This is a genomic window from Hymenobacter aquaticus, assembly GCF_004765605.1.
Classification (GTDB): domain Bacteria; phylum Bacteroidota; class Bacteroidia; order Cytophagales; family Hymenobacteraceae; genus Hymenobacter; species Hymenobacter aquaticus.
The window spans coordinates 226,445-284,115 of sequence record NZ_SRLC01000002.1; the positions used below are offsets into that span (position 1 = coordinate 226,445).

A 57,671-nucleotide genomic window follows, 5' to 3' on the forward strand; every position below is an offset into this window, starting at 1 on the left:
GGAACAGGGTAATTTTCTCGGTGTGGTCGGGGCAGCCGGGGTAGCCGGGGGCGGGCCGCACGCCGCGGTACTTCTCCTGAATGAGGTCTTCCTTGGTGAGCTTTTCATCCGCGGAATAGCCCCAGAACTCCTCCCGCACCCGCTGGTGGAGGCGCTCGGCAAAGGCCTCCGCCAGCCGGTCGGCCAGGGCCTTGATCATGATGCTGGAGTAGTCGTCGTGGTCGGCCTCGAACTGCTCAATCAGCTTTTCGATGCCCAGCCCGGCCGTGACGGCAAAGCCGCCGATATAGTCGGCCCGGCCCGAGTCTTTGGGGGCCAGGAAGTCGGAGAAGGCCAGGTTGGGAATGCCCGGGCCTTTTTCGCCCTGCTGGCGCAACGTGAAAAACTCGGTCAGCAGCTCCTGCCGGTCGTCGTTGGCATATACCTCGATGGTATCGGAGCCGACGGTGTTGGCGGGCCAGAAGCCGACCACGGCCCGGGCCGTGAGCAGGTTTTCGTTGATTACCTTTTGCAGTAGGGCCTGGGCGTCGGCGAAGAGCTTGGTGGCGGCTTCGCCCAGGTTTTCATCCTCCAGAATGCGCGGGTAGCGGCCCTTCAGCTCCCAGGTGTGGAAGAAGGGCGTCCAGTCGATGTACTCGGCCAGCTCGGCCAGCGGGTAGTTGTCGAGGACTTTGGTGCCCAAAAACGTCGGTCTGGTAATGGGCGCCGCGTCCCAGTCGGCCTGGAAGCCGTTGGCCCGGGCCGCTTCGATGGGCAGGTAGTTTTTCTCCCGCTGCCGGCTGGCGTAGTCATGGCGCAGGGTGGCGTACTCGTCGTGGACGGCGCGGGCGTAGGTTTCGTGGCTGCTGCCGAGCAGGCTGGCGGCCACGCCCACCGAGCGGGAGGCGTCGTGTACGTGCACCACGGGGCCGGAGTAGTTGGGCGCAATCTTGACGGCCGCGTGCAGGCGGGAGGTGGTGGCCCCACCGATGAGCAGCGGGGTTTTGAGGCCGCGCTTTTCCATTTCCTGGGCCACGTACACCATTTCATCCAGGCTCGGGGTAATCAACCCGCTGAGGCCGATAACGTCGACTTCCTGCTTCACGGCTTCGTCCAAAATTCGCTCTAGGGGCACCATCACGCCCAGGTCCACGATGTCGAAGTTGTTGCAGGCCAAAACCACGCCCACGATGTTCTTGCCGATGTCGTGCACGTCGCCTTTCACCGTGGCCAGCAGAATCTTCCCGGCCGTTTGCCGCTCCGAGCCCTGCTTGTCGGCCAAGAGGTAGGGCTCCAGGTAAGCCACGGCCTTTTTCATCACCCGGGCCGACTTCACCACCTGGGGCAGAAACATCTTACCGGCCCCGAACAGGTCCCCTACCACGTTCATGCCGGCCATCAGCGGCCCTTCGATGACTTCGAGCGGGCGGCCCACCTGCTGGCGCACTTCCTCGGTGTCCTGGTCGATAAACTCGGTAATACCTTTCACTAAAGCATGTTGCAGCCGCTCGGCTACCGGTAGGCTGCGCCAAGCGTCGGCCACTACTTCGGCCTTGTCTTTTTGCTTGACGGTGTCGGCAAAGTCCACCAGCCGCTCGGTGGCGTCGGGGCGGCGGTTGAGCAGCACGTCCTCCACCAGCTCCAAAAGGTCCTTGGGAATTTCGTCGTAGACGCCCAGCTGCCCGGGGTTCACGATGCCCATATCCAGGCCGGCCCGGATGGCGTGGTAGAGGAAGGCCGAGTGCATGGCCTCGCGCACCACGTCGTTGCCGCGGAACGAGAAGCTGATGTTCGACACGCCGCCGCTGGTCAGGGCGCCGGGCAGGTTCTGTTTAATCCACCGCACGGCCTCAATGAAGTCCAGCGCGTAGTTGCGGTGCTCCTCCATGCCGGTGCCCACGGTCAGGATGTTGGGGTCGAAAATGATGTCCTGGGCCGGGAAACCGACTTCGTTCACCAGAATATCGTAGCTGCGCCGGCAGATTTCGACGCGCTTCTCGAAGGAGTCGGCCTGGCCGTTTTCGTCGAAGGCCATGACCACCATGGCGGCCCCGTAGGCGCGCACGGTGCGGGCCCGCTCCCGGAATACTTCCTCGCCTTCCTTGAGCGAAATCGAGTTGACGATGCTCTTGCCCTGCACGCACTTGAGGCCCGCTTCCAGCACGCTCCACTTCGAGGAGTCAATCATGATGGGCACCCGGGAAATGTCGGGCTCCGAGGCAATCAGGTTTAGAAACGTCGTCATGGCCTGCTCCGAGTCGAGCATGCCTTCGTCCATGTTCACGTCGAGCACCTGGGCCCCGCCTTCCACCTGGTCGCGCGCCACTTGCAGGGCCTGCTCGTAGGCCCCCGTGCGAATCAGGCGGGCAAAGGCCCGGGAGCCGGTCACGTTGCACCGCTCCCCGACGTTGACAAACAGCGAATCGGGGTAGATGCCGAAGGGCTCCAGGCCGGCCAGGCGGGTGGCCCGGGGCACCGTGGGCAACTGACGGGGCTGGTATTTCTCGGCCAGCTTGGCCAGCTCGGCAATGTGCTGGGGCGTGGTGCCGCAGCAGCCGCCGGCCACCGTGACGATGCCGTCCTTAAGGTAGTTTTCGACGATGGCCGCGAATTCCTGGGCCGACTCGTCGTAGCCGCCGAAAGCATTGGGCAGGCCCGCGTTGGGGTAGGCCGAAATGTGCACGTCGGCCAGGCGGCTCAGCTCCTTGATGTAAATCTTGAGCTGGTCGGCCCCCAACGCGCAGTTCAGGCCCACGCTCAGCAAAGGCAGGTGACTGATGGAGTTCCAGAACGCCTCCACCGTCTGCCCGCTCAGCGTGCGGCCCGAGGCGTCGGTGATGGTGCCCGAAATCATGACCGGTACCACTTTGCCGCCCTCGTCGAAGAACTTCTGCACCGCAAACAGGGCCGCCTTGGCGTTGAGCGTATCGAAGATGGTTTCGATGAGCAGCGTGTCGGAGCCGCCTTCCACCAGCCCGCGCACCTGCTCCAGGTAGGCCGTGGCCAGCTCATCGAAGGTCACGGCGCGGAAGCCGGGCCGGTTCACGTCGGGCGACAACGAGGCGGTGCGGTTGGTGGGCCCGATGGCGCCAGCCACGAAGCGGGGCTTGCTGGGGTTGCGGGCCGTAAACTCGTCGGCGACTTCCCGGGCAATGCGCGCCGACTCGTAATTAAGCTCGTAGACCACGTGTTCCAGCCCGTAGTCGGCCTGGGCAATGGTGGTGCCGCTGAACGTGTTGGTTTCCACCATGTCGGCCCCGGCGGCGAAGTAGTCGGCGTGAATGCCCCGGATGATGTCGGGGCGGGTCAGGCTGAGCAGGTCGTTGTTGCCGCGCAGGGGCTTGGGGTGGTCGGCAAAGCGGGTGCCGCGGAAGTCGGCTTCCTCCAGCGTGTGGCGCTGAATCATGGTGCCCATAGCACCATCGAGCACGAGGATGCGCTGCTGCAGAATGTCGTAAAGCGGGGAGTCGGGGCGGCGAAGCGTGGTCGGTTGCATATCGGCTCTTCTGGGGAAATACGGGGCTAAACACTGCCTTATCCAGAAAGAGCCGCGCGGGAAAGTCGCGTGCCGTACTTATCTTCTTCCTGAGCCGTAGCCTCGGAATGGGAGTTAGCACCTTGTTTTATTTCAGGTTGCTAAGACGTCGTCGGGCCCAGTCCCTCGGTCTTTCTGGATAAGTAACACAGCGAATATACAGCGCGGAAATCCGGAATCCAATTCTGGCGGTACTTGCCGGTGGAATATATTATGTTTTGAAGAAAAGATGGTAATTATTCCAATTTGCTTGACTGTTTGCGGGCGAAAACGGCGCTTAAATGCTGTTTTAGCAATATTCGGGCGGCTTACGTTCAACCGGCGGCCCGCTGCGCCGCCGCCGGTCGGGTAAAACTTTTATGTAGGTACATTGGTTGGGAAGCAACATCCGGCCGGCCACGGCGCCGGCTTTCCATTTTGCTTCATTATTCTCAATCATGAGCCAAGCTTCCAACCTCTTTTCGCCCTTCCAGATGGGCGCCGTTTCGCTGCCCAACCGGCTGGTAATGGCCCCCATGACCCGCAGCCGGGCCAACAACGACGGCAACGTACCCACCGACTCGACGGTGACATACTACGAGCAGCGCGCCTCGGCGGGCCTGATTATCACCGAAGGCGCCCAGGTGTCGCCCCAGGGCGTGGGCTACGTTTTCACGCCCGGCATCTACTCCGCGGCCCAGGTAGCGGGCTGGCGCAAGGTAACCGACGCGGTGCACGCCGCCGGGGGCCGCATCTTCATTCAGCTCTGGCACGTGGGCCGCATTTCCCACCCCGACTTCCACAACGGCGAGCTGCCGGTGGCTCCGTCGGCGGTGCAGCCTACGGGCGTGCAGGCGTATACCACCAATGGCATGCAGGAAATTCCGACGCCCCGGGCCCTGGAAACGGCCGAGGTGAAGGCCATTGTGGAAGACTTCCGTCAGGCTGCCGCCAACGCCAAGGAAGCCGGCTTCGACGGCGTTGAAATCCACGGCGCTAATGGCTACCTGGTCGACCAGTTTATTCAGGATGGCACCAACCAGCGCACCGACGAGTACGGCGGCAGCGTAGAAAACCGCGCCCGGTTTGCCCTCGAAGTAGTGCAAGCCGCCGCCGACGTGTTCGGGGCCGACCGGGTGGGTATCCGCCTGGCCCCCACCGGCGCAATGGGCGGCATCACCGACTCGGACCGCGTGCGGACGTTCCGCTACGTGGCCGAGCAGCTCAATGCTCTGGGGCTGGCGTACCTGCACGTCATTGAGGCCCTGCCCGGCCACCCCATGGCCGCCGCGCCCGGCGTGCCGGCCGTCGCCGCCGAGCTGCGCAAGGTCTTCACCGGCCCGTTTATTCTCAACGGCGGCTACACCCAGGAAACGGCTGAAGCCGCCCTGGCCAACAACGAAGCCGACCTGATTGCCTTCGGCGTGCCCTTCATTGCCAACCCCGACCTGGTGGAACGCTTCGAGCAGGGTACGGCCCTGAACATGCCCGATCAGGCCACGTTCTACAGCGGCGGCGACAAAGGCTACATTGACTACCCCAGCCTGGAGGAAGCACCCGTGGCAGCCAAGCAATAGGGGCCGAAAAACAAAGGTGCAAAGCCCCGCCGCAGACTCTCTGCGGCGGGGCTTTTTCGTTGGCAGCTAGCGGGCCGGAACAGGCTGGCGCAAGGATGTATAGGATAAATTAAGTACCTTATAAATAAATATAGTATTATACATTCCTTTACCTTCGTACCATTATCCAAACGAGGCCTCTCCGTATCCCGCGGTATTCGGGCCGTGGGCCGGGAGCGGGCACCCTCGGGCGTGACGGCTTCGCGGCTCGGTACGGACGGGGCGCTGCTTGCCGTGTATGCACAACTGGCTTACCATGCTCGCCTCCGCCCTGGGTCTGCTGCTGCTGGGCTGGCTGGGAGCACCGCTTCGGGCGGAGGCCCAACACCGCGCCCTGGACAGCCTAAAGACGCTGGTGCGCACGGCCCCGGCCGATACTACCCGCGCCCAGGCGGCTTACGCGCTGGTGCCCCGCTACGTCACTTCCGATACGGTGCAGGCCTGGAGCTACGCGCGCCAGGGTCTGGCCCTGGCGCACCGCTCAGGCGACAAGGCCACCGTAGCCGCCGCGCATCTGGTGCTGGGCAACCTGTACGACTATGCCGGGCGGCATGCCCTGGCCCGGCGGCACTTTCACCAGGCCCGCGCCATCTACCAGCAGCTGTACCGCACTACCCGGTCGGGGCGCGCGCTGAAAAGCCTGGCGGCGACGTACGTCAATCTGAGCAACATCTGCTCGCGGGAAAACGACTACCAGCAGGCCACCGGCTTTTTGCTACGGGCCGCCCGCTACCTGGTGCAGGCCGGCGACAGTGATTTGCTGGTGACCACCTACCACAACCTGGCCGGGCAGTTTTTTGAGCTGAACCAGATGGACAAGGCGCTGCGCTACGCGACTTTCAGCGCCCGTATTGCCGCGGCCCGCCCCGATCTGGAGGCCCGCTTCAGCAGCTACCTGGCTACGGCCAGCATCTTGCTGCAGCTGCGGCACTACCCCGAAACCCGGCAGTATCTGGAGCAGGCCCGGGTGCTGCTGCCTCAGATGGCCACTTCTTCCTATCTGTATAGCTACTACCAGAACACGGCCGACTACCACTTGGCGCAGCACAACTACCCGGCGGCGGCCACCAACTTGCGGCAGGCAATAGCCCTGGTGCAGCAGCGCAACGAACTGTCGGCCCTGGCCGACCTCTACCTCAGCCTGGGCACGGTGCGGCTGGCTACGCGGCGCTACGACGAGGCAGAGCGGCTTTTTCGGCAGAGCGCGGCTATTTTCGAGCGGCTCCAGGCACCCGCGTCGCGGGCCCGGGCCCTGGAGCAGCTGGCCCAAACCGAGGAGCGGCGGGGGCACCCGGCCCAGGCGCTGGCCTACTACAAGCAGTACCAGCAGCTGAGCCACAGCGTGGCCGAGGAAGAAACCCAGCGCCAGATCAACGTGCTGGAAAACCAGTATCGTACCCAGCAGAAAGAGCAGCAGATCGTGAGCCTGCGCCGGCAGCGCCAGTTTCAGGCCGCCGAGCTGAGCCGAAAAAACCTGCTGCTGCTGGCCTGCTCGGGCCTGCTGCTGGCGGTGCTGGTCGCGGGCGTGCTGGGCTACCTCAACCTGCGCAACCGGCAGCTGCTGGCCCGGCAGGCCCAGCTGCTGCAGGAGCGGCAGCTGCTGGATTTGCGCAACGAGTACCGCCTCTCGGTGGCCAATGCCGTGCTGCAGGGCCAGGAGGAGGAGCGCCGCCGCCTGGCCCGCGACCTGCACGATGGCCTGGGCGGCATGCTCTCCACCATCAAGCTGTACTTGCTCAGCGTACAAACCGACGCGGGCTTATCGGCGCGTAACAATGGGCTGTTTGCTACCGCCCTCGACCACCTCGACAGCTCGGTGACGGAGCTGCGCCGCGTGGCGCACAATCTCATGCCGGAAGTGTTGCTGCAGTTCGGCCTGGCCGTGGCCCTGCAGGAGTTTTGCAACCGGGTGCACCAGGCCCGGCAGCTGCAGGTGCGCTGCCAGCTGCTGGGCCTGGAAAAGCCGCTGCCGCAGCCCGTGGAGCTGGCCGTGTACCGCATCGTGCAGGAATTGGTCAACAACGTCATCAAGCACGCCCGGGCGACCGAAGTACTGGTGCAGTTCATCCGGCAGGACGACCAGGCCAACCTGGTCGTGGAAGACGACGGCCAGGGCCTGCCCCGCGCCGCCTGCCCGGAAGGGGCGGGGCTCAAAGGCATTCGGGCCCGCGTCGAGTACCTGAACGGGGGCTGCGAAATTCAGGCAGTTCCCGGCCAGGGTACCTCCGTGTTTATTACCTTTCCCATCGACGCAACCGGCTGACAGCTCGGCTGCATCTGCTCTCTCATTCTCCGCCCTCTCCACTACGCTATGAAAACAATTACGGTATTGCTGGTCGAAGATCATGAAATGGTCATTGCCGGCCTGAAAGTGCTGCTGGAACCCCTGCCCCAGGTACGGGTAGCCGGCTGCGTAACCACGGCTGCCGCCGCCCTGGCCTTCTGCGCCCAGCAGCCCCTGCCCGACGTGGTGCTGCTCGACATCAACCTGCCCGACATGAGCGGCATCGAGGCGTGCCGGCTGCTGAAAGCGGCGCACCCCGACGTGCGGGTGCTGGGCCTGAGCACCTTCAACGAAAAAGCCTTCGTGGTGCGCATGATGCAAAACGGGGCGTCGGGCTACCTGCTGAAAAGTGCCCGCCCCGCCGAGCTGGCCGAAGCCCTGGCGGCGGTGTGCGGCGACCGGCGCTTTTTCAGCGAGGAAGTGCAGAACACGCTGCTGCACGAGCCCGCCCCGCCGGCCGCGGCCGCCGCGGTACCCGCCCTGACGCGCCGCGAGAAGGAAATTCTGGGCCTGCTGGCCGATGGGTTTACCAACCAGGAAATTTCGGAAAAGCTGTTTCTGAGCCCTTTCACCGTCGATACCCACCGGCGCAATATCCTGCTGAAGTTCGGGGTCAACAACACGGCTGCCCTCATCAAGCTGGCCGTGAAGAGCGAGCTGGTATAGGGGGAGGCATCAGTGCCAGTTGCGCACGAGGCCCAGGTAGAACATGCGGTGCAGCAGGGTCTCGCCCTGCCGCTGGCTGTAGTCGGCCGAGTAGACATAGCGGCTGATGTTGCGCTGGTTGGTGACGTTGTTCAGCACGACGTAGACGATGGTGGCACCCCGGCCGCTGGGGGCCGCAAAGCTGCGGCTGGCCGACACATCCAGGCGGAAGTAGTTGGGCAGGTAGCTGGCATTGGGCTGGGCCGGGTACAGGGGCTGGAAGTCGGGGGTGCCCGGCACGGGCTGGCCCCCGCTGATGCGGGTGAACGGCGCCCCGGCCCGGTACTGCCCGCTCAGGCTGACCTGGCCCCATTTTCCGGCCAGGCTCACACTGCTCTTCAGGCTGAAGCGCAGGTCGTAGCGGGGTTGCGTGTAGGCATAGCGCCACGCGGCCGCATCGGCGGGGTCGAAGCGCGCCAGCGGCGAGCGGACGGAGGAGAAGGCCAGGTTCAGCAGCAGCTGTTTGGTGGCCTGGTACTGGGCGGCGGCTTCGGTGCCCCACACGCGCACCCGCGTCAGGCTCAGTTCCCGCTTGTAGTACGAGGCCCCGTCTACGGTGAGCCGGGGCCACTGGAAGCTGTAGTCGAAGGCCACCTGCCGGATCCGGGTTCTGAGGAAGGGCAGCAGCGGGTCGGGCAAGGTGGAGGTCACGTAGTCGCCCCCCGACAGGTTGTAGAGCTGACCGGGCACCGTAAGCCGCACGTTGGCCTGCCAGGCCAGGTAGCCCCCCGCGAAAACGCCCGGTAGAGCATTGGCGCGGGTTCCGAAGCCGAATACCCAGTGGCGGGCCACGTATTTGGTGTACTGGTAGGCCTCGGGCAGGCTGCGCTGCTGGTGCAGGCGGCGGGGCTGGCCCACCGGCCCCAGCCCGTCGGCATCCGGGTAAGCCGGTAGCTGGCCGGTAATGCCCAGCTGCCGGTGGTCGTAGCTCAGGCCCGCGCGGGTAGAGAAGTTGCTGCGCCAGTAGTAGCGCACGTGGCCGCTCCAGAAGTAATCCTGGCCCCGGCGGCGGGTGTGGTACAGGGCCGGCTGGCCCTCGAGCTGGTCGTGGATGCGGCGCAGGCTCAGGCCCTGGTAGAAGCCCACGTCGGCCCGGTCCCAGAATTTTTCCAGGCTGGCCGTCGCCAGCCCGCGCAGGTTCTGGTACTGGTAGCGGTTGCCGCCGTTGGTGGGCAGGTAGCCGCTCTGGTAGCGGTACTGCTCGCGCAGGCCGTAAACGAATACCTTCAGGGTGCCCGTGCTGCCCAGGGGCGTGGCAAAGTGCGCGCCGGCATCGGCCAGGCCGAAGGCTTGCAGCCGCTGGAAAGCCCCCGGATTCAGCAGGCGCAGCACCGGGGCATACTGCGCGTTGGCGTATACCTTGGTCATGCTGCGCCGCCCGGTGGGCCGGTTCAGCAGCAGCCCCGAGTTGGCCATTCCCACCGATACCTGGGTGCTGCGGGCCGCGCGGCGGGCGTCGGTTTCGACGTGGATGAGCCCCGCCCCGGCATTGCCGAACTCCAGCGGCGGGTTGCTGGGAAACACGTCCAGCGTCTTGACCAGCTCCGCGTTGAAGATGCCGAAAGTGCCCAGGCCGTTGAGCTGGGCAAACTTGGTGGGCTCGTACACCGGTACGCCGTTCAGGTACACCCCCGTCTGGCCCGGGGCCGAGCCCCGCAGGCTCACGCTGGCCGACTCGTCCAGGTTGGTGGCCGAGGGCAGGGTCCGGACGGCCAGCAGCGGGTCGGCGGCGGCGGCGGGGTTTGTAACGATCTGCAGGTAATTGAGCTGCCGGACAATGAAGTCCTCGGTAATGGGGCGACTGGCTTTCACTTCCACGGTGGCCAGCACGTGCGTTGGCTGGGGCTCCAGGGCCAGGGCCACGGCGGCGGCGGTACGCAGCACCCGGCGCTGGGGCCGGTAGCCCAGGTACTCTATCACGAGCGTATCGGGCAGGGCCGCGGCCGGCACCCGTAGCGCGAAGCGGCCCTGCAAATCGGTGGCGACGGCGTGGGTGGGCTGGCCCGCCAGGTACACGAGGGCCCCCAGCAGCTGCTCGTGGGTCAGCTGATCGGTCACGGAGCCTGTTAGCTGCAGGCTGTCCGGGGCGCTGGTTGCCGGCAGCGGGCGGGCGGGCGCCTGTGCCCGGGCCAGGCCGGGGGCGAGCAGCAGTAGCAGGGCGCAGGCTGCTCCCCAGCCGCCCGCGCAGCGCTTCGTAGGGGCCGGAATCACGGTTTTTTGGCTAGGTTAACCAGCCCCTGGTGCCACGGGTAGCGTAGCGCGCCCTGCTGGGCGTAGTGCCGCACCGAGTCGGGCTGGCCGGCCGCCGCAAAGGTGCGGGCCAGGTACCAGTAGGCATCAGCCTTGCCCCAATCGGGCGCGTACGGGTTCCGGTCACTCTTATCGGGCAGCGCCACGGCCCGGCGGAAATAGCGCTGCGCCAGCTGGCCCCCGCCGTATATTTTGGGCGTGTAGTAGTCGTGAATGGCCAGGGCGTAGCAGGCCCGCAGGTTGCGTGCGTGCAGCGCCAGGGCTTTTTCGGCGTTGCGCTGGGCTATGCCGGCCCGCACGGGCAGCAGCACGAAGGTCGAGTATTCCAGATTCAGCCCCTGGAGCAGCGAAAGCAGGGCCAGGTGCTCGGAGTTGGGGGCGGCTACGGCCTCCAGGGCCGCGATGCCGCTTTGCAAGTAGCTTTCGGCCTGGGCGGGCTGGCTGGCGTGCACCCGGAAATACAGGTGATAGTAGGCATAGGCCTGCCAGTAATTAAGATACGAGCTGGCCGCCGGAGTGCGCAGCACCTGCAGCTCAGCCACCAGGGCCAGCAGCTCGGCCGCGGTAGTGCGCCAGGTAATCCGGTGCTGGATGCCGTCGAGCGGATTGGGGGCGGGGCGGGTCTTTGCCTTTGCCGGGGCCGCCGCTGCTGCGCCCGGGCCCTCGGCCAGCGCCAGGCCGGCCGCTAGCGCCAGCAGCGCGGCCAGGGGCCGCCACGAAGAGAAAAAGGAGCGTGCCATCAGATTCAGAGTAGCCGGAGGAAGAGGGGCGTGAACAAAGCCACGGCAAAGAGGAGGTAGTAGAAGCTGATGCAGCACACCGAGGCCACGATGTAGGCCAGGCCCAGCACGTGCGCCCCGCTCACGGCGGGGCCGCCGCGCAGCACCCGGGCCAGGCACTTCTTGCTGGCGTCGAAGCACTCCTGGTAGAGGGCCGAGCGGCCCAGCACATCGGCCAGGATAAAGTAGCCGTCGGTACCGGGAATGAAGGGGTTCAGGTTGGTGACGGTGCGCACCACCGTAATGTAGAGCAGCACGGCCGCGTAGAAAGCGCCGGGCCCGTGGGCCCGCGTAAGCAGAAAGACCAGCAGGCCCGCCACCACCACCGCATCGACCACGACGCCGGCAATGGTGACCAGAAACCGCTGGCGCTTGCTGTCCCAGAGGTAAAGCGAGTCCATCGTCACGTATACCGCCGGAAACACCGTCAGCAGCAGGGCCAGGCCCATCTGGCTGGTTTGGCCCCCGAAGCGGCGGTATACCACCAGGTGGCCGCATTCGTGCAGCAGGCTGGTAATCACGGTGCCCAGCACCAGCAGCGGCACCACCCAGCCGCCCCCCGGATACGCAACAGCCGCCGCTACTTCCGACCATGAAATACCGGCCAGCAGGTGGGCTACTGCCGCCACCAGCCCCAGCAGCAGCAGCGCGGTAGCGGCCATAAGGCCTTGCTGCACGCCCCGCCGGCCGATGAGGCGGTTGAACCCACTGGCGGTGAAGTCGACGGAAAAGAGCTTGAAGAACCGGAAATTGCCTTTAAACTCCGGCACCACCGCCAGGTGCAGGCGGCGCAGCAGCGGATTGAGCTGGTAGAGGTAGTAGCTCAGGATGTTATTGACAATCTGGTTGCCGGTATACTGGCGACGGAGCTTTTCCTGCTGATAGTTGTCGTCGACCAGGAGCTTGGTTTCGAGGGCCTTGTTGGTGAGCTGCACCACGAAGCCGGTATCAATGTCGAACTCCTGCGCGTAGTGGCGCACTACCTGCTCGTAGCTGTTCTGCTCGGAGAAATAAGCAATGATTTCGTATTCAATGGCGGAAAGGCGCAGCAGGTTGCCCCGCAGGCGGTCCTTGAAAAACAGCTCGTCACCATCGTCCTGCTCGCGCCTGAAAATCAGCTCGAAGTCGGGGTTAAGCAGTACGTTCATGCCGGGTTGCCTAAAAGAATAACGCTCAGGGGCTCGTGCAGGCGGCCCTGCCAGCCGATAAGGCGGCGCACCTCATTATCGACGTAGCTGCCCATGGCGCAGCACCCGATGCCGGTGGCGGCGCTGGCCAGGTACACGGCGTGCAGCAGGGCGCCGGCCTCCAGCAGGCAAAACCGCACGCCCCGGTCGACATACTTAAAGCAGGTGCGCTGCAATACCGCCCCGATGACCAGGTAGCCGGCGGCGTTGTCATATTCCATGTCATTCTTTTCGGCCGTGAGGAAAGCCTCGGCCACCGCCTGCGCGAAAGCCTGATCCGAGGCAAAATCCGAAACCAGGACCAGCCGGCCGCTGTGGGCCGGCTGGTAATGATACACGCCCGGCGCCAGGCCGGTGGTACGCAGGCTCACGTAGTAGAGCTCCAGCGGATACAAGCCCCCGGCCGAAGCCACCGAGCGGCCCGGCGGCAGCGGCGTAGCCAGCCCCTGGTGGGGGCGGGTCACGGCGTAGGCCAGCCGCAACAGGCGGGCCAGCTGCTCCCCGGCCAGGGGCCGGGGCTCAAACTGCCGGGTGCTGACGCGCTGCTGATTGAGCTGCTGCAGGGCCAGCTGCAGGGCATCGGAGAGCGGCGCCTCGGGCAGGGGCACCGTGGCCGCCGGGTAGCCGGCCTCGGGGGTATGGGCCGCCACCTGCTCCATGATGAAGGGCGTCTGCATGATGGCTCCTACCCGCTGGCCCAGTTCGGCGGCATCGTAGGCGTGCGTTTTGGTCAGCTCCAGAAAATCCAGGGTTTCGGACTGCAGCTCAGTGGCAAAAAGATAGTGGGCCGGATTAGCGGGCATAGCGGCGGAAAGGGGAAAGGGAAAGAAAGGAAGCGGGCCCGCGGCTACGGAAACGGATGGGGTAGCACGGTGAAGGGCTCCGGCAGCGCGGCCAGGGCCGGGGCGCCCAGAAACGGCGCGTCGTGGCGGCCGGTGAGGTAGGCCGTGCCGGGCACCAGCACCCGGCACACGGCGTAGCCCAGCGCGGCCACGTCGGGGGTGGTCAGCTCCTTGTAGAGCACCGTGTCCCAGCCCGCCCGCGGAGCGTCGCGCAGGTGGCGCACGGGCGGTGCCTGGGGCGGGAAAGCGTCGGTGCAGGCCGCCGGGCTCAGCGCCTCGCGCAGCACCGGCACCTGCTGGCGCAGGTCCGGAAACTTGTTGTAAAAGGCGAAATGCTTGTGAAAATCATTCACGTTGGCGTAGTCGGCGTCGTTGCTCTGCCACTGGGCGTGCTGCCGGAGCAGGTGCAGGCCGTAGTCGACGCCCTGATAGGCTTCCAGCGCCGCCTTGATCAGGGCGGCTTCCCGGCCAAAGCGGCTCGCCGACCCGATGCTGAGGTAGTCGTGGCCCTTGTAGCGGTAGGTAAGAAACACCACCATCGTCTCGGCCGAAGCATAGGCGGCCAGGTCAAACACCTTGAGTTGCACGCGCGGGTTGGCATACAGCTGCCGGATGCGGGCCGAGTCGGGGAAGGAGCGGATGATAAACTCGGGCGAGTAGGTGCGCCAGCCCGCGGCCGTGGCCTGCTGGTACCAGAAGCGGCAGAAGGCGTCCCGCTCGAGGCACTCCAGAAAGCCGCTCTCGACGGCGGCGGCCAGCGTAGGTCCCGCCGCCAGGCCCGTCGAGGTGTTCTGCATGAAGTTCTGGCGGTTGTCGAAGAAGTTGCTGTGGGGCAGGTACACGCTAAAGGCCGGTACCAGCAGCGACGAGCCCGAAAACAGGCACTGGGTTTTCACCCACGCCAGGCAGGTGTCGGGGGTGAGGCGCTGGTAGGCAAAGCCGGGCTGCTCGTACTGCCACGGGGCGTACAGGGCCAGCTGCTCGGGGGGCAGGGCCGCCAGGCCCCGGGCCTGCAGCTCGTGGTACGTGGCCCGGATCATCTGGTCGGGGGTCTGAAACGCGGCACTGTACCGCTCGCAAAACTCGCCGATGGTCGCCCGGCGCGACTGGTCCGGGTCGAAGGCAATGCCGGAGCCGCTGACCTCAGTCACGTTGGCTCCCAGGTACTTGAGCGCCGTGCTGGTACAGGTGCTTTGGTACAGGCCGGGGGGCAAAAACTCCCGGCTGGGCAGCTGGTAGAGCTCACCGGTGAGCAGGCCCGCCTCGGTGGCAAGCAGTTCGGTTTGGGCGCGGGCGCTCAGCACGTGGTGCCCGGCAGGCAAGGCAGCGGAAGTCAGCATAGAGGCACTAGCCGTTGAAGGCTACGTGATTGGTGGGGTGGCTGCACACGGGGCAGTGCGGCAGCGCCAGCACCCGGGATTTGGCTACGGTATGGGCTATGGTGTCGAACACCAGGGATTTGCCCAGCACGGCCGCGTATTTCTGCCGGGAGCCAAAGTATTTCTCCAGCTCGCCGCGCAGCACCAGCAGGGCCAGCTCATACACGTTGCTGCGGCTGGCCTGAAAAGTGCTGACCGGCTTTTTGGCCGGGTGGCGGACGAAGGTCAGCATCTGCTCGGGGTTGCGCAGGTTGGCCAGCTTGCGCTGGTAGTAGCACAGCAGGCAGGGCGTTTGGCGGCGCGAGCTCAGCAGCGGGCCCACCGTGTAGCTCTGCCGCTCGATGCTGAGGTGGCAAAGCGGAATCTGGCGCTCGTGGGCGTGGCGGGCCAGGGCCAGCACGGCTTCGCGCCGGGGCAGCACGGGGGCCAGCACCACGATCAGTTCGGCCTCTTCCAGCGGGCAGGCCACGAAAGCCGTTGTGGCGGTGCCCAGGCGGGCCAGAAACTCTTGCGCCTCGGCGGCGGGCCAGAACTCGGGCGGCAGGTAGGTCGCTATGGGGGCCGGGGCCGCCGGCTCGGGCAGCGTTACCAGGCCGTTATCCTGCAGCCACAGCCAGATTTCGTCAAAAAAATCCCGGTCGTGCTCCAGCTGCTCCGCCACCAAGTCGAAAATAACGTCGGCCGGCTGGGCGGTCGGGTGCTGACGCAGGGCGCTGATAATGGCCTCGACCGCCGCCGTTCCTTCGCCCACCACCTCAATCAGGTTATGGTCGCCATCGGTGATGAATAGCCGGTCGGGGCCCACGTAGAGGGTAATGTTGGCGGGCTGTACCGCCGGGGGGGCAGCGGGCAAAACAGAAGAAAAATCCATAGGATACGACTAAGTAAAAAGGAGAGGGTGCGCCCACAAGCGCTGGACACACCCTCTCGCACGATACGCCGGCCCACGCGTTGCGGACCGCCCCGGCCGGCTGGTACCAGCCGCCCGGGTTCAGCTCAGTTAGCGGGCTAGCCAGCTGGGGGCATCGGGGGCTCTTCGCCGCCGCCGCCGGTGTCGCCGCCGCCGCCCCAGCAGCAGGAGCAGCAGCACGAGCAGCAGCAGCCGGTCATCATCGACACCTCTTTACTCGTGCCGAAGGACGAGTCCCGGTTTTCTACCAGGTTGATCGTTAATCGTAAAGAACGTTTTTGCATAAAAATGAAAGGATGGAAAGGTATGCCGGAAATCCCTCCGGCGGGGCAACGCTAGGACGGGCCGCGCGGGTATGGGCGTGGGCCGTCGGCTTAGTAGAAGTAGCCCGCGATTTTGAGCTGCGCCGCCGTGCCGCTGCGGTCTTTGCGGCAGTACTGCCCGCCGTAGTTGGCCTCGTGCAGACGAATAATGGCCGACGAGCCCGTGCCGGTGATGCCAATGACCAGGGCAACGTGGCCCACCCGCTGGCCTTGGTAGTAGTTGTTTTCGGCGCAGATGGCCACGCTGCCGATGCGCGGCCGCTGGGTGTTGATAATGGCTTGTTTGCCCGTCCAGTAAGTCAGGCCGTAGGGCAGCGCCGGCGTCACGCCCAGGTAGGTGCGGGCGGCCCGGGCCTGCAGTACGCAGTTGTCGGGGTAGTAGCAGGGAATGGTCGATACCGAGGCGTCCTGCGCGGTGGCGCTGGCCTCGGGGGCCTGGGTAGGCGCTACCTTTTCCTGCTCGCAGGCGGTAGTCAGCAGCAGCAGCGCTGCCAAGGCGGGAAGAATAATTTTCTTCATGGGGAAATGGGTTGGGGGATGAGGAATGAGAAAAGAAAGGAGCTAAGCGTAGGAGCAGCCGGGCAGCGTCGCTGCCGGGAAAGAGCGACAATCCTTGATGACAAATCTAGACGGCGGGCTCCGGGGGTACCATCCCGTAAAACCAGTAGATTGCTTCCCGTGAAAGCAGTATTTTAGGCCCAAGCAAGCCGCCAGGGCCATATTGAGGGCGCTTGGGCAGTCTGCCAAGGTGGCCCGCGCCAGGCCGCTCCGGCCCGGCGCGGGCCGTCAGCAACGGACACGGCGCTGCCCTGCCCCGGGCGGGGCGACGAAAAAACACAGCGTCAGAAAAGAGGCAGTGGGGCCCGGTTACCGCGTCCGGCGCGGCCGCAGCCGCAGCTGCCAGAGGTGGGCGCCCAGCCCGGGTAAGGCCAGCACGGGCCGGGCCTGGTGCCGGCGCAGAAACTCCGCCACGGCGGGGCTGGGCGGCACGGCCGGGTTCAGGTCGAACAGCATGAGCACGGGCCGGGTGGTGCGCAGGGGCTGGTGGGCCAGCAGCGAGTCGGCATCCAAGATGATGTGGCCGGCCAGGCGGGCCGCAATTTCCACCCGCTTGTTGTAGTAGTTGCGCCCCACCAGCACGGGCCGGCCGGCACCCGCCGCGCGCAGCAGCGCATCGAGGCGGCGGACTTCATCGTGGCGGCCGGGTACCTTGTCGATGAAAAAGTCGGGTGGCTGAAACAGCAGCTGGGCCGTGCGCCGGTCGCGCGTGGCCAGGGAGAGCAGCAGGGACGCGCCCAGCACGGCCAGACCCAGGGTGCGTGCCAGCGGCGTCAGCCGGGGCGGGCGGGCCAGCACGAGCACCAGCAGCAGGGCCGAGAAGCTCACGAAAGCCGGCAAAAAATAGCGCGTATCGGCCACGTAGGTCCAGCTGCCGCCGGCAAACCAGCCCACCAGCGCGGCCGGGTAGCGCAGGGACAGCGCGACCAGCAGCGCCGCGCACAGTCCGGCCGTGCCCAGCAGCAGCAGGTGAAACAGCACCGGCCGCGTGGGCCAGAGCCGGCCAAAACGCCGCGCCGCCCGCTGCTCGCGCCCCAGCCCCACGGCCAGCAGCGCCACCACCAAGCCCGATACCAGCCAGACGGCCCCCGCCCGCCCGAGCGTGCCGTTGGGCAGGCGGCTGAAGTCCAGCTCATTCGAGAAAAAGCTGTGGTAGAAAACCGGGTCGAGCTGGCGCAGGTGGTGCCAGTAGAGCCCCAGCGTGGCCCGTCTGGCCGGCTCGGTGCTGAGCTGGGTGTAAAACTGGGTGATGTAGTAGGCGTCGCCGGCCACGCGGGCCTGGTAGACGAGCAGGCCCGCTACCAGCACCGCCAGCAGCAGCAGGGCCGCCAGGGCCGGGCGGCGCAGGGCCGGCCGCCAGCGCCAAGCAAACAGCAGCAGGCTCAAGGGCAGGAAAAACGCCAGCGGATAGTAGGCAAACCGCAGCAGGCAGGCCCCAAACCCTAGACTGCTCATCAGCAGCGCCGCGGCCAGTCCCGACGATGCCTGCCGGACCGCCGCCGGGCGCGTGAGCAACTGAAACAGCAGCGCCAGGCCACCTGAGTAGCAGGCCAGGGCCAGCAGATCGGTGCCGAACAGCAGGTGAAACGGGGCATTGCTGAGGCCCCAGAACAGGAAAAACGCCGCCGGCGCCCAGGGCACCAGATAGGGGCGGAGTGGTTTGAGCAAATACCACCACGCCGTGAAAAGCCCCAGCAGGCCCGCCCAGTGCATCATCTGGGTAGCCAGCAGCACGTTGGGGCCAGCCACCCGCAGCAGGCCGGCCATCAGCCAGGCGTAGCCGGGCGGCCACAGGTTCAGGGGCTCGAAAATGGGCTGGGCCAGGTCCTGCCAGTTAACCCGGGCCAGACTCACGCCCTGCCCCCGCAGCAGGTTCACGGCGCTTTCGGTCTGGGTCTGCATGTCGCGCGTGAGTTGGGGCATGGCCAGCTCGTGGGCCCAGCGCAGCAGCACGGCCAGGCCGAATGCCAGGCGGTTGAGCAGATTCCAGGGCAGCTTAGAAAACATGAGCGCAAAGTATGGGGCCGGGCCGAAGGTAGCAGCCCCGCCGCTAGCCCGCCAAACGCCCCAACGCGGCGGGCCCCCTTCTTGCGGCGCCTGGTTTGATCGGATGGATGCCGGACACCTTCGGAATAAAAAAATAAAAAAGGTGTCCGGCAGCGGACCCGGCCTCCGCGCGGACTTCCGCCCGGCGGCTCGACTATCCGCCGGCTTTTTGCGTAAGCCCAGGCTCCAACCTCTTACTCTATCTGACTATGGCCGCCAAAAAAACCGCCGCGCCCCCCAAAGCCTCCGCCAAAGCCCCTGCCCCGAAAAAGCCCGCCGCGCCCAAGCCCGAAAAACGGCCCACGGCCAAGGACATGAAGGCCGAAAAGCTGCCTTACCCGGCCAAGCAGGCCGATATGAAGCAGCAGCCCGACACCGATTTTGCCAACTACAAAGCCGCCGGCAAGCTGGAAGGCAAAATTGCCCTCGTCACCGGCGCCGACTCCGGCATCGGGCGGGCCGTGGCCATTGCCTTTGCCCTGGAAGGGGCCGACGTGGCCGTGCTCTACAACGAAAACGACGTGGACGCCGAGGAAACCAAGCGCCAGGTGGAAAAGCGCCAGCGCCGCTGCATCCTGCTCAAGCTCGACGTGCGCGACCCGGAGCAGTGCCGGCAGGCCGTGCGCCGCACCCTGGCCGAGCTGGGCGGGCTCAACATTCTGGTCAACAACGCCGCGTTTCAGATGGCCCAGGAGAAGTTCGAGGACATTCCCGAGGAGCAGATCCGCCGCACCTTCGACACCAACATTCTGGGCTACATCTGGATGGCGCAGTCGGCGCTGCCCCACCTGCGGGCCGGCGACTGTATCATCAACACCGGCAGCATCGTGGGCCTCACCGGTAACCCGATTCTGATTGACTACACGGCCACCAAGTCGGCCATTCACGCCTTCACCAAAAGCCTGGCCACCCACCTGGGCGAGCGAAATATCCGCGTCAACTGCGTGGTGCCCGGCCCGGTCTGGACGCCCAACATTCCGGGCACCATGCCGGCCGAGGAAATCGAGAAGTTTGGCTACGAAGTGGCTCTCAAACGCCCCGGTCAGCCCGAGGAGCTGGCCCCGGCCTACGTGCTGCTGGCGTCCCAGGACGGCTCCTTCATGACCGGCAGTCTGGTTCACGTCACCGGCGGCAAGCTCTCCAGCGACCAGTAGAGGTGGGTCTTATGTAGATCGGCTTTCGTATTTCACGCAGTGTCTCGCGGTGGTCAGCGCGGTGGTTCGCAGTGTTTTATTGAACGACACTGCGAACCACCGCGCTGACCACCGCGAGACACTGCGTGAAATATTGGTGTGGAAGCTCTGCCCCGCCGGAGCTGGCCGTTCGGCCCACAAGCAGGTTTACCCGCCCGCCAAACTGCGGGTAATGCCCAGCTCCAGGCCGCGTAGCTCGGCCAGGCCGCGCAGGCGGCCGATGGCGGAGTAGCCGGGGTTGGTTTTCTTTTTCAGGTCGTCGAGCATCTGGTGGCCGTGGTCGGGGCGCATGGGCAGGCGCACCCGGCGGCGGCGCATGGCCAGCACCAGCTCGCGCATCACGCCGTACATGTCCACGTCGCCTTCCAGGTGGTTGGCCTCGTAGAAGTTGCCGTCGGCGTCGCGCTGGGTGCTACGCAGGTGAATGAAGTGAATCCGGTCGGCGAACTGGCGCACCATCTCGGGCAGGTCGTTGTCGGCCCGCACGCCGAAGGAGCCGGTGCAGAAGCAGAGGCCATTGCGCGGCGAAGGCACGGCTGCGGCCAGGGCTTGCACGTCGGCGGCGGTGCTCACCACGCGCGGCAAACCCAGAATCGGGTAGGGCGGGTCGTCGGGGTGAATGGCGAGATTAATGCCCACTTCCTCGGCCACCGGTACGATGTCGCGCAAAAACAAGATCAGGTGCTCCCGCAGCCGGGCCGCGTCGATGCCCTGGTAGGCGTCGAGGGCCTGCTGAAACTGCGCCAGCGTAAAGCTTTCCTCCGAGCCGGGCAGGCCGGCAATAATGTTGCGCTGCAACAGCTCCCGCTCGGCCTCGCTCATGCCCTCCAGCCGGGTTTGGGCCTGGGCCAGCTCCGGGGCCGAGTACTCCTGCCGGGCCCCGGGCCGCTGCAAAATCAGCGCGTCGAAGGCCACGAAAGCGGCTTTTTCGAACCGCAGGGCTTTCGAGCCGTCCTCGACTTCGTAGGCCAGGTCGGTGCGCGTCCAGTCGAGCACCGGCATGAAGTTGTAAGTCACGGTGAAAATGCCGCAGGCCGCCAGGTTGCGCAGGCTCTGCTGGTAGTTTTCGATGTGGCGGGCAAAGTCCCCGGTGCGGGTTTTGATCTGCTCGTGCACCGGCACGCTTTCCACCACGCTCCACACCAGGCCCGCAGCGGCCACCTCGGCCTGGCGCTTCCGGATTTCCTCCACCGTCCAGACCTGGCCGTTGGGCACGTGGTGCAGGGCCGTTACTACGTCGGTGGCGCCGGCCTGGCGAATGTCGGCCAGGCTGACCGGGTCGTTGGGGCCGTACCAGCGCCAGCTTTGAATAATGCTCATAAGGAGTTGGGCTCGTTGCTTATCGGCCTCAAGGTAGCAAGGAACAGTCCACCACCAGCGTTGAAATGGCCTTTAGCGCGCGAATAGCGGCGGGCAAAGAGCCCCGGGCCGTGCGGCCGGCCCCAACGCAAAGCGCGGCGCCTCCCTGCCGGGAAGCGCCGCGCCGTAGTTGCTGCGAAGCAGTGTTACTCAAGCACAATGCGGCGGCCAGTGGTCTGGCCTTCGGTGCTGAGGCGGAGCAGGTAAATGCCCTTGGCCAAGCCCCGCAGGTCGAACGGGTGCTGGGTGGCGGCGGCCGAGTGGCGCACTTCCTGGTGCAGCACGGGCCGGCCCAGCGCGTCGAGCAGGTCGGCCGAAATCGTGCGGGCCGGACCTTCCACTTGCAGGGTAAAGCTGTGGTGGGCCGGGTTGGGGTAGCAGCTCAAACTCAGCTCGCGCAACGCCGATACGGTAGCATTGGGGCCCACGATGGTCAGGCGCACCGTGGTGGCCGGGCTCACGCAGGCATTCAGCGAATCGGCCACGTAGTAGGTGTAGGTGCCCTGCGTGGTGCGGCCGGTAGCAAAGCTGGGGCCGGCAAACAGGCGTTGGGTCAGGGCCGCGTCGGCGTACCACACGGCCACGCCGAAGGGCGCGGTGGTGGCTGTCAGGTCGGGAATGGCCTGGCCCTGCACGCCGAACTTATCGGCGGCCGTGGGCGCGGGGCGGGCCGCGGCGGCAAACTCATACGCCCCGATGTCGGGCGTCGAGGCATTGCGCGGGTTGTTGGCAATATCGACCACCACGCCGGCCACGGGCCGGGCTTTGCCGTCGAGGTTGCAGTTGGCGTTGGCCACGGGCCGCAGGTCGCCGGGCGTAATCAGGCTGAACACGGGGTTAGTCACCACGCTGGCCGCGTCCTGGGTGGTAGCCGTGCGCAGGGCCGCCAGCGTCGTCCGCTCAGCGCCGCCCACGTAAGCCAGCCGCCCGCTCTGGGCGAAGTAGGCGTTGTTGTCGATCAGGGTGAGGGGCGAGGCGGCGGCTTCGGTATACAGCGCGTAGGTGCGGCCGGCGGCCGGCGTGGCCGTCTGCAGGTTCACCAGGATGTTGTTCACCAGCGTCACGTCGCTCACGCCGGCCACAACGGCCACCGGGGCCGCAATGGGCGTGGTGCCCGCGGCCACGGTGCCCGTCAGGCGAATCGTGTTGTAAGCCAGGCGGTAGCCCCCGCCCAGGCTCATGTACACGCCCTGGGGCGTGAAGGCCACGCCGTCGTCGCCGTTGGCCCCAATGTCGGAAATCATGTTGTTGACCACGTTCACGTTGGCATTGGCCCCCGCGGCCGACAGCCGGATGCCCGATGCGCCGTAGCTGTTGCTGATGCCGAGGCCCGTGTGCACGATGTCGCGAATCTGGTTGGAGGTAATCAGGCCGTCGGCGGAAGTGCCGCTGACCACGATGCCGCTCACCGACGGGCTCACCGCCCGCGTGATGCCGGCCACGGTGTTGCCGTTCACCACGAAGCCCTGCGTGGCCGTGATGACGATGCCGCTGGTGCCAATCTTATCGGCCGCCGTGGCACTGCCGATGCTGTTATTGGCCGCCGTGAAGCTGACGCAGTTGCTCTGGGCCTGAATGCCCACGGCGGTGCGCCCGATGGAGCAGCCGCGCACGGTGCCGTTGGCCGCGCCGCTGAAGGCCACGCCGTAGGCCGTGGTCGGGCTGCTGCCCAGCATGCTCAGGCCGCGCAACGTTACGTCGGCCCCCGTCACGAAGACGATGCCGCTGCTGGCCGCCGTGCCGGTGTTGGTCAGCGCGAGGCTGCCGCTGTTGGGGCCGGCCGTAGCGCCTTCCAGCGTCACGTAGCTGGCGTCGATGATGAACAGCGGGGTGCTGGCCGCCGCCGTCAGCTGCACGCCGCGGTTGGGCGCGGGCCGGATCAGGACGGTGTTGGTGGCGTTGGAGCCGGTGTTGGGGCTCAGCGTCAGCGGGTAAGTTTCCGTTGGGTACGTAGCATCCAGCAGCTGCAACACCAGCGGGCCGTTCAGTTCCTTGCTGTTCAGATCGGCCACGGCGGCCGTGATGGTGGCGTAGTCGGCGGTAGCGGCCGTGCCCACGGTTTTGAGGCCGCTCAGCGTAGCCAGGATGCGGTAGCCATTCGGCTTGGTCGGCGCGCTACTGATGCTGGCCACCGACGTAGCGGCAAAGCCCGCGCCGGGCGAGGCACTCACGTTGGGCGGCGAAACCAGGTCCTGGGCCGTGACGAAGTACTGAATCGAGTCGCCGGCCACGGGTGCCGACTGCAGCTTGCTCACGTCCAGCGTGAACGAGTAGCTGGTGGTAGGCGAAGCGCCGGGCCCCACCCACTTCCAGCCGTTGCCGGTGGCATCGTTGGGCGCGGTGAAGACGTTGGCGTCGGTTTTTTTCTTGTAGTAGAGCCGGGGCGCGAAGGTGCCGCTGGCCACGCCGCTGGGGTCGGTGATGAGCACGCCGCCCAGGCCGCGGTTGCCGGTGCTGGCCGTGTTGGGCAGGCGCTGGTAGGCAATGCTGGGGCCCGACACGTCCACCACCAGGAAAGTGCCCTCATCGGCGCCCAGGTCGGGGGTGGCCACGGTGCGGGCGTTGCCGTCGATGTCGGTGGGTACGGGCAGGGGCGAGTTTGCCAGGGCCATGCCGCCGCTTTCGGCCTGAGTAGCCGCGCCGGGTTGCAGGTGCGGGTCGGTCAGCGGGTTGATGAAGGGCACGTTCTCCGTCACGGCGCTCTGGTCGGCCGGGGTGGCGCGCTGCTTGTACTGGGCCAGCGTCTGGTCGACGGCCGGGGTAGTAGCCACGCCGTAGAACAGGGGTTTCTCGGGCGAAGGCGCGCCGGCGTAGTACAGGTTGTTGTTGGAGGCCGGGGCCAGGTTGGTCAGCACGGCGGTGCTTTTGAAGAAGGCCGCCGCCACCCCGCCGCCCCCGCTGGGCAGCGTCATCAGGTTCACGAAGATGTTGTTGCGCAAGTCAACCGGGGGCGTGCCCGAAATGTAGAACGCGCCGCTCTTGTTGCTGGCCACCGTGGGCGTGCCGGTCAGCACCACCGTGTTGTGGTAGCAGTAGTTGTTGGTGCCGCCCCGAAAGCTCAGGGCCCGTACCGAGGTGCCCGCCGTGCTGGCCAGCGCCCGGATGTCGTACACGAAGTTGTTGTAGACGTAGTTGGTGGTGCCGGCCGTAATGTCCATGCCCGAGGCAAACCCGGTAGCGCCGGTGGCGGCCACGTCGTAGGTGTAGTTGCCGGCAATGGTGTGCGTGGTGCCGTTGTTGATGTAGATGGCCTGGGCCGCTGCCGACGAGGCCGTAGCCGTCAGGGCGTGCACGCGGTTGCCGATGATGTCGGCGCTGTTGCTGGTGCCGGTCGAGTAGATGCCGTACACGGCGCTGGTGCCGGTGAGGCCCGCCACCTCGGTGTTGGCTACTTTGGCCCCGGTCTGGGTGCGTAGGTAAATGCCGTAGACGATGCCCGTGGGCACGCTGGCCGGCCCCACCCCGATGTTCAGCACCCGGCTGGGCGCCCCATTCGGTAACATTCCGATTTCGTTGCCCGCGTCGTAGAGCGTGCCGCCGGCGTCGATGTTGTAGCCGTAGAAGCAGTCCTGCACCGTGTTCGACAGGAAGCGGTTCTGGTTGTTGTTGCCGTCCTGTAGATACACCCCGTACGTTTTGGTGGTGTTGGCGCGGTTCAAATCCACGGTGCTGTTCTGCACTAGGTTATTGGTCGCGCCATTCTTGAGCCAGAAGCCAAACTCCAGCTGCTGCGCGGCCGTGGTGTTGGTGGCCGCGTCCGTCACGTCGATGCCGTCGAAAGTCACGTAGTCGGCCCCGTCCAGGGTGAGGCCGGCGTCGGTGGCGCCGGTGCCCACGCCCTGCAGGCGCGGGTTGGCCCCGGTGCCGTCTTTCTGAAACACGATGCGGCCGGCGGCCGTGCCACTGGCGGTAATAGCGGGCGTCAGCTCGGCAAACACGCTGCCGCTCTTCACCTGAAACGTGACGCCCGCCGTGCCCACGCCCCCGGCATTCAGGGCGTTGATGGCCGCGCTGAACGTCGCGTAGTTGTTGGCGCCCGAGCCGGCCGGGTCGATGGTTTTGGTGCCGGTGAGCTGGGCCGTGGCGGAGTGCGCCAAACCCAGCAGCAGCAGGGGGTAGAGAAGTAGCCTCATACGCAATAGGGGGTAGGGGAGGGGATGGTAGAAAAACTTGTTCAAGATAGACAAAAGCGCGCGTAGCCGGGTGGGCCGCCGCCGCGGGCAAGCCAAGGGTCGGGTTATTTCGTAGACTTCCTACGGAGGAAAATTTTGGGTTCGGTGGCGGCTAAGCAGCTGGCTATTTTCACGATAAGCCAGACAAAATGCGCCTCCGGTGGTTAAACAGTCAATTCTGAGCGCAACGGTAATAACCTTCCGGGGGCCAAGCTCGTCAGTAGTCCGTAGTCTATTCCTGTTTTCCTTATGGTTCCATCTGCTTACCCCGCCGGCTCGGTGCGCGCCCTGCTGGCTACCGACCAGGTAACGGACGCCACGCGCGCGGCCCTGGAAGCCCGCCTGCACGCCCCGGCCTACGAGCCGCAGTTTTTCGACGCGGCCACCTACGAGCTGCTGCGCCAGGTGGCGGCCCGCCTGCTGCCCCAGCCCGACCGGGATTCGCCCATCGAGCTGGCCCCCGGTATCGACCAGCGCCTGCTCACGGGCGGCTCCGACGGCTGGCGCTACGACGTGCTGCCCCCCGACCGGGAAGCCTACCGGCTGGGTTTGGGCGGTATCCGGGAAAGCGCCAAGCTATTGTTTGAGCAGGAGTTTGAGCAGCTGACCGGCGAGCAGCAGGACGCCGTGCTGCAAGCTGTTCAGGAAAACACGGCCCCCGGCCCGGCCTGGCAAACCCTGGCCGCCACCCGCTTTTTCGAGGAGCTGCTGGCCGAGCTGACCGAAACCTACTACGCCCACCCCCTGGCCCAGGAGGAAATCGGCTACGCGGGCATGGCCGACGTGCCCGGCTGGACGAAAATCGGCCTCAACCAAAAAGAAGACCGGGAACCGGCGGAGCAGTGATTTAGTGACTTAGCGACTTAATGAGTTGTCATTCAGTTGATGCCACTTCGGACAGTCAGAATGCCAATTCCTAATACGTCTTTAAAACACTTACTCACGGATTCACTAAATCACTAACTCGCTAAATCACCGCATATGCCCGACGAAGAAACCCTGGAAGAAGGCGTGCTGAACCCCGTTAAGCCCGAAATTCAGGACCCGCTGCTGCAAAGCCTGCTGGCTGATACGCCGGCGGCCGAAACGCCGATTGTGCCCCAGCCCGCGCCGCTGGAAATTCCCGTGCCGGCCGAAACCGTGGACTGCATCGTCATCGGGACCGGGGCCGGCGGGGCGCCGCTGCTGGCCCGCCTGGCTATGGCCGGCCTGAAGGTGGTGGCCCTGGAAGCCGGCCCGTGGCACGACCCCAAAAAGGACTTTGCCACCGACGAAAAAGCCCAGGAGTTTCTGTTCTGGAACGACGAGCGGCTCTCGGCGGGCCAGGACCCGGTGGCCTTCGGCAAAAACAACTCCGGTACCGGCGTGGGCGGCTCCACGCTGCACTACACGGCCTACACGCCCCGCCCCCGGCCCGCCGACCTGCACCTGCACCGCGACTTCGGCGTGGGCGTCGACTGGCCCTTCGGCTACGAGGAGCTGGAGCCGTATTTCGAGGAGCTGGAGCAGTTTCTGGGTATTTCGGGCCCCACGCCCTACCCCTGGGGGCCCAGCCGCCGCAAGGGGTACCCGCTGGCCCCGCTGCCGCTCAACGGCGCGGCCCAACTGATGCAGCGCGGCTGCGAAAAGCTTGGCATCCAAACCTCGCCGGCGGCCAACGCGGCGCTGTCGGGGCGCTACTACCAGGAAGGCATTGGCTGGCGCGAGGCCTGCACCAACCGGGGCTTTTGCCAGGCCGGGTGCAGCACCGGGGCCAAAGCCAGCATGGACGTCACGTTTTTGCCTCTGGCCGCCGCCCACGGCGCCGATACCCGGCCGGGCTGCTACGTCACGGAAATCGAGCGGGACGACACGGGTAAAATCACCGGCGTTATCTACCAGCGGAACGGGCAGGAGCAGCGGCTGCGCTGCCGCCACCTGTTTCTGTGCGCCGGCGCCATCGAAACGCCCCGCCTGCTGCTGCTCAACGAGCTGGCCCTGAGCAGCGGGCACGTAGGCCGCAACTTTATGTCGCACACGGCCATTCAGGTGTTCGGCACGTTCGAGGAAGCCGTGCGGCCCTACAAGGGCATTCCGGGCGCGTTGATTTCCGAGGAAACCCACCGGCCTACGGATGCGGATTTTGCCGGTGGCTACCTGCTGCAAAGCATTGGCATTATGCCCGTCACGTTTGCCGGGCAGGTAGCCCGGGGCCGCAAGCTGTGGGGAGAATCTTTGCGGCGCTACATGCAGCAGTACAACCACGTGGCCGGCATCAACATCCTGGGCGACTGTCTGCCCCACGCCGACAACTTCCTGGAGCTGGCCGAGGAGAAGGACGCGCGCGGGCTGGCCAAGCCCCGCATCCACTTCACCAATCACGACAACGAAATCCGGATGACCAACCACGCCGAAAAGCTGATGCGTCGCATCTGGGAAGCGGCTGGGGCCACCGACATCTGGGCGTTTCCCCGCTCGGCCCACATCATCGGCACGGCCCGCATGGGCCTTTCGGGCGACGATGCGGTGGTGGATGCCAACGGCAAGGCCTTCGACGTGCCCAACCTCTACATCTGCGACAATTCGGTGTTTCCCAGCGCCCTGGGCGTCAATCCGGCCCTGACCATCATGGCCCTGGCCCTGCGCACCGCCGATAAGTTTCTGGAAAACCAACGGTAGCGGATAGAACGACAATTCCCCTCCTTTTTTCAAATTCCGCGCATCAAGCGGCGTGGGTGCCCGAAGGGCGGGGTGGTTAATCATTGTTTAGCCGAACGATTACGGCGTGCTTAAACAATTTGCCATTCAAGGTTTTATCAAACTAAACAACACCAGCTAGCGAGGTCAACCACCCCCAACCCCTCCTTATCTAAGGAGGGGAGCTTTGTTCAAGCGACATCACATGGCCAAAAACTTTCTAAAGCACATCAAAACCCGATTCGGGGAAGGCAACTACGCCGGCGACGAGTTCGGCGGGGCCGGGGGGCGCGACGGCAGCGGCCTGCCTACCGGGGACCCCGGCAACTTCATGTTTGCCACCGGCATCGAATGCTCCTACCCGACCATCGACCACGGCAAAACCCGCCGCGACCTGCTGGCCGAGTGCGGGCACTACGACCGGTGGAAGGAAGACCTGGCCCTGGTAAAAGACATGGGACTGAAGGTGTTGCGCTACGGCCTGCCCTACTACAGCATCCATCTGGGCCCCGGGAAGTACGACTGGGAGTTTGCCGACCAGGTGATGGCCGAGATGCAGCGCCTGGAAATCACCCCGATTCTGGATCTGCTCCACTTCGGGGTGCCCAACTGGCTCGGCGACTTTCAGAACCCTGAGCTGCCCGTGTACTTCGCCGAGTATGCCGAGGCCGTGGCCCGGCGCTACCCCTGGGTGCGCTACTACACGCCCGTCAATGAGGTGTTCGTCACGGCTCGCATGAGCGCCAAGGATGGTATCTGGAACGAGCAGCTCAAGTCGGAACGGGGCTTCGTGACGGCCATCAAGCACTTGGTGGCGGCCAGCATCATGGCCAACCAGCAGATTGCCCAGGTGCGGCCCGACTGCATCATCGTGCAAAGCGAGTCGGCCGAGTACATCCATGAGCTGCGCGCCAACCCCTGCGCCCGCATCAAGCTGGAAAACAAGCTGCGCTTCCTGGCCCTGGACCTGCTCTACGCCCACCACCCTGATGCCGACGTGCTCAACTACCTCTACGACAACGGTATGACGCGCGAGGAGTACGACTGGTTTATGGCCGGCGAGCCGCCGGGCTACCAGGTGATGGGCAATGATTACTACGGCCGCAACGAGCGAATTATTCTGCCCAACGGCGAGGAGTGCACCAGCATGGACGTGCTGGGCTGGTACAACATCACCCACGAGTACTACCTGCGCTACCGCAAGCCGGTGATGCACACCGAAACCAACGTCTTCAACGCCCACGAAGCCCCGACCTGGCTTTGGAAGCAGTGGGTCAACATCCTCAGGATGCGCGAGGAAGGCATCCCGGTGCTGGGCTTCACCTGGTATTCCCTCATCGACCAGGTCGACTGGGACATCGGCCTGGCCCAGAAAATCGGCAAAGTCAACGCCTGCGGCCTGTTCGACCTCGACCGGAACCCGCGCAAGGTGTCGGTGGCTTACCGCCAGCTCTTGCAGGAATACGGACAGATTACCATCGTGCCCCACGGCGAGATGTTCCAGGTGACCAAGGAGCCGGCTATTCTAAAAGTGGAGGTGTAAGGGTATGGTTCGGCCATCAGGAGGCAGTAAAAGCAGTCATTCAGTTGATGGGTAGAGCGGCATTCTTCTATATTTGACGGGTAGCTTACTTTACTCAAACCAAGTACTAAGAAGATGGGCCGGATAACCTGCGCACTGCTGGCAGCTATTGTAGGAATAGCTGCATTTCGAAAATTCGATTTCGAAACCTTACGATTTGAAAATACGGGCTTAGGAATCCTGTACGTAGCGGCATTCGTGTTCTTCGTGGTTGTCGCGGTAAGAAGTAAGGGCGACGCCGAAAAATCGGAGAAGTAGGCCGTTGCGGGCAGCGGAGTAACCCGCTACGCTGCCCGGTAGCTGCCGCGCTTCGCTTGCAATGACTCGTTAAACCAAAAGAGCCGGCCTCCTTGCGGGGGCCGGCTCTTTGTGCAGAAAAAGGTAGGTCAGGTACGTACTAAGCTAAACCGTAGCGGCGGCAATATGTTCGGTGGGCATCTCCACGTCCACGCCCAGGCCTTTGGCAATGGCCATGCCCAGGCGGATGTCGGCGCGGAACCAGTGGCAGAGCTGGCGCTGGGTGATGAGGTCTTTCTTGGGGCCCTCGATGCCGCTCATCGAGCCCACCACGTTGCTGATCAGGTTCTTCTGCGCCTGAGCGTCGAGCAGGCGGAACAGGTTGCCGGCTTGCGTGTAGTGGTCGTCGTTGCCGGGGCCGGCGTTCCGGTCGTAGCGGTCGGCGAAGAGGCCGTCGAGCTCCTGGGCGGGTTCCCCGACGGTTTTGTCTTCCACGGGGCCATCGAAGGAGTTGGGGAAGTAGTTGGGGCCGGGGCCGCCGTTGTCGCCGAGGGCCATGCGGCCGTCGCGCTGGTAGTTGCTGAAGCCGTAGGGGCAGGCATTCACGGGCAGGTGCTCGTAGTTGACGCCCAGACGGTAGCGGTGCGCATCGGGGTAGCTCAGGATACGGCCCTGCAGCATTTTGTCGGGCGAGTAGCCGATGCCGTCTACCACGTGGGCCGGCGAAAAGGCCGCCTGCTCGACGTGGGCGTGGTAGTTGACGGGTACCTCGTTCAGCTCCATTACGCCCACCTCGTGCAGCGGGAACTCACCCTGGGGCCATACTTTGGTCAGGTCGAAGGGGTTCCAGCGGAAGGTTTTGGCCTGCTCATCGGTCATCACCTGGATGAACATCTTCCAGCGGGGGAAATTGCCGTTGTCGATGGCCGCTACCAGGTCGTGCTGGGCGAAGTCGGCGTCCTCGCCCTTCATCCGGATGGCGTCCTCGTTCGAGAAGTTTTTCACGCCCTGCTCGGTGCGGAAGTGGAATTTCACCCACACCCGCTCGTTTTCGGCGTTGATCAGCGAGAAAGTATGGGAGCCGTAGCCGTGCATGTGGCGGTAGCCGTAGGGCGTGCCCCGGTCACTCATCAGAATCGTGACCTGGTGCAGGCTTTCGGGGTTCAGGCTCCAGAAGTCCCACATCATCGTGGGCGACTTGCGGTTGGAGCGGGCCTCGCGCTTCTGGGTGTGGATAAAGTCGGGAAACTTCACCGGGTCTTTCACGAAGAACACCGGCGTGTTATTGCCCACCAGGTCCCAGTTGCCGTCTTCGGTGTAGAACTTCAGGGCGAAGCCGCGGGGGTCCCGCTCGGTGTCGGCCGAGCCTTTCTCGCCGCCCACGGTGCTGAAACGGGCAAACATGCGGCACTCGTTGCCGATTTTGCTGAACAGCTTGGCCCGGGTCAGGTGGGTAATGTCGTGGGTGACGGTGAAGGTACCGTAGGCCCCCGAGCCCTTGGCGTGCACTACGCGCTCCGGAATCCGCTCCCGGTTGAAGTGGGCCAGCTTTTCGTGCAGGAAGTAGTCTTGCAGCAGCAAGGGGCCGCGGGCACCGGCCGAAACCGAGTTCTGGTTGTCGAATATCGGGCGGCCCGCCGCCGTGGTCAGCTTCTTGGGTTGCGTGGATTCTTCCATGAGAGTAGCAGTGTAGAGTGAAAGGATAGGGAAAGCGCCGGGAGTAGCGGCGGACAAAGGTTGAGCTTCTACAGTTATAATGAAAATTGATATTTATGATACAGTTATAGTTAATGACTATATTTGCGCTATGAATCTGCAACAGCTCGAATACCTCGTGGCCCTCGATACCCACCGGCAATTTGTGCTGGCCGCCGAAAAATGCTTTGTCACCCAGCCCACCCTGAGCATGCAGGTGCAGAAGCTGGAAGAGGAGCTGGGCGTGCTGCTCTTCGACCGGACCACCAAGGGCGTGCGGCCCACGGCGGTGGGCGAGAAGGTGGTGCAGCAGGCCCGGCAGGTGCTGCGCGAGGTGCAGCAGCTCCACGAGGTAGTGCAGCTCGAAAAGGGCGACCTGGTGGGCGAGCTGCGCCTGGGCGTGATTCCGACGCTGGCGCCCTACCTGGTGCCGCTGTTTCTGGTGGAGCTGGCCGCGCGCTACCCCCAGCTGCGCCTGCACGTGGAAGAGCTGCAGTCGGCCGCCATTATGCAGCGCCTCAAAGACCACACCCTCGACGTGGGCCTGCTCGTGACGCCGCTGGAAGACCGGGCCCTGCGCGAAATTCCGGTGCTGGAAGAGCCGTTTCTGGGCTACGTGGCCGAAGGGCATCCGCTGTATAGCAAGGAGCTGCTGACGCCCGCCGACCTCGACGCCGACGGCCTCTGGCTGCTCCAGCAGGGCCACTGCTTCCGCCATCAGGTGCTCAACCTCTGCAACCCGCCCGCGCCGGCCACGCCCCGGCCCTACACCTACGAAAGCGGCTCCATCGAAACCCTGAAGCAGCTGGTGGCCCGCACCAACGGCTACACGCTGGTGCCGGAGCTTTCGGTGCTCGACGAGGTGGGTCAGAACCCGATGGTGAAGCGCTTTGCCGCGCCCGAGCCGGTGCGGGAGGTGAGTTTGGTGGTCCACCACGGCTTCGTGCGCCTGCCGCTGCTGGCTACCCTGCGCGACGTTATTCTGGCCCAGCTGCCGGCGCGGCTGCAAGTGGGCCGGGCCGGGCAAAAGATTCGGTGGAAGTAACGGCCGAGCTTGCGCCAAAGCCGGGTGCTTTCCGTACGTCAGGGAAAGCAACTGCCCGATTTCATGCCCCAACCGATTGACTTGCCCGCGCTGGAAGCGGGCACCGGCCCGCTAACCTTTGTTTTTCTGCACTACTGGGCCGGCAGCGGCCGGGAATGGCAGCTGGTCCTGGATGAGCTCAGCCCCGATTTTCACGGCCTGGCCCCCGACCTGCGCGGCTTCGGGGCCGCCCCGGCCCCGGCCAGCGGCTACGCCGTGGCAGACTACGCCGCCGACGTGCTGGCCTTTATCCAGCAGCGCGGCCTAACCAACTTCGTGCTGGTGGGCCACTCGATGGGGGCCAAGACGGCCATGTTTGTGGCTTCCGAGCAGCCCGCCGGCCTGCGGGGCCTGGTGCTGCTGGCCCCGTCGCCGCCCACCATCGAGCCCATGACCGACGAGGAGCGCCAGGCTTCGCTCAAGGCCTTCGGGCGGCCCGAAGCGGCGGCCGCTACGTTTGCCAAAATCGTGGTGCGGCCGGTGGCGGAGCAGGTCAAGGCCACGATTATCGAAGACAACCTGCGCGCTTCCCACCCGGCCTGGGACGCGTGGATGCGCTCCGGCAGCCGGGAAAATATTGCTGCCCGCCTGTGCCTGGTGCAAGTGCCCTGCCTCATCATCACCGGCAGCGCCGACCCGATTATGTCGCCCTCGGTGCACGGCCTGGAAACCCTGCCCTACCTGCCTGAAGGTACGCCGCTGGAAATCCTCGGCGGCGTGGGCCACCTGCCCCCACTGGAAGCCCCGGTGGAAGTAGCCCGGCTGCTGCGGGAGTTCGTTGGGAAACACGGATTGTAGTTTGTTAGGCGGTTGTGTAGAGCATCGTGTTTATTACGCAGATGCGAGACACCTTGTGTGCTGACATTCCTCAGGTAGTTCCTTATGATATCATCCGCTACAACGCTGCCCGAAATTCTCGTTGTGTTACGCCTGTTTTGGCGGCGGCAAGGCATTGCCGGCCTGCCCATACCTTTGCTATCTGTGCGGGAAATTGCTGCTGTGCATGGCCTTGTGCTGCCACCCGACTTCGAGCAGCTGTACTCCACAGTCAATGGTATGCCGCAGATCTATCCGAGTGATATGGACGAGAATGGGTTTTCAGTTCTACCTGTGGAGGCCCTGCACCCGCAGCAGCAGGATTTTCTGGTAATACACGACCAGAAGGCCAGGCATGAGCAAATGGCCGTAACGGTCTTCGTCGATTATCTACAGGGGTGCTGGTGGTACGGGTTTGCGGCCGATGCCAGCGGCGAAACCTACCGAATCGGGATTATGCCAGCCAAAGGAGTGTTCAAGGTGCTGACCACATCCCTGGCGGAGTTTCTGCAGTGGTATGTGGAAGATGCCGATGCGCTGTACCACTCCGACTATACTTTCGAGACGCTACTGTAGGCTGGGCTGACCAACGAATGCCGCCTGGTTTTCCGCAACTTTACCTGCATGAAGTTTCTGCTGTTTCTAAGTCTGCTCGTCGTGGCTACCGCCTGCGCCGTTTCCCATAAGACCACCTCCAAGGTTCCTGATTTTGCCGCCTACCCGACTTACACCGGCTCCGACCTGGGCTTGACGTTCGTGCGGGGGCAGGCCACGCTGCGGGTGTGGGCGCCCACGGCCGAGGCTTTGCAGCTCAAGCTCTACGCCGAAGGCACGGGCGGGGCGCCGGTGGCAACCTACGCCATGCAAAAATCCACGGGTGGGACCTGGGTGTACCAGCTGCCGGCCCGGCCGCCGGGGCGGTTTTACGTGGTGCAGGCCACGATTGGGGGCAAACAAATGGCCGAGGTACCCGACCCCTACGTGCACGCCGTGGGCCTCAACGGCCTGCGCGGGGCCCTGCTCGACCCGGCCACGGCCAGCCCCGCCGCCTGGCCCGACGACCGGCGGCCCGAGCTGAAACAGGCCACCGACATCGTCATTGGCGAAGCCCACGTGCGCGACTTGAGCATGCATCCGCAGTCGGGCATCGCGCACAAGGGCAAATTCCTGGGCCTGACGGAAACCGGCACCCACGGCCCCGAGGGCGTGAGCACCGGCTTGGCGCACGTGCAGGAGCTGGGCATCACCCACCTGCACCTGCTGCCCACCAACGATTTTGCCTCCGTGGACGAAAGCCGCCTGGAGGAAAACCGTTACAACTGGGGCTACGACCCGCTGCACTATTCCGTGCCCGAGGGCAGCTATAGCACCGACCCCGCCGACCCGGCCGCCCGCATCCGGGAGCTGAAGCAGCTGGTCCAGACCCTGCACCGCCGCGAGCTGCGCTTGGTGCTCGACGTGGTGTACAACCACACCGCCGACGCCGCCCGCAGCTCTTTCGACCAGCTCGTGCCGGGTTATTATTACCGCCAAAAGCCCGACGGCACCTATTCCGACGCCACGGCCTGCGGCAACGAAGTGGCTTCCGAGCGGACGATGGTGCGCAAGCTCATCGTGGAGTCGGTGGCGTACTGGGCCCGGGAATACCACGTCGACGGCTTCCGCTTCGACCTCATGGGCGTGCTCGACTTGCGCACCATGCGGGCCGTGCGCGTGGCCCTCGACGAAATTGACCACAGCATTTTCGTGTACGGGGAAGGCTGGACGGCCGGCAGTAGCCCTTTGCCCGAAACCGAGCGGGCCGTGAAAGCCAATATCCTGAAGCTGGACCGGGTTGCGGCCTTCGGCGACGAGCTGCGCGACGGGGTGAAGGGCCACTACGCCCGCCAGACCGAGCCCGGCTTTGCCAGCGGGCAGCCCGGCCTGGAGGAAAGCGTGAAGTTCGGCATCGTGGGGGCCACCCAGCACCCGCAGCTCGACTATGCCAAGGTGAACTACTCGAAGGCGCCCTGGGCTACGGAGCCCGGCCAGGCCATCAACTACGTAGCCTGCCACGACGACCGGGTACTCTGGGACAAGCTCACGGTGGCCAACCCCGGCGCTTCGGAAGAAGAGCTGCTGCGGATGGACGTGCTCAGCAACACCATCGTCTTTACCAGCCAGGGCGTGCCGTTTTTGCCCGTCGGCGACGAGTTTCTGCGCACCAAGGGCGGCTCCCACAACTCCTACAACCTGCCCGACAACGTGAACCAGCTCGACTGGGCCCGCAAGGCGCGGTACCGGAGCGTGTTCGGGTTTTACCAGCAGCTCATCGGCCTGCGCCGCGCCCACCCGGCCTTCCGCCTGCCCACCCGGGCGCTGGTCGAAAAGCACCTGGCGTTTCTGCCCGCCATGCCGGCCAATACCATCGGCTACCAGCTGCTGCACCACGCCGGCAACGACGACTGGGGCACGATTACGGTGCTGCTGAACGGCAACCGCGCGCCAGCCACCGTGCCCGCGCCGGCCGGGACGTACACGGTAGTGCTGCGCGGCCAGGAAATCAACCAGAAAGGTCTGGGTACGCTGACCGTAGCCGCCGGCCAGCCCCTGACGCTGCCCGCCTCTTCGGCCCTGATTCTGGTGCAGCCCTAGCTCGGCCGTCGTAACCGTGGGGCCGCCGATGGGGTAAGACCCTTGGGACGGACTGGACTTGTTCCGCCCGCGCTGCCTCACCCCCCACGAATGACTTTACTTTCGGAAATGAGCCGGGCCTGGCGCCGGCACTGGCCGCACTACGCGGCCGAGGCGGTGGGCATCGGTGTTTTTATGCTGTGCGGCAGCCTGCTCACCATCCTGTTTGAGCACCCGGACTTTCCAGGGTATCAGGCCTTGGCCAGCCAGGAAGTACTGCGCCGGGCCGGTATCGGGCTGGGCATGGCCCTGGTTATCGTGGGTATCGTCTACAATCCGTGGGGCAAGAAGTCGGGGGCGCACATCAACCCGGCCGTGACGCTGGGCTTCTGGCAGCTGGGCAAAATCCGGCGGGCCGACGCGCTGTGGTATCTGCTGGCCCAGGTGGTTGGGGCCCTGCTGATGGGGCAGGTGCTCAAAGCCGTGCTCGGCGCTTACTTTGCCCACCCCGCCGTCAACTACCTGGTGACGGCGCCCAAGCCGCCGCACGGGCTTGGCGTCGCCTTTGCCGCCGAGTTCGTCATTTCCTTTGCATTAATGCTGGTGTTGCTGCTGGCCCTGCACCACGCCACGCTCAAAAAAGCCGCCGGCTGGCTGATCGGCATGTTGCTATTCCTGTACATCACCTTCGAAACGCCGCTCTCGGGCATGAGCCTCAACCCGGCCCGCACCCTGGGCAGCGCCGTAGCCGCCGGCCACTACCGGGGCCTGTGGCTGTACTGGGTAGCGCCGCTGGCCGGCATGTGGCTGGCAGCCGTCTTTTTCAACAAAGCCCATAAAGGCCAGGAGCTGGCCTGCGCCATCCTGGCCGGCTGCGACGCGGCACCCAACACACCGCACGCCACCGAGCCACCAGTATACCCGCAGGAGCGGTGAAATGGTGAATGAGTGAAGTAGAAAAACGTGTCCCTGCGAGCTTGCGAAGCACTCCGTCCTCTGCTAGCGACAAACGTCCTTTTACCACAAAGCCCTTTCCCGCACGAGCAGGAAAGGGCTTTTCATATTAGAAAGCTCAGCACATTTCAGAGGACGGCTTGCTTCGTGCCTCGCAATGCCAGGAACTCACTCATTCACTCATTCACCCATTCACCGCTAGTCCAGCGCCCGGTCGCGGAAGAGGACGTAGCCGATGTGGGCGAAGACGCCGAAGGCGTGCTCCGAGTCGTCGTAGTGGATGAATTGCAGGGAGGCGGGGCCCACGGGGGTCTGGTAGACGAAGCCGGTCATGGCCGTGAGGTAGGGGCGGCTGACGGTGGTGCCGCGCTCGGCCAGTAGGGTGTTGCCGGCCTGCCGCTCCCACTGCCGCACCAGCACGTGGCCGTACACTTCCGTGCGCCATTCTACCGGGCCCAGCACGGCGCGGGTGTAGCGCAGGCCCACGGCCGCGTAGGCCGTGCCCCGGTAGCGGTCCAGGAACAGGGTGCGCGAGTCGGGCAGGGGCAGGAAGGCCGGGGCCGAGGTAAGCGAGGCGCGGTAGGTGGCAAAGGGCCCCTGGGTGGTGGCCACGGCATCCACGATGTAGCCCCAGGCGTGCACCTTGCGCCCCACCGAATCAACCTTGTTGAAGGTGAAATACTGCTCGGTGAAGATGCTGGCCTTCACGAAATTCTGGGTGCGGGTCCGCTCGGGCAGCTCGCCGGCGGTGGTGCCGGGCGTGTATTTTTCCTGGGCCAGCACCCCCCGCACGCTAAAGTCGACGCGGCGGCCGCTGACGGCGTACTGCTTCCGGTTCAGGGAGTTGCGCTCGAAGCGGCCGGCGGCCGTGAGGCCCTGCAGCCGGTCCTGGTCGAGCACGGCGTTGCTGCTGATTTCGTCGGTGTTGGCGTACTGGTCGCGGTTGGTGAACAGGCCCCCGCTCAGGGTGTAGCGGCTGCGGTAGTTGGGGCTGAAGCCAATCATGAGCTCGGTTTTGAAGTCGCGCTGCCCGAGCTGGGTGTTCTGGGCCGTGGAGCCCAGCAGGCCGCCGGTGTCCTGGTAGTTGAAGTTGTTGAAGGTCACGGTGGGCTCGAAGTACAGCGGCACCCGGCCCGGAATGCTGATCCGGAACGAGCCGCGGGCCCCGTTGTAGAAGCGCCCGATGGTGGCGTCGGCCCGCACGGTGTAGAGGTAGCGGTTCAAATAGCGGTAGGCCCCGCCGATGTAAAAGTTGTTCATCGACCGGGTCGAGAGCATCACGCCCAGGTCGGCGGTGAGGTTGCTGTTCTGGCGGGCGTCCACGTTCAGGATGTAGCCTTCCTTCTGCCGGTCGTAGCGGATGCGCGGGTACACGTTGTTGAAAAAGTCGTTGTTGACCAGGCGGTAGTAGCCTTCCTCCACGTCGCCGGGCGAGTAGCTGCTGCCGTTGCGCACGAAAAAGCGGCGCACGAAATCCTGCTGCTGCCGGGGCAGGCCCTGCACCTGGATTTCCTTGAAGTCGGGGCGGGGGGCCTGGTTCTGAAACTGCCGCCGCCGCTGTTGCAGGGCCAGCGTGTCTTCGCGCCGCGGAATGCGTTGCAGCATCAGGGCCATCTTCTTATCGGCCGCCTGCTCGCCCAGCTGCACCAGCTGCCGCACCTTGTTGAAGTCGGCGGCGGTGATGCCCTCCAGGTCGGGCTGGATGAAGATGCCGTTTCTGCCCACCGACAGCGTATCGGCCACGTTGGAGCCCAGGAAAATCAGGGTGCTGGTCAGCAGCTGGTCGTCCTTTTCCTTGGGGTACTTGTTGAAGGCCACGTCGCCCACGTTTACCCCGATGATGACGTCGGGCTTGAACTCGTCGCGCATCACGCCGGTGGGGAAGTTATCCACCACGGCCCCGTCGAAGAGGTAGCGGCCGTCGGCCTGCCGGATGGGCCGGAACGCCAGCGGAAACGCCATGGAGTTGCGCACCGCGTCGGAGAGGGAGCCCGCGCGCTGCACCACCTTCTCGCGGGTAAATACCTCCGAGGCCACGGCTCGGTAGGGTACCAGCAGCTTGTTGAAGTCGTAGCCGGAAATGGCGCCGGCCGGGGCCAGCATGGTGGCCAGCACGTAGTTCAGGGTCACGTCGTCGACCAGCTTGGGCGTCACCCGCGTCTTCAGGGTCGAGTCGACGGCCAGGCGCAGGTGCAGGGCCGCGGGCGAGGGGTCTACGTCGTAGTAGTTATACACCTTGCCCTCCAGCGGGGCCCCCGACACCCAGTTCTGAAACTCGGGCTTGAGCACGATTTCCTCGATTTCGTGGGGCGAATAGCCCGCCACGTACAGCGCGCCCACGATGGCGCCCATGCTGGTGCCCACGATGTAGTCGATGGGTACGCGGTTTTTTTCCAGCTGCTTGAGTACGCCCACGTGGGCCAGGCCCTTGGCGCCGCCGCCGCTGAGGACGAGGCCCACTTTCTGGGCGTGCAGGGAGGAGGGAAGCAGTAGCAGAGCGGCCAGCAGCGGAGCCAGCCAGCGGTAGATTTTTTGCATAGGGAACGGGGAAAGGCCTTACTCAGGGCCGCGGCTTTCCCTACGCATTCAGATTCGGGGAGTTGCCCCGGTGCCGCGCTAACGAAGCTGGACTATGAAAGGAGCGGGGAGTGAGGGGCGGCAAAGGGCCTCGGGGCGTCGAAAGGCCGGCCGGCCGCTGGCGCAGCAGAAACCCTGCTCCGGCCGGGCTAGGAAGGAGGCGGCAGGGGCAGTGCGGCCGTGAAAATGCCGGCCGGCTGGCTCAGGATGAGGGCCGTGCCGTGCAGCTCGGCAATGCGGCTGCTCAGCCACAGGCCCAGGCCCGCCCCCTCGCTGAGCACGTCGGCCTGGTAGTAGGCGGTGGTTAGGCGCGTCAGGTCGCCGAGGCTGCCCTGCGCCGGGTTCTGCACCGTGAGCGTGGGCCAGCCCGAGCTGGCGGCGCGGCTGACGCTCACCGTCACGCCGGCACCGGCGGGGGCGTGGCGCAGGGCATTTTCCAGCAGGTTCAGGACCACGGTAGTGAGCTTGTCGGCGTCGGCCAGGACCAGGAAGTCGGGAGCGTTTTCGTCGAGGTGGATGGTGAGGGGGCGACCCGCGGCGCGGAAGCGGGGCAGCAGGCGGTCGGCCAGGCCTAGCACCAGCTCGTCGAGGGCCACGGGCTGCAGGCTGAGCGGCAGGGCCCCGGCGCGCAGGCGGCTTACCAGCAGAAAATCATCGACCAGCCGGCTCAGCCGCCGAATTTCCTGCTGGTGCCCGGCCAGCTGGGCGCGGGCGGCAGCGGGCATATCCGGGGCCTGGCTGGCGACGCTGAGGCCGGTTTGTAAGGTGGCCAGCGGGGTACGCAGCTCGTGGGCGGCGGCGGCCAGGAAGTTGTCCTGTAGCTCGGCCCCGGCGCGCAGGCGGGCCAGCAGCTGATTCAGGGTTTCGGCCAGCTCCTGCACTTCGTCGCCGGTGGCGGGCACGGGCAGCTCGGTCAGGTCGGAGCCGCGGCCCATGCGGCGGGCTTCCCGGCTGATGCGGCGCAGGGAGCGCAGCGCCACGCGGCTCAACACCGGGGCCAGCAGCCAGGCCAGCAGCAGGCTACCCGCCACGGCCGCCGCCAACCCCTGCCGCACCTGCCGCAGCGAGGCCGCCAGGGGGGCCGCCGGGTGGGCCAGCCAGAGGGTGAGTTGGTCGTCGGGAAACAGGCCAGGGCTGCGAGCCACGCGCACCTGCCGCCAGCCGTGGGGGCGCGCCCAGCCCCACTGGGCCGACCGAAACAGCTCCTGGGCCGGCCGGCCGGGCTGCTCATACGTCACCCGCATGGTTTCGCCGGCTTGGTCGGGTAGGGCCAGCACGGGCAGCGTGCCGCTCAGGTCGGCGCGGGCCAGCAGCAGTTGGGCGCGGGCCCGGAGCCGGTCATCGTCGGCGGCGGTTAGCAGGGCCCGCAGCCGCCGGTACTGCCAGCCCCCGCCCAGCAGCGTGGTCAACAGCACCACGACCGTGAAAGCCAGCAGCAGATGGGCGCGCAGGGAAGCGGGGCGGGGCATGGGGCTGATTGGTGGTTGTTGATTGTTGATTGTTGGTTGTTGGGGTTGAGGCTAGCGGCTTGGCATGACATTCTTCGCGCATCATTCCCACGCCTGGCTCGTTCGTTTTCTCAATTCTTAATTCGATACCCGTGACCCACGACGGTTTCGAGCAGGGGCGGGAGGTGGGGAAAGGCTTTGTCGAGCTTGCGGCGGAGCTGGGAAACGTGGACTTCGATGACGTTGGAGCCCATGTCGAAATCTACTTCCCATACTTTCTCGGCAATGCGGGTTTTGGGTACCACGCGGCCGGCGTTGCGCAGCAGCAGCTCCAGCAGGGCAAATTCACGGTTGGTGAGGCTGATCGGCTGGCCGGCGCGGGTCACGGCGCGGTGCAGCGGGTCCAGCTCCAGGTCGGCTACCTGCAAGGGGGCGGCGCCGGGCTGGGCGCGCTGCCGGTCCAGGGCGCGCAGGCGGGCCAGCAGCTCGTCCAGCTCGAAGGGCTTGCGCAGGTAGTCTACCGCCCCGGCATCGAGGCCGCGAATAACGTGGGCGGTGTCGGAAAGGGCGCTGAGGATGATGACCGGCACGGCTCCAAGGCCAAACTCGCGCAAGTTGCGCAGCACGTCGAGGCCGTTCTGGCCGGGTAGCATCATGTCGAGCAGAATCAGGTCATAGGCCACGGTGGCGGCCCGCTCCAGGCCCTCGGGGCCGCTGTGGGCCACGTCGGCCACGTGCCCGGCCTGGCTCAGGCCCTGCTGCACGAAGCTGGCCAAACGGACTTCATCTTCAATCAATAGAATACGCATGCCGGAGAGCTACGGGGAAAGGGCTGGTGGGGATAAGCGGAAACAAAAAGAACGTCATGCTGCGCTTGTCGAAGCATGACGTTCTGTACTATCCTGCTCACCTGGCCTAATGTACCAGATACTGCACGCCGCCCACGGTGAGGGTTTGGGCGTGGACGCGGCGGGTGTCGGTGGCGGCTACCATCCCTTCGCGCGGGGTGAGCGGGGCGCCGGTGGCCTGCACGGTTTCGCCTACTTTCAGCTTGTCGCCGAGCTGGGTGCCGACGTGGGGCGGAAGCAGCAGTAGCGTGTTGTCGGCCAGCACCAGGCCGCGCACCAGGCCCCGGTCGTCGCGGCGCAGCTCGGTGATGCGGCCGGCCCAGGCGGTAGTGGCGGCGGAAGCACTGGCATCCGCGTCATTGGGGCGCTCCGGGCGCTGCATCAGCAGCGGGGTGCTCCCGTTTTGCAGACTTACCAGCTCCAGGCGGGCCGTGGTGGGGGCTGCGGCACTACGGTCGGCGTGGGGGCCGCGGCGGCCGGCTACGGCCCCGAAGCTGATGGTCTGGCCCGGCTTGGCGGCGGCCATTACCGCCTTGGCCATGTGCAGCGGGAAATGCACGGTGGTTTCGGTGCCGCTGAGCGTGGTGACGAAGCCGTCGTAGAAACCCTCAGGATTGGTAACGTAGCGGGCTACCGTGCCGCTCAGGCTCTGCACGGGTTGCAGGGCGTGGTCGGGGCGGGGGCCGTCTTCCCCGCGCGGGCCACCGTGGGGGCCGTGGCCGTGGGGGCCGCGGCCCTCGCCGGGAGCGGGCGGGGGGGGCAGGGTGCCGCCCGGCAATGCCGGCGCGGCGGCCGGGGTAGCGGCGGCCTTGGCGGCGCTGCGCTTGGTCTTGGTTTTGGTGGTCGTGGTGGTTTGCTGGGCCAGGGCGGGGCCGGCCAGCAGGGCGGCCAGGGTGAGGGCGCTCAGGGTTTTGGGGGAGAAAAACATGGCAGGTAAGAAAGGTAAGTCCACGGGGTTATTCCCGAAGCACGATACAAAGCTGCCGCCCCGCCCTGAGGCCGGGCTGAAGACCAGATTAATTTTTCTTCAGGTGGCCCGGGCCGCCGCGGCTCACCACTTCTTGAAAATAACGTAGACCGCCGCCACCAGCAGCGCGAAGCCCAGCACGTGGTTCCAGCCCAGCTTGTCGGTTTTGAACACGTACACGGCGCACAGCGTGAACACCGTGAGCGACACGACTTCCTGAATCACCTTGAGCTGAAACAGGCTGAAGGGCCCGCCATTTTCCTGGAACCCGATACGGTTGGCCGGCACCTGAAACACGTACTCGAAAAAGGCCAGCCCCCAGCTGATGAGAATGACGCCCACCAGCCCCAGGCCCTGCAGCCACGAAATCTTCTTGAACTCCAGGTGCCCGTACCAGGCGAAGGTCATGAACAGGTTGGAGATGGTGAGCAGCAGGACGGTGTAAACGGCTTTCATGGGGGCAGTACAAGTAAACAGACCGCAATACGGCTTTGATCAAGACAGGATGCGGTAGAGAGAATACAGGCGTTGTGTTGAGGGTAACAAGAGGGACGGGTCCGGCAAGTTGTTTCTTAACGCTCATCCGCCGGCCCGGCCACCAGCTCTCCCACGTAAAACAACCCATCCTCCGGCTTGCTGCCCAGATAGAAGCTGTCGGTGCGCACCACCCGCACGCGGCCCCGCCAGGCTGCGGGCAGCCGCCGGGGCAACGGCGCGGCGGCCACCACCACGGCCGGCAGCGGGGGCAGACGATTGGCCGGGGCCGCCCAGGTGGGCACCGCCCGCCCCGCCTGCCACACCTGCTCGATGGGCAGCTCATCCAGGGCCAGCCAGGGCAGGCGCTGCCACGCGGACCGGGCCAGGGCATGGGTCAGCCGCCGCAGCCCGGTAGCTTCCGCGCGGGTTTTCAGGGCCGCGTAGGCCGGCAGCAGCAGGGCCAGCAGCGCGCTCATCATCAGCACCGAGGCCAGGATGAGCGGGCCGGGGCGTTGCTGCCAGCCGCCGCGGGCCGCCAGGGCTGCCAGCGCGCCCAGCGCGAGGACCGTGAGCAGAAAGGCCGGATCAGCGGGCTCAAACCCCGGCAGGTGGGCCCACCACAAGGCTACCGGCACGGCTACGGCGGCCAGCGTGAGGGCCGTGGCCCAGGCGTGCAGCAGCCACCGGTCGGGGGCCGGGGCCCTGCGTTGGGCCGCTACTTCCTGCTCCCAGTAGCGCAGCAAACCCGTGAGCAGCAGCACCAGCGGGGGCAGCAGCGGCAGCATGTAGCGCTCCTTCTTGGCCGGCACCACGCTCAGCAGCACCAGCGCGGCCAGCAGCCAGGCCAGCCCGAAGCCGTAGGGCACGAACCGGGCCGCTCGCGGCCGGGCATACGGCGCGGCCAGCGCGGCCAGCGCTACCAGGGCCCACACGCCCACAAACACGGCGAAGTTGAAGTAGTACCACCCCGGCTCCACGTGCCGCTCACTCCACGACGACACCTCCACCCGGGCCACGGCCGCCGCGGCGGCCGGCACGTGCTGCCACACGTACAGCGGCCACGCCCCGCCCACCAGCAGGCCCACGCCGGCCGCTACCAGCGTGCCGCGCAAGTGCTGCCGCAGCCGGGCCCGGCCGCCCGGCTGCCAGCGCGTGAGAGTTGCCGCCACAAACGGCAGCACTAGGGTATACAAGCTCACCGGGCCCTTGCTCAGAAACGTGCCGCCCAGTAGCAGCCCCGCCCCCACGAAGGTCAGGTAAGCCGGCCCGGGCTGGTTCCAGCCCCGCGCCAGCAGCCACAAGCTGCCAATGGCCAGGCTGTTGGAAAAGATGTCCCACTGCCCCTCGCGCCCCACCGTAACGACGAGCAGACTACTGCCCAGCACCAGGGCCGCCAGCCAGGCCGTGCGGCCGGGCGCCAGGGCTTCGTCGGGGGCGGGGCGGGTCAGCTCCCGGGTCAGGCCCCAGAAGAACAGCACCAGCAGCGTCGCCATAGCGGCGGCGGGCAGGCGTAGCAGGGCGGGGTTGGCGGCTTCGTGGGTCAGGCGCAGCAGGGTGGCCACGCTCCAGGTGGGCAGGGGCGGCTTGGCCAGGCGCAGCTGCCCGTTCATGGTGGGCAGCAGCCACGAGCCCCCGGCGGCCATTTCGCGGGCGGCCACGAAGTTGCGGGCCTCCATCAGCGTGACGGGCAGCGCGCCCAGGTGGGCAAAGAAGTTGACGGCGCACACGGCCAGCACGGCCAGCAGCCGGGCCCGGGGGCGCGTCAACAACGAACGGGTAGGAGCTGCTGCCATGCGGGAAAACCGTTGGGCCGCCACCGGGGCCGCGTGAAATCGGGAGAGAACGTGCTGATTTATTAAACCACAATTCTCCGGCAGAGTTATCAAAAGCAACAGGGGCTCGTACCGTACTAGCGAAGCTGCTTAGAAAGTAAAAAACCGTCAGGTCGGGCAGGGCGAGACAGGACGGTCGGGCGAGTGGCTACGCAAGCCCCGCACCCGGGTCGACAGGGCGTTGCAGGCTAATCAGAAAACCAGATGGATATTTTTCCGACCTTTTCGGCCCCGGCTCCGCTGGGCTCACTTCGACCTACTGGCTTGCGACCCTCTACCGTGCTTGTTACCGGCTGCGCCGGCTTTATTGGCTCCCACCTCTGCGAGCGGCTGCTGCACGACGGCTACCACGTGGTGGGCCTCGACAACTTCGACCCGTTTTATCCGCGCAGCGTGAAGGAAGCCAACCTGGCCGGGTTTCTTCAGCATCCGCATTTTTCCTTCCACGAGGCCGACCTGCGCCAGGGCCCCGCCGCGCTGCCCACTTTGGAAGTAGATATCGTGGTGCACCTGGCGGCCAAGGCCGGCGTGGGGCCCTCGGTGCGGGAGCCGGCGGCCTACCTCGAAAGCAACGTGCTGGGCACCATGCACCTGCTGGAGTGGATGCGGCAGCACGGCATCGGCAAGCTGTTTTTTGCCTCGTCCTCGTCGGTCTACGGCAACTCGCCCGCCAAGCCGTTCCGGGAAGATCTGAACACGCTGGCTACCTGCATTTCGCCCTACGCGGCCAGCAAGCTGGCCGGCGAGGAGCTGGTGCACACCTACCACCACCTCTACCGCCTCGACGCGCTGAACGCGCGCTTCTTCACGGTCTATGGCCCCCGGCAGCGCCCCGATCTGGCCATTCATAAGTTTGTGCGCCTGTTGCAGGCCGGCCAGCCCATTCCGGTGTTCGGCAACGGCAGCACCTCCCGCGACTACACCTTCGTGGCCGATACCGTGGATGGCATCGTGCGCGGGGTGCGCTACCTGCTTGCCCACACCGGCGTGTTCGAAACCGTGAACCTGGGCAACAGCCGCCCCGTGCCGCTGCTGGAGCTGATTGAGGCCGTGGGCAAAGTCGTCGGCGTAGAGCCCGAGCTGTCGTTCCAGCCCCTGCAGGCCGGCGACGTCGACACGACCTTTGCCGACATCAGCAAGGCCCAACTGCTGCTGGGCTACGCGCCCCGCACGAGCTTGGCGGAGGGCCTGCGGCGGTTTGTGGAGTGGCTGCCGGTGGAGCAGGAAGCGTAACCGGGGCTAACTTCAAACCGCCGTGCCCAGCTACCCGCCACCCCCGCCCAACGCCACGCCCGAGCAGCTGCGCGCCTACGAGCGGGGCCGCTGGAACCACTTCCTGCTCGACGAAACCTGGCGCCGCACCCGCTTCAACCCCGCGCCCAACGCCCTGCTGGTAGCGGCCGTGCGCCACCGCCCCGCCGGCCGCGCCCTCGACGTCAACATGGGCGAGGGCCGCAACGCGCTGTACCTGGCCCGGCAGGGCTGGCAGGTCACCGGCATCGACCTTGCCGATCAGGCCCTGGCCTTTGCCCAGCGCCAGGCGCGGGAGCTAAGCCTGCCCCTCACCACCATAGCCCACGACGCGGCTACCTACGACTGGGGCCACCGCCAGTGGGACCTGCTAGTGCTCTGCTACGCCGACGAAAGTGCCCACGTGGCCCGCGTGCGGGCGGCCCTGAAGCCCGGCGGCATCGTCGTGTTCGAAAACTTCCACGCCGACGTAAACCAGGCCTGGAACACGCCTTCCGATAAGCAGGTCGGCTTTGCCACCAATGAGCTGAAAAACCTGTACCGCGCTGCCGGCTTCCGCATCGTGCACTACGAAGAGCCCGTAGCCGTAGCCGACTTCACCCGGGAAACTCAGCGCCTGGTGCGGCTGGTGGCGCAGAAAATGTGAGGGAGCCAAAGCTCGCGCTACTGTTTCCGTCTGAAACCGGGCTAATCCTCGTGGCCGGGCACGGCGGCTTCGGCCGGGGCGTTGCGCAGCTCGGTGGCCTCTTTCGCCAGGCGCTGCTTCTCGGTTTCGGAGGGCGTGCGGGGCAGCTTGTTCAGGTCGGGCTGGCCGGCATCGACCCAGCAGGTGTACCAGTAGCTGCTCACCAGCTTCACGGCCAGGCGCATCTGCCGCTCCACCTGCCCGTTCAGGCGCTGGTGGTACTCGTTGGTGAAGTCGCGCGAGTACACGCGCACGGTCTGGTTGCCGCGCTCCTCGAAGCCAAACTTGCGGTCCTCGGCAAACTGCGTGGTCAGCTCCCGCTCGAAGCGCAGCACCGAGTCGACGGCCGAATAGGAGCGGCCCACGGCGTTCCAGATGGTCTGGGTGGGGTTCTTGAGGTACACCGGCTGGCCCACGAAAAAGTCGTAGTTGGCGCTCAGGATTTCCGGCAGCCGGCTTTCCCAGAACCCGTGAATGCCGCGCTGCCCGGTCAGCTGCCCGTTGTAGTTGTGGGTGGTATGCAGGGGCACGCAGGCATCGGCAATGTAGTGGCCCATGTCGGCCGAAAGGCTCAGAATCCGGTCGGCGTCGCGCTTTTTAAAGGCGTCGGTCAGCTGGTATTTCATCTTCACCACCTGCCAGGGCACGATGCCGTGCTTCAGCAGCGAGTCTTCGCCGTACCGGGCCACCGCGTCGGCCCAGTTGTGGGGCAGCCGGGTCAGGGCACTGTCGCCGTACACGTCCACATCGAGGAAGTGGCGTGGGGCCTCGCCGGGCACCACCGAGCGGCGCGAGTCGGGCCGGGTGGCGTTTTCGGTCAGGTAGTCGATGTTGCTTTTATAAAACCCCACCATTTCGGGCGGCAGCGTAAACACCGACAGCCGGTTAATCAGCCGGTGCCCGAAAAACCCCCAGGCCTGGGGCTGCTGCGGCAGCAGGCACAGCAGTAAAAGTAGGGCTAGGGTAGCGGTTTTGGGCATAAAAATGAGTCAGTTTGGGGATGGTCCTGTCATCCTGAGCAAAGCGAAGGGCCTTATCACGCAAGAACAAGTCGTTGGTGCGCTAGTCGTGCTGACGTGACAAGGTCCTTCGCTTTGCTCAGGATGACAGAATAAACAACGGCGCACATGCCATTCACCACCCCCAAGTAACGAAAAACTCGCCGGCCGTTCCGCTTTTTCTGCGGCCCGACCGGCGAGTTTGTTGGCTGAGCGTGCGGGGCTTAGCGCCGGCCCTGGCCGGGGAAGCGCATGCGGTAGTCGGCACTCACGTCGCCCTTGCTGATGCGGGTGAGCTTGCCCTTGATGAGCTGCTTTTTGAAGCTCGACAAATGGTCGGTGAACAGCACGCCCTCCAGGTGGTCGTACTCGTGCTGAATCACGCGGGCCGTCATGCCCGAAAACGTGTCTTCGTGCTGCACGCGCTGCTCGTCCTCGTAGCGAATCACGATGGTTTCGTGGCGGTACACGGTTTCGCGCACGCCCGGAATGCTCAGGCAGCCTTCTTCAAAGCCCCATTCCTCGCCGGTTTCACTGACCATCACCGGGTTGATGAACGCCCGCTTCACGGGGGCTTCGGCCGGGTCGGCGTCGGCGTCTTCTTCGTCCTCGTCGTCTTCGTCGCGGGCCACCATCGGGGCCGAGTCAATCACGAACAGGCGCACGCCCTTGCCAATCTGGGGGGCGGCCAGGCCCACGCCGCTGGCGTGGTACATGGTATCAAACATATCGGCCACCAGCTGCTTGAGCTCGTCGGCGGGCATCTCGGCCGGAATTTCTTTGGCGCGGGCTTTCAGGACTGGGTCGCCAAAGGCAACAATGGGGTAAATCATCGGGATTCGAGGAAAGATTGCAAAATCAGGGTGGCGCTTACCTTGTCGACGGTGGCCTTGTCGCGGCGGTCCTTTTTCGATAGGCCGCCGGCCAGCATGGCCGCGTGGGCCATGCGCGAGGTGTAGCGCTCGTCAATTTCGTGCACCGGCAGCTCGGGAAAATCTTTGCGCAGGCGCCGCACCACGCCCACCACGGCGCTGGTCGAGTCGGTGGCTTCGTTGAGCAGGGTTTTGGGCATGCCAATCACCAGGGCCGAGAGCGGCTCGCGGCCGTGCATCGCCTTGAGGTAAGCCAGCAGGTCCTTGCTGTGAATGGTTTCGAGCGGCGTGGCAATGAGCTGGAGCGGATCCGTAACGGCCAGTCCGACCCGTTTGTGCCCGTAGTCAATGGCGAGGATGCGTCCCATGGTAAGCGTGAAAAAGACGGGAGCCGCCGGAAGAAGCCGCTCCGCTTCACAAAGATACGAGAGCCGGCAAGAATGGTAGCACCGCCGGTGCGCGCGGCCCGCCGCAGATTAAGCTGCCAGAACCCGGGGTCGGTCCCGCCGGAGGCGTAATTCGTCTAAAGGGCTGTACTTTGAAAAATTATAGATTTACCTTTGGGCTTCAGTCGTTTATGCTTCTTTTGTTTTTGTAGATTATTGAGCTGTAGCGGGTGCTTGTAGTTCTTAATTTATAAAAAATTGCACTGTTATTGGAAAATCCGGATGCGTCTATGTAGCGTAAGGGTTTCTTGGAAAAGTTTCAATAGATTTGACAACATCCCCTGGTTTGCTTCCCTCTTTTATTGCCCGAACCTCTACTCTCTCAGCTGCTTATGAACGGTGAGCTCCCCCATGCTCAGGCGCCCGACCCGGTACACGTGCCGACTCCCGCTCCCCGCAGCTCGCGGCGGCAGGTTCGGCAGCCGTTGCTGCTGGCTGTCGTGCTGGCCTGCGGTATTCTGCTGGGCGCAAACCCGTTCCGGCCTTCCGACCAGAACCCCGACGGCACGGCCCGGGGCTACCTAAAGTTCAAGGAAATCCTGAGCTACGTCGACCGTGACTACGTGGATTCCGTGGATGCCGAAGCCCTGTCCGACTACGCCATCAGCCGCATGCTGGAGCGCCTCGATCCGCACTCGGTGTTCATTCCGGCCAAGCAGCAGCAGCAGGCTTCGGCCTTTCTGCAGAGCGACTTCGACGGCGTGGGCGTGGAGTTCAACCTGTTCCGCGACACCGTGACCATCGTTTCGCCGCTCAGCGGCGGCCCCGCCGAGCAGGCCGGCCTGCACCCCGGCGACCGGATCCTGGCGGTGAACGGCGAGCAGGTATCGGGCGTGCACATCACCACCGAGGAAATGTTTGGCAAGCTGCGCGGCCCCCGCGGCAGCAAAGTGCAGCTGCTGGTGCAGCGCCGCAAGCAAACCAAGCCCCTGAGCGTGCTGGTAACCCGCAACCGCATCCCCAACAGCTCGGTGGACGTGGCCTACATGCTCGACAACGCAACCGGCTACATCAAGGTTAGCCGCTTTGCCAGTGGCACCTACGACGAGTTCAAGCAAGCTCTGGGCGATTTGCGCCGGCAGGGCCTGAGCCGCCTCGTGCTCGACCTGCGCGGCAACCCCGGCGGCTACCTCGACCGGGCCACCAAGCTGGCCGACGAGTTTATCGGCGGCACCAAGAAAATCGTGTACACCGACGGCAAAGGCGACGTGTACGACACCCAGACCTACTCGCGCACCCTGGGCGAGTTTGAGGACGGCCCGCTGGTAGTGCTGGTGGATGAGGGCAGCGCCTCGGCCGCTGAAGTGGTGGCCGGTGCCCTGCAAGACCACGACCGGGCACTGGTCGTGGGTCGGCGCACGTTTGGCAAAGGCCTGGTGCAGCAGCCCATTGCCCTCAACGACGGCTCGGAGCTGCGCCTGACCATTGCCCGCTACTACACGCCCTCGGGCCGCTCGATTCAGAAGTCGTACCGCGGCGGCTACGAGGAGTATGAGAAGGAACTGGCCCAGCGCCAGAAGCACGGCGAGTATTTCCACGCCGACAGCATCCACTTCGCCGATTCGCTGCGCTACCGCACCGACAAGGGCCGCACCGTGTACGGCGGCGGCGGCATCATGCCCGACCTGTTTGTGCCCCGCGACACCTCGGCTTACTCGCCCTACTACACCCGCCTGCAAAGCCACAACCTGGTGCGCGAGTTTGCCCTCAACTTCTACCAGGACCATAAAGCCGAGCTGGAAGGCCTGCGCTTCGAGCAGTTCAACAGCTCCTTCCGCATCTCCGACGGGCAGCTGCAAACCCTGGCCGCCCAGGCTGCCCACGACGGCGTGCCCGCCGACGCGGCCGGCCTGAAACGCTGCGCCACGCTGCTGCGCGGGCAGCTCAAGGCCCTGATTGCCCGCAGCGCCTACGGCAAAACCGCCTACTACCAGGTGCTGCGCGACCAGGATGCCGAGCTGCAGCAGGCCCTGCGCGCCCTCGACGATAATGGCTCCACGCTGCTTGGGCTGCTGAAATAAGCTGACCTCAGCCATACCCGGCCGGGCCCCGGTTTCCTCCTGGCAGGAAGCCGGGGCCCGGCTGCTTTTCGGGTAGCAGTAAGGTAAAAAATACCCAAGTGTAGGTATTGCGCCCGGCGGGTGTGGGGCCGAACTTTGATCGGGCAATGTTGCTGCTCAGTGGCTTGCCCCCGCCGCGCCAATCCGTTTGCCATGAAACGACTCTGCTTCCTATTGCTGCTGGGCCTGGGGCTGCTGGTGGCCTGGACGCGAAACCGGCCGCCCAGTCTGGCCGAGCAGCGCATCGGCCTGCTGGTCGGCCCCGACTGGGTGTGGACCAGCTGGACGGAGCAAACCGGCAGCCAACCCGTGCAGGAACGGATGGTGCCCTGCCGGCAGGACGATTTTATTCGCTTTGCGCAACATGAGGGGCAGCAGCTGTACTCGGAAAATGCCGGCCCGCGGCGCTGTGAAACAGTTACTAGGCCGTCTGCCCAGGGCCAGTGGGCGTTGAGTGAGGACGCGCAACGGCTGACCATTACCGGGGGCCGCGGCACCTTTGACGACACCTGGCAAATCGACGAGCTGAGCGCCACCCGCCTGCGCCTGGCCTACCGCACGACCACCAGCCGTGGGCCCTTCAGCATGGTCATCACCTTTACCAGGCGGCAGTAAGCTACCCGCCAGCCGATTCTTTCTGAGCTATAAAACAAGAAACGAGGCCCGTGCTCCTGGCTGCAAACAGGAGCACGGGCCTCGTTGAGCTGGGGCCTGAAGCCGATTACTTGGTCGTCGGCGCCAGGTCGTGGTAGCGGAACTGCTTGTCGATTGAGGCGAAGGGCTTGCCGTCGACCTCGGCGTAGGGGTAGATGAAGTAGTTGAGCGCCAGGCCCTGCTGGCGCGGGGCCAGCGTCAGGTCGCGGCCCCGGGTGAACTCGACGCGGTTTTCGTCGTGGGCCCCGAAGAAGTAGTTGCGGCGTGCGGGGTCCTTGGCGGCCTCGGAGGCATCGACGGGCACCCAGCCGGTGGCTTTGGTGTAGAACTCGGCCCAGCAGTGGTAGCCTTTCACCTCACCCTCGCCCCGCTCGGTGGGCAGCGGGAAGCCGATGCTGAAGCGGGCCGGAATGCCCACCGCCCGGCAGTAGCCGATGAACACGGCGTGGAAGTCGGTGCAGTTGCCGCGGCGGGCGTCGCAGGCGTAGTAGATGTCGCCGCGGCCCCAGCCCTGGCCGGTCTTGTCGTACTTCACCGTGCTGACCACGTGGTTGTAGATGGCCTGGGCTTTTTCCAGGTCGGTTTTGGCCTTGGCCTTCGCCACGACTTCCTGGGCCCAGAGCCGGATTTTGTCGTCGAGGGGCACGAGCTGATCGGCTTGTAGCCAGCGCTGCATGTCGGGGTCGGTGGCTTCTTTCTCCTTTTTCAAGCCGGCCTCGGGCATCAGCACGGGGTTCTTGTGCTCGCGCCGGGTGGCGTTGAACTGCATCGTGACCGAGAACGGGGCCGGGGCGGGGTTGAGCACGCGCAGGTGCAGCACCTTGTTGCCGTGGGCCGCGTCGAGCAGCTCGTAGGGGTATGGTGAGCTGATTTTCAGGTCCTTGATGTCCTGCGACTTGTCGGAGTGCGGCACCGGAATCCAGAGGTCGGCGGCCTTGGCCTGGGCCGGTAGGTCCTTCACCGTGGCGGTATACTCGAAGGCGAAGGTGCGGGCGTGCACCGGCGTGGTGCTGCCGGGCGACTTGCCATTCCAGGACAGCAGCGTGCCGGCCAGCAGCAGGACGGAAAAAGCTTTCGGTAGCGAAGGAAAGTGAAGCACGGCAATAAGCGGAATAAGGGTAAACGGCCGCGGCCGTAAAGGCCGGCCCGCGGCGCGCCGTAAAGGTACGGCCCGGACGTAGCTCTGTAAGACACGAATCCGGAATAGACAATTCATTTTCGGCCGGGTTGTTTCACCAGGCCCGGCTACGGCCGGCGCGGGCCGCCGGGTTTTGCGCCGGAGTGCTTACCTTCACCAACCGGAACCCCACCCGTTTTCCCACCCGAAAATTCCTTTTGTATGGCTTACTACCATCGTATTGGTCAGATTCCCCACAAGCGCCACACCCAGTTCCGCCAGCCCGACGGCTCGCTCTACTCCGAGCAGCTGGTGGGTACCCTGGGCTTCCACGGCGTCTCGTCCTTGCTCTACCACATTCACCCGCCCACCCAGATCAAGAAGGTGGGCGAGCCGGTGCCCTACGCGCCCAAGCTGCTGAAAGACCGGCCCCTGGAGCCCAGCCACCTGCGCACCCTGGGCCAGACCACCACCGGCGGCGACTACCTCAAGGCCCGGCAGACGCTCATCGGCAACGCCGACGTGACCATGAGCATCTGCAACCCCACGGAGCGGCGCATGGACTACTACTACAAGAATGCTCTGGCCGATGAGGTGATTTTCGTGCACGAGGGCAGCGGCGAGCTGTGGAGCCAGCTGGGCATCGTGCGCTTCGAGCCCGGCGACTACGTCGTGATTCCGCGCACCATCATTCACCAGCTCCACTTCGACGAAGGGCCGGTGCGCCTGCTCATCATCGAGTCGTTCAGCCCCGTGGAAACCTGCCGGCGCTACCGCAACCACTTCGGGCAGTTGCTTGAGCACTCGCCCTACTGCGAGCGGGACATCCGCCCGCCCCACGAGCTGATTTCGGGCGACGTGCGCGAGTCGGGCGACTATGTAGTCAAGATCAAGAAGGAAGGCTATTTGCACGAGCTGACCTACGGCCACTCGCCCTTCGACGTGGTGGGCTGGGACGGGTACTTCTACCCCTACGCCTTTAGCATCCACGATTTTGAGCCGATTACGGGCCGCATTCACCAGCCCCCACCCGTGCACCAGACGTTCGAGGCCCACAACTTCGTCATCTGCTCGTTCGTGCCCCGCCTGTTCGACTACCACCCCGACAGCATCCCGGCGCCCTACAACCACTCCAACGTGGATTCCGACGAGGTGCTGTACTACGTGGCCGGCAACTTCATGTCGCGCAAGGGCGTGGATCTGGCTTCGTTTACGGTGCATCCCAGCGGCATTCCGCACGGGCCGCACCCGGGCACGGTCGAGGCCAGCATCGGCAAAAAGGAAACCCACGAGCTGGCCGTCATGGTCGACACGTTCCGGCCGCTCTACCTGACCGAGGCCGCCCTGCCGTACCTGGATAAAAACTACCCGATGAGCTGGAACCCCGACTTCAAGCACGAGCCGCCCCGCGCGGCCGACATGATGGACTAGCGCGGCGCGGGGATATACCCTAAACGGCTATATTGAAGGCAGAACGCCGGGGGCACTAAAGCGCAGCCCCCGGCGTTCTGCGCTTCCTACCCTTTTTCTGCCACTCTCTGCAACTACTACCATGAAGAAACTCCTCCTGCTGGCCCCGCTGCTCCTGCTGCTGGGCGTGCTGAGCTGCAAAAAAATCAACGAGCTGCTCACCTTCGACCTGGACTACAGCCAGAATATCACGGTGCCGGGCAGCCCGATATTCATTCCGACGCCCGTGGTGCTGGCCGTGCCCGTAACCACCAAGTCGGACGAAACCTTCAAGAGCAAGAACACCGCCGCCGACCTGGTGAAGGACGTGAAGCTGAAACGCCTGGCCCTGACCATTACCGACCCGGCCGCCGAAAACTTCGACTTTCTGAACAGCATCGAAATTTCGATTGGCACCGACCAAAACGACATCGTGCCCCTGGCGTCGCTGAGCAGCATTCCCAAGGGCGTCTCGACCATCGAGCTGACGCCCAGCGGGGCCAAGCTGGACAAGTACCTGAAGGCCTCGAGCTACACGCTGCACACCAAGGTAACGGTCAACAAGGCCATCCTGAAGGACATCACCGTGCGCGCCGACACGAAGTTCACCGTCACGGCCGACCCGCTGTAAGCTGGTAACGTAGCTACTGATAAGCAAAAAGGGCCGCTGGAAACAGCGGCCCTTTTTGTTGTGTGCGGCTAATGCACCACCGTGACTTTGCGGTGCAGGATGTTGTCCCCGATTGTTACTTCCAGCAGGTACACGCCCGCCGCTAGGTCGCGCACCGGGAGGCTGAGCTGCTGGTGGCCGGCCGTTAGGTTTTGTTGCAGGGCCGTACGCACGTGCCGGCCGGTGGGCGTGAGCAGCTCGATGCGGGCCGGGGCGGCCGAGGGCAGGTCCAGGGCCAGGTTCAGGGTGTGAGTGGCCGGGTTGGGGTAGGTTTGCAGCGTGAGGTCGGGCAGGGCGCCGGGACCCTTGGCGGCCAGCACCGTCACGTCAATCAGGGCCGTCCAGACGCTGGCCTGGGTGTTGTCCATGCGCGTCCAGACGGGGCGCACCACGTTGTTGTAGGCCGTGATGTTGCTGTAGTCGCCGAAAAAGGCGCTTTCGTTGGGCACGAACGGGCTCTGGCTGAGGCGGAAGTTCTGGAAGGTCAGGCCGCCGTCGGTGCTGCGGGCTCCGTAGACGTCGGTGCGGTTGTCGGCGTAGTTGCGCCGGTCGTAGAAGACAAACCACAGGTAGCCCGTCTTCTGGTCCACGGTCATCCAGGTAAAGAACTGGTGGCGGCCGGCGGGGTCGTTGTTCACCCGAATCGGGGTGCTCCAGGTCTGGCCGCCGTCGGTGCTGCGGGCCAGCCACACGTCGGTGTCGGTGGGGCCGTTGCGCTGGTCGGTCCAGTTCACGTACACGTTGCCGCGGTGCGGGCCCGGACTGGCGTCGGCGGCCGTGACGGGCAGGCCGTTGGCGCGGTAGATGCCGGGCACGGCGTAGTCCCAGCCGCCGGGCTGGCTCACGATGGTCCGCTCGCGGGGCAGCCAGGTCTGGCCCTTGTCGAGGCTGCGGTTGAACACGATGCCGCGCGGCCCGGCCCAGGCCGAGTAGATTTCCCCGTTGGGCCCCACGGCCGGCACGGCGCCCTCCACCGTCTCGTCCTCATCCACCGCGTCGCCGCCGTAGAAGCTGATGCGCTGGGGCGTGCTCCAGGTCTGGGCCTGGTCCAGGGAGCGGGAAAACAGGATGCGGGTACTGTCGCGGGAGCTGAGGCTGCCGTAGTTGTCGAACTCGGTCCAGGTGGCGTACAGGGCGTTGGTTTTGCGGTCCACGGCCACCCATTCCTTGTCCTGCTGCTTGGGCGGGTTCAGGGCGAAGTAGCTGCGGTAGCTGAAGGGCTGGGCCGCCGCGCCGGTGCGCTGCACCAGGAGCCGGTCGATGAAGGGAAAGGCCAGCGACGACGCGCCGGGGTTCGACAGGTGAAAGTAGTAGAAGGCCCCGGTCGTGTCGGCCACCACGCACGGGTCGCCCCACACCGAGTAGGGCGAGGTCAGGGTGCGCCACGTCCAGGTGCGGCCCCCGTCGAGGGAAGTGTACTGGTTGTTGAGGTTGGCCCCGGCAATCAGCTCCTGGGTGTTCTTGGGGTTGATGGCAATGCTGGTTTCATTAGGCGAGTTCTGCACGCTGATCAGCACGTTGGGGTGCTGCGACTGGGCCCGCAGCCCGACTGACAGGCATACCAAGCCAAGCAGTAGAAGTTGTTTCATAAGTCAGCAATAGGGAAACCCCACCCCAACCCCTCCCCACGGGGAGAGGGGCTTACGTTAGTATTACAATGACTTCCAATCGTGTCGTTGCAATGGTAAAATAAGCCCCTCTCCCAGAGGGGAGGGGTTGGGGTGGGGTTGGGGAGGGGTAAGGTTACCGGTTGCGGCCGTACTGCTCGTGGCTGCTCACCCAGTCGGAGGAGGAAATGGCCGAGCCCAGGCTCAGCTCACCGGCCAGCACCACGCCGGCCACGATTTCGGCAAACTTATTCACCGTGCCCCGGCCCACGCAGCCCAGCATCCGCAGGCACTCGTTCTGGGTGGCCAGGCCGGTGCCCCCGCCGTGGGTAGCCACGATGAGCGACGGAATGGTGATGCTCAGATACAGGTCGCCGTCCTTGGTGACTTCCGAGTACAGGATGCCCGCCGACGACTCCGAGACGTTGGCCACGTCCTGGCCGGTGGCAATGAACATGGCCGTAATGCCGTTGGCCGAGTGGGCCCCGTTGTTATTGGCCCCTGATAGAAAGGCGCCCACGTTGCTCACCTGCCCGTGGTAGGCCAGCTGCTCGGGCGTCACGCGCATGCGCTGCTGCAGTACGTCGCGCTTCACCACGGCCTCGGCCACCACGCGCTTGCCCCGGGTGCGCATCACGTTGATCTGGCTGGCCTTTTTGTCGGTGGCGAAGTTCGATTCGAGGTAGAAGTGGCGGATGGGCGCGCCCTTGTAGTTTTCCAGAATCCAGGAGCAGGCGGCGAAGGTGGCCCGGCCCACCATGTTCTGCCCGGCCGCGTCGCCGGTGCTGTAGTTGAAGCGCAGGTAGGCGAACTTGTTGCTCAGGTAGGTGTCGATGTACTGGAGTTTGGCCACCCGGGAGGTGCTTTCGGCCTCGGGTCGGATCTTCTCGATTTCCTCCTCCACCCAGCGGCCAAAGTCGCGGGCCCCGCGGGCGTCGTCGAACACGAAGACCGGGGCCC

43 protein-coding genes and 1 riboswitch (2 of these 44 running past the window's edge) are annotated in these 57,671 nt (G+C 65.3%); of the genes, 18 read left to right on the forward strand and 25 right to left on the reverse strand.

Annotated elements, in window-relative coordinates; translation table 11 throughout:
* Nucleotides 1–3,475, reverse strand: partial view of a methionine synthase gene (gene metH, locus E5K00_RS13840; RefSeq protein ID WP_135463917.1) — the 5' portion only. Its footprint begins 248 nt before the window's first position; only the first 3,475 of its 3,723 coding nucleotides appear in the window; its start codon is at nt 3,473–3,475; its stop codon lies beyond the left edge, outside the window.
* A 75-nt stretch (nt 3,476–3,550) separates the two neighbouring features.
* Nucleotides 3,551–3,660, reverse strand: a riboswitch (SAM riboswitch).
* A 291-nt stretch (nt 3,661–3,951) separates the two neighbouring features.
* Here metH and E5K00_RS13845 point away from each other — a divergent pair.
* From E5K00_RS13845 to E5K00_RS13855, 3 genes are all read left to right on the forward strand, one after another.
* The gene (locus tag E5K00_RS13845; RefSeq protein ID WP_135463918.1) at nt 3,952–5,070 is read left to right on the forward strand and encodes an alkene reductase; all 1,119 of its coding nucleotides are present in this window, start codon (nt 3,952–3,954) and stop codon (nt 5,068–5,070) included.
* A 277-nt stretch (nt 5,071–5,347) separates the two neighbouring features.
* Complete coding sequence (locus E5K00_RS13850; protein WP_135463919.1) at nt 5,348–7,372, forward strand: tetratricopeptide repeat-containing sensor histidine kinase; 2,025 nt, start codon at nt 5,348–5,350, stop codon at nt 7,370–7,372.
* Between the two features lie 48 nt (nt 7,373–7,420).
* The gene (locus E5K00_RS13855) at nt 7,421–8,059 is read left to right on the forward strand and encodes a response regulator (protein ID WP_135463920.1); all 639 of its coding nucleotides are present in this window, start codon (nt 7,421–7,423) and stop codon (nt 8,057–8,059) included.
* Between the two features lie 9 nt (nt 8,060–8,068).
* Here the strand turns inward: E5K00_RS13855 and E5K00_RS13860 are convergent, their stop codons facing one another.
* The 9 genes from E5K00_RS13860 to E5K00_RS13900 all read right to left on the reverse strand — a co-directional run bounded on the left by E5K00_RS13860 (nt 8,069) and on the right by E5K00_RS13900 (nt 18,333).
* Entirely contained in the window at nt 8,069–10,309 is a 2,241-nt protein-coding gene (locus E5K00_RS13860) for a carboxypeptidase-like regulatory domain-containing protein (protein WP_135463921.1), read from the reverse strand.
* Nucleotides 10,306–11,088 (reverse strand): hypothetical protein, encoded by a 783-nt coding sequence (locus tag E5K00_RS13865; protein WP_167856895.1) that lies wholly within the window; start codon nt 11,086–11,088, stop codon nt 10,306–10,308. The genes E5K00_RS13860 and E5K00_RS13865 overlap by 4 nt, the downstream gene beginning before the upstream one ends.
* 5 nt (nt 11,089–11,093) lie before the next feature.
* Nucleotides 11,094–12,275, reverse strand: a complete 1,182-nt coding sequence (locus E5K00_RS13870; protein WP_135463923.1) for a hypothetical protein — start codon at nt 12,273–12,275, stop codon at nt 11,094–11,096.
* Nucleotides 12,272–13,117 carry a SagB/ThcOx family dehydrogenase gene (locus E5K00_RS13875; protein WP_135463924.1) on the reverse strand — a complete coding sequence of 282 codons (846 nt, stop codon included), beginning with the start codon at nt 13,115–13,117 and terminating at the stop codon, nt 12,272–12,274. Before E5K00_RS13875 ends, E5K00_RS13870 begins: the two co-directional genes overlap by 4 nt.
* Nucleotides 13,118–13,161: 44 nt before the next feature.
* Complete coding sequence (locus E5K00_RS13880) at nt 13,162–14,496, reverse strand: YcaO-like family protein (protein ID WP_135463925.1); 1,335 nt, start codon at nt 14,494–14,496, stop codon at nt 13,162–13,164.
* Nucleotides 14,497–14,503: 7 nt separating this feature from the next.
* Nucleotides 14,504–15,406, reverse strand: coding sequence for a TOMM precursor leader peptide-binding protein (locus tag E5K00_RS13885; RefSeq protein WP_135463926.1), 903 nt, complete (start codon nt 15,404–15,406; stop codon nt 14,504–14,506).
* A gap of 137 nt (nt 15,407–15,543) precedes the next feature.
* On the reverse strand, nt 15,544–15,729 hold the full coding sequence (locus E5K00_RS13890; RefSeq protein ID WP_135463927.1) for a hypothetical protein: 186 nt from the start codon (nt 15,727–15,729) through the stop codon (nt 15,544–15,546).
* A 90-nt stretch (nt 15,730–15,819) separates the two neighbouring features.
* Nucleotides 15,820–16,287, reverse strand: a complete 468-nt coding sequence (locus tag E5K00_RS13895; RefSeq protein ID WP_135463928.1) for a hypothetical protein — start codon at nt 16,285–16,287, stop codon at nt 15,820–15,822.
* Nucleotides 16,288–16,635: 348 nt separating this feature from the next.
* On the reverse strand, nt 16,636–18,333 hold the full coding sequence (locus E5K00_RS13900) for a hypothetical protein (protein WP_135463929.1): 1,698 nt from the start codon (nt 18,331–18,333) through the stop codon (nt 16,636–16,638).
* Between the two features lie 248 nt (nt 18,334–18,581).
* On the opposite strand from E5K00_RS13900, the gene E5K00_RS13905 reads away from it, so the two are divergent.
* Nucleotides 18,582–19,526, forward strand: coding sequence for an SDR family oxidoreductase (locus E5K00_RS13905; protein WP_135463930.1), 945 nt, complete (start codon nt 18,582–18,584; stop codon nt 19,524–19,526).
* Between the two features lie 186 nt (nt 19,527–19,712).
* On the opposite strand, the gene uxuA is transcribed toward E5K00_RS13905, so the two are convergent.
* Both uxuA and E5K00_RS13915 read right to left on the reverse strand, forming a co-directional pair.
* The gene (gene uxuA / locus E5K00_RS13910) at nt 19,713–20,885 is read right to left on the reverse strand and encodes a mannonate dehydratase (protein WP_135463931.1); all 1,173 of its coding nucleotides are present in this window, start codon (nt 20,883–20,885) and stop codon (nt 19,713–19,715) included.
* Between the two features lie 185 nt (nt 20,886–21,070).
* Nucleotides 21,071–25,057 carry a T9SS type A sorting domain-containing protein gene (locus tag E5K00_RS13915; protein ID WP_135463932.1) on the reverse strand — a complete coding sequence of 1,329 codons (3,987 nt, stop codon included), beginning with the start codon at nt 25,055–25,057 and terminating at the stop codon, nt 21,071–21,073.
* Nucleotides 25,058–25,345: 288 nt separating this feature from the next.
* On the opposite strand from E5K00_RS13915, the gene E5K00_RS13920 reads away from it, so the two are divergent.
* The 3 genes from E5K00_RS13920 to E5K00_RS13930 all read left to right on the forward strand — a co-directional run bounded on the left by E5K00_RS13920 (nt 25,346) and on the right by E5K00_RS13930 (nt 29,315).
* Nucleotides 25,346–25,942 carry a gluconate 2-dehydrogenase subunit 3 family protein gene (locus tag E5K00_RS13920; RefSeq protein WP_135463933.1) on the forward strand — a complete coding sequence of 199 codons (597 nt, stop codon included), beginning with the start codon at nt 25,346–25,348 and terminating at the stop codon, nt 25,940–25,942.
* Between the two features lie 135 nt (nt 25,943–26,077).
* Complete coding sequence (locus E5K00_RS13925; protein WP_135463934.1) at nt 26,078–27,754, forward strand: GMC family oxidoreductase; 1,677 nt, start codon at nt 26,078–26,080, stop codon at nt 27,752–27,754.
* A gap of 223 nt (nt 27,755–27,977) precedes the next feature.
* Nucleotides 27,978–29,315, forward strand: a complete 1,338-nt coding sequence (locus tag E5K00_RS13930) for a family 1 glycosylhydrolase (RefSeq protein WP_135463935.1) — start codon at nt 27,978–27,980, stop codon at nt 29,313–29,315.
* A 441-nt stretch (nt 29,316–29,756) separates the two neighbouring features.
* On the opposite strand, the gene E5K00_RS13940 is transcribed toward E5K00_RS13930, so the two are convergent.
* Nucleotides 29,757–31,268: a catalase gene (locus E5K00_RS13940; RefSeq protein ID WP_135463937.1), complete on the reverse strand. Its 1,512-nt coding sequence runs from the start codon at nt 31,266–31,268 to the stop codon at nt 29,757–29,759.
* A 130-nt stretch (nt 31,269–31,398) separates the two neighbouring features.
* Between E5K00_RS13940 and E5K00_RS13945 the strand changes: the two genes are divergently transcribed.
* The 5 genes from E5K00_RS13945 to E5K00_RS13965 all read left to right on the forward strand — a co-directional run bounded on the left by E5K00_RS13945 (nt 31,399) and on the right by E5K00_RS13965 (nt 36,735).
* Nucleotides 31,399–32,331, forward strand: coding sequence for a hydrogen peroxide-inducible genes activator (locus E5K00_RS13945; RefSeq protein ID WP_135463938.1), 933 nt, complete (start codon nt 31,399–31,401; stop codon nt 32,329–32,331).
* 63 nt (nt 32,332–32,394) lie between these two features.
* The gene (locus tag E5K00_RS13950) at nt 32,395–33,168 is read left to right on the forward strand and encodes an alpha/beta fold hydrolase (protein WP_135463939.1); all 774 of its coding nucleotides are present in this window, start codon (nt 32,395–32,397) and stop codon (nt 33,166–33,168) included.
* 84 nt (nt 33,169–33,252) lie between these two features.
* A complete protein-coding gene (locus tag E5K00_RS13955) occupies nt 33,253–33,762 on the forward strand; it encodes a hypothetical protein (RefSeq protein ID WP_135463940.1) in 510 nt (169 codons plus the stop codon).
* A gap of 48 nt (nt 33,763–33,810) precedes the next feature.
* Nucleotides 33,811–35,820 (forward strand): type I pullulanase, encoded by a 2,010-nt coding sequence (gene pulA / locus E5K00_RS13960; RefSeq protein WP_135463941.1) that lies wholly within the window; start codon nt 33,811–33,813, stop codon nt 35,818–35,820.
* Between the two features lie 90 nt (nt 35,821–35,910).
* On the forward strand, nt 35,911–36,735 hold the full coding sequence (locus tag E5K00_RS13965) for an MIP/aquaporin family protein (protein WP_135463942.1): 825 nt from the start codon (nt 35,911–35,913) through the stop codon (nt 36,733–36,735).
* Between the two features lie 216 nt (nt 36,736–36,951).
* Here the strand turns inward: E5K00_RS13965 and E5K00_RS13970 are convergent, their stop codons facing one another.
* From E5K00_RS13970 to E5K00_RS13995, 6 genes are all read right to left on the reverse strand, one after another.
* On the reverse strand, nt 36,952–39,291 hold the full coding sequence (locus E5K00_RS13970; protein ID WP_135463943.1) for a patatin-like phospholipase family protein: 2,340 nt from the start codon (nt 39,289–39,291) through the stop codon (nt 36,952–36,954).
* A gap of 188 nt (nt 39,292–39,479) precedes the next feature.
* On the reverse strand, nt 39,480–40,799 hold the full coding sequence (locus E5K00_RS13975; protein ID WP_135463944.1) for a HAMP domain-containing sensor histidine kinase: 1,320 nt from the start codon (nt 40,797–40,799) through the stop codon (nt 39,480–39,482).
* Nucleotides 40,800–40,909: 110 nt separating this feature from the next.
* A complete protein-coding gene (locus tag E5K00_RS13980) occupies nt 40,910–41,587 on the reverse strand; it encodes a response regulator transcription factor (RefSeq protein ID WP_135463945.1) in 678 nt (225 codons plus the stop codon).
* A 106-nt stretch (nt 41,588–41,693) separates the two neighbouring features.
* Nucleotides 41,694–42,554: a hypothetical protein gene (locus tag E5K00_RS13985; RefSeq protein WP_135463946.1), complete on the reverse strand. Its 861-nt coding sequence runs from the start codon at nt 42,552–42,554 to the stop codon at nt 41,694–41,696.
* Nucleotides 42,555–42,677: 123 nt separating this feature from the next.
* Complete coding sequence (locus tag E5K00_RS13990) at nt 42,678–43,049, reverse strand: DMT family protein (protein ID WP_135463947.1); 372 nt, start codon at nt 43,047–43,049, stop codon at nt 42,678–42,680.
* Between the two features lie 116 nt (nt 43,050–43,165).
* Entirely contained in the window at nt 43,166–44,863 is a 1,698-nt protein-coding gene (locus E5K00_RS13995) for an ArnT family glycosyltransferase (protein WP_135463948.1), read from the reverse strand.
* 303 nt (nt 44,864–45,166) lie between these two features.
* Here E5K00_RS13995 and E5K00_RS14000 point away from each other — a divergent pair, with 303 nt between their 5' ends.
* Together E5K00_RS14000 and E5K00_RS14005 are read left to right on the forward strand one after the other, a co-directional pair.
* Complete coding sequence (locus tag E5K00_RS14000; protein WP_245328298.1) at nt 45,167–46,135, forward strand: GDP-mannose 4,6-dehydratase; 969 nt, start codon at nt 45,167–45,169, stop codon at nt 46,133–46,135.
* Between the two features lie 22 nt (nt 46,136–46,157).
* Nucleotides 46,158–46,799 carry a class I SAM-dependent methyltransferase gene (locus tag E5K00_RS14005; protein ID WP_135463950.1) on the forward strand — a complete coding sequence of 214 codons (642 nt, stop codon included), beginning with the start codon at nt 46,158–46,160 and terminating at the stop codon, nt 46,797–46,799.
* Nucleotides 46,800–46,840: 41 nt separating this feature from the next.
* Here the strand turns inward: E5K00_RS14005 and E5K00_RS14010 are convergent, their stop codons facing one another.
* From E5K00_RS14010 to ruvX, 3 genes are all read right to left on the reverse strand, one after another.
* Nucleotides 46,841–47,818 carry a zinc dependent phospholipase C family protein gene (locus E5K00_RS14010; RefSeq protein WP_135463951.1) on the reverse strand — a complete coding sequence of 326 codons (978 nt, stop codon included), beginning with the start codon at nt 47,816–47,818 and terminating at the stop codon, nt 46,841–46,843.
* A gap of 242 nt (nt 47,819–48,060) precedes the next feature.
* A complete protein-coding gene (gene def, locus E5K00_RS14015) occupies nt 48,061–48,669 on the reverse strand; it encodes a peptide deformylase (RefSeq protein ID WP_135463952.1) in 609 nt (202 codons plus the stop codon).
* Entirely contained in the window at nt 48,666–49,076 is a 411-nt protein-coding gene (gene ruvX, locus E5K00_RS14020) for a Holliday junction resolvase RuvX (protein WP_135463953.1), read from the reverse strand. The genes def and ruvX overlap by 4 nt, the downstream gene beginning before the upstream one ends.
* A gap of 410 nt (nt 49,077–49,486) precedes the next feature.
* Here ruvX and E5K00_RS14025 point away from each other — a divergent pair, with 410 nt between their 5' ends.
* Both E5K00_RS14025 and E5K00_RS14030 read left to right on the forward strand, forming a co-directional pair.
* The gene (locus E5K00_RS14025) at nt 49,487–51,175 is read left to right on the forward strand and encodes a S41 family peptidase (protein ID WP_135463954.1); all 1,689 of its coding nucleotides are present in this window, start codon (nt 49,487–49,489) and stop codon (nt 51,173–51,175) included.
* Nucleotides 51,176–51,367: 192 nt separating this feature from the next.
* Nucleotides 51,368–51,829, forward strand: a complete 462-nt coding sequence (locus E5K00_RS14030) for a lipocalin family protein (protein WP_135463955.1) — start codon at nt 51,368–51,370, stop codon at nt 51,827–51,829.
* A 106-nt stretch (nt 51,830–51,935) separates the two neighbouring features.
* Here E5K00_RS14030 and E5K00_RS14035 read toward each other — a convergent pair whose 3' ends face one another.
* Entirely contained in the window at nt 51,936–52,967 is a 1,032-nt protein-coding gene (locus E5K00_RS14035; RefSeq protein WP_245328299.1) for a transglutaminase-like domain-containing protein, read from the reverse strand.
* 240 nt (nt 52,968–53,207) lie between these two features.
* Here E5K00_RS14035 and E5K00_RS14040 point away from each other — a divergent pair, with 240 nt between their 5' ends.
* Together E5K00_RS14040 and E5K00_RS14045 are read left to right on the forward strand one after the other, a co-directional pair.
* Nucleotides 53,208–54,416, forward strand: a complete 1,209-nt coding sequence (locus tag E5K00_RS14040) for a homogentisate 1,2-dioxygenase (RefSeq protein WP_135463957.1) — start codon at nt 53,208–53,210, stop codon at nt 54,414–54,416.
* 121 nt (nt 54,417–54,537) lie between these two features.
* Nucleotides 54,538–55,065, forward strand: coding sequence for a hypothetical protein (locus E5K00_RS14045; protein WP_135463958.1), 528 nt, complete (start codon nt 54,538–54,540; stop codon nt 55,063–55,065).
* A gap of 68 nt (nt 55,066–55,133) precedes the next feature.
* Here E5K00_RS14045 and E5K00_RS14050 read toward each other — a convergent pair whose 3' ends face one another.
* Nucleotides 55,134–56,693, reverse strand: coding sequence for a T9SS type A sorting domain-containing protein (locus tag E5K00_RS14050; protein WP_135463959.1), 1,560 nt, complete (start codon nt 56,691–56,693; stop codon nt 55,134–55,136).
* Nucleotides 56,694–56,847: 154 nt separating this feature from the next.
* Nucleotides 56,848–57,671, reverse strand: partial view of a hydroxymethylglutaryl-CoA reductase gene (locus E5K00_RS14055; protein WP_210114321.1) — the 3' portion only. The gene runs 733 nt beyond the window's last position; 824 of the gene's 1,557 nt are visible here — the last part of the coding sequence; the start codon falls outside the window, past its right edge; its stop codon occupies nt 56,848–56,850.

Bases quoted from the DNA above. Each gene is read 5' to 3' on its own strand.
- E5K00_RS13845 (WP_135463918.1), top strand. From the start codon at position 3,952: ATGAGCCAAGCTTCCAACCTCTTTTCGCCCTTCCAGATGGGCGCCGTT.
- E5K00_RS13850 (WP_135463919.1), top strand. From the start codon at position 5,348: ATGCACAACTGGCTTACCATGCTCGCCTCCGCCCTGGGTCTGCTGCTG.
- E5K00_RS13855 (WP_135463920.1), top strand. From the start codon at position 7,421: ATGAAAACAATTACGGTATTGCTGGTCGAAGATCATGAAATGGTCATT.
- E5K00_RS13865 (WP_167856895.1), bottom strand. From the start codon at position 11,088: ATGGCACGCTCCTTTTTCTCTTCGTGGCGGCCCCTGGCCGCGCTGCTG.
- E5K00_RS13870 (WP_135463923.1), bottom strand. From the start codon at position 12,275: ATGAACGTACTGCTTAACCCCGACTTCGAGCTGATTTTCAGGCGCGAG.
- E5K00_RS13875 (WP_135463924.1), bottom strand. From the start codon at position 13,117: ATGCCCGCTAATCCGGCCCACTATCTTTTTGCCACTGAGCTGCAGTCC.
- E5K00_RS13880 (WP_135463925.1), bottom strand. From the start codon at position 14,496: ATGCTGACTTCCGCTGCCTTGCCTGCCGGGCACCACGTGCTGAGCGCC.
- E5K00_RS13885 (WP_135463926.1), bottom strand. From the start codon at position 15,406: ATGGATTTTTCTTCTGTTTTGCCCGCTGCCCCCCCGGCGGTACAGCCC.
- E5K00_RS13890 (WP_135463927.1), bottom strand. From the start codon at position 15,729: ATGCAAAAACGTTCTTTACGATTAACGATCAACCTGGTAGAAAACCGG.
- E5K00_RS13895 (WP_135463928.1), bottom strand. From the start codon at position 16,287: ATGAAGAAAATTATTCTTCCCGCCTTGGCAGCGCTGCTGCTGCTGACT.
- E5K00_RS13900 (WP_135463929.1), bottom strand. From the start codon at position 18,333: ATGTTTTCTAAGCTGCCCTGGAATCTGCTCAACCGCCTGGCATTCGGC.
- E5K00_RS13905 (WP_135463930.1), top strand. From the start codon at position 18,582: ATGGCCGCCAAAAAAACCGCCGCGCCCCCCAAAGCCTCCGCCAAAGCC.
- uxuA (WP_135463931.1), bottom strand. From the start codon at position 20,885: ATGAGCATTATTCAAAGCTGGCGCTGGTACGGCCCCAACGACCCGGTC.
- E5K00_RS13915 (WP_135463932.1), bottom strand. From the start codon at position 25,057: ATGAGGCTACTTCTCTACCCCCTGCTGCTGCTGGGTTTGGCGCACTCC.
- E5K00_RS13920 (WP_135463933.1), top strand. From the start codon at position 25,346: ATGGTTCCATCTGCTTACCCCGCCGGCTCGGTGCGCGCCCTGCTGGCT.
- E5K00_RS13925 (WP_135463934.1), top strand. From the start codon at position 26,078: ATGCCCGACGAAGAAACCCTGGAAGAAGGCGTGCTGAACCCCGTTAAG.
- E5K00_RS13930 (WP_135463935.1), top strand. From the start codon at position 27,978: ATGGCCAAAAACTTTCTAAAGCACATCAAAACCCGATTCGGGGAAGGC.
- E5K00_RS13940 (WP_135463937.1), bottom strand. From the start codon at position 31,268: ATGGAAGAATCCACGCAACCCAAGAAGCTGACCACGGCGGCGGGCCGC.
- E5K00_RS13945 (WP_135463938.1), top strand. From the start codon at position 31,399: ATGAATCTGCAACAGCTCGAATACCTCGTGGCCCTCGATACCCACCGG.
- E5K00_RS13950 (WP_135463939.1), top strand. From the start codon at position 32,395: ATGCCCCAACCGATTGACTTGCCCGCGCTGGAAGCGGGCACCGGCCCG.
- E5K00_RS13955 (WP_135463940.1), top strand. From the start codon at position 33,253: ATGATATCATCCGCTACAACGCTGCCCGAAATTCTCGTTGTGTTACGC.
- pulA (WP_135463941.1), top strand. From the start codon at position 33,811: ATGAAGTTTCTGCTGTTTCTAAGTCTGCTCGTCGTGGCTACCGCCTGC.
- E5K00_RS13965 (WP_135463942.1), top strand. From the start codon at position 35,911: ATGACTTTACTTTCGGAAATGAGCCGGGCCTGGCGCCGGCACTGGCCG.
- E5K00_RS13970 (WP_135463943.1), bottom strand. From the start codon at position 39,291: ATGCAAAAAATCTACCGCTGGCTGGCTCCGCTGCTGGCCGCTCTGCTA.
- E5K00_RS13975 (WP_135463944.1), bottom strand. From the start codon at position 40,799: ATGCCCCGCCCCGCTTCCCTGCGCGCCCATCTGCTGCTGGCTTTCACG.
- E5K00_RS13980 (WP_135463945.1), bottom strand. From the start codon at position 41,587: ATGCGTATTCTATTGATTGAAGATGAAGTCCGTTTGGCCAGCTTCGTG.
- E5K00_RS13985 (WP_135463946.1), bottom strand. From the start codon at position 42,554: ATGTTTTTCTCCCCCAAAACCCTGAGCGCCCTCACCCTGGCCGCCCTG.
- E5K00_RS13990 (WP_135463947.1), bottom strand. From the start codon at position 43,049: ATGAAAGCCGTTTACACCGTCCTGCTGCTCACCATCTCCAACCTGTTC.
- E5K00_RS13995 (WP_135463948.1), bottom strand. From the start codon at position 44,863: ATGGCAGCAGCTCCTACCCGTTCGTTGTTGACGCGCCCCCGGGCCCGG.
- E5K00_RS14010 (WP_135463951.1), bottom strand. From the start codon at position 47,818: ATGCCCAAAACCGCTACCCTAGCCCTACTTTTACTGCTGTGCCTGCTG.
- def (WP_135463952.1), bottom strand. From the start codon at position 48,669: ATGATTTACCCCATTGTTGCCTTTGGCGACCCAGTCCTGAAAGCCCGC.
- ruvX (WP_135463953.1), bottom strand. From the start codon at position 49,076: ATGGGACGCATCCTCGCCATTGACTACGGGCACAAACGGGTCGGACTG.
- E5K00_RS14025 (WP_135463954.1), top strand. From the start codon at position 49,487: ATGAACGGTGAGCTCCCCCATGCTCAGGCGCCCGACCCGGTACACGTG.
- E5K00_RS14030 (WP_135463955.1), top strand. From the start codon at position 51,368: ATGAAACGACTCTGCTTCCTATTGCTGCTGGGCCTGGGGCTGCTGGTG.
- E5K00_RS14040 (WP_135463957.1), top strand. From the start codon at position 53,208: ATGGCTTACTACCATCGTATTGGTCAGATTCCCCACAAGCGCCACACC.
- E5K00_RS14045 (WP_135463958.1), top strand. From the start codon at position 54,538: ATGAAGAAACTCCTCCTGCTGGCCCCGCTGCTCCTGCTGCTGGGCGTG.
- E5K00_RS14050 (WP_135463959.1), bottom strand. From the start codon at position 56,693: ATGAAACAACTTCTACTGCTTGGCTTGGTATGCCTGTCAGTCGGGCTG.